Here is a 44,989-nt window from a genome sequence, read left to right as displayed (position 1 = left end):
GGGGGGTGATGTTTCTCAGCCAGCTCGGCATTGCGGTGCCCGCCTTCTGGCTGTCGATCCTGCTGGTGATGCTCTTTGCGGTGAAGCTGCGCTGGCTGCCGCCCGGGGGCTTTGCGGGCTGGGACGATCCGGTCGCTGCGCTGCGCTCGCTCATTCTGCCCACGGTGGCGCTGGCACTGGTACAGTCGGCGGTGCTGGCACGGGTCACGCGGTCTTCGGCGTTGGAGGTGATGCGGCTGGACTTCGTGCGCACCGCGCGGGCCAGTGGGTTGTCGCGGCGGCGGGTGCTTTGGCGGCATGTGCTGCCCAATGCGCTGGTGCCGATCGTGACCATCGTGGGCATGCAATTCGCCGCGTTGGTCACCGGCACCATCGTGATTGAGAACGTCTTTTACCTGCCGGGGCTGGGGCGGCTGATTTTTCAGTCCATCGCCAACCGTGACCTGCCCACGGTGCAGGCGCTGGTGATGCTTTTCGCCGCCATCGTGGTGACGGCGAATTTCGTGGTCGACCTGCTTTACGTGGTCATCGACCCCCGGCTGAAGGCCCGAGCATGAGGCCGCTTCCGGCGAATTTTCTGCTGGGCGCGGTGCTGGTCACCCTCGTGGTTGGGGTGGCGGCGCTGTCGCTGATCTGGACCCCGCATGACCCGCAGACGATGTCGATCTCGACCAAATTCGCGCCGCCTTCGGCAGAGCATTGGCTAGGCACCGATCAGTTGGGCCGCGACGTGGTGGCGCAACTGATGGCGGCGGCGCGTAATTCGATGACCGTGGCGCTGGTGGCGGTGCTGCTGGGCGGCAGCATCGGTGTGGCGCTTGGCCTGCTCGCCTCGGCACTCGGCGGCTGGGTCGAGGATGCGGTGATGCGGCTGGCCGATCTGGGCTTCGCCTTTCCCGCGCTGCTCTTTGCGATCATGCTGGCGGCGGTCTTTGGGCCGTCGCTGACCAATGCGGTACTGGCGATCTCATTCATCAACATCCCCATCTTCGCCCGCGTCACCCGTGCCTCTGCCAACCAAATCTGGACGCGCGATTATGTCGCCGCGGCACGCGCGGCGGGGCGGGGGCGCTTTGCGATCAGCCGCGATCACATCCTGCCCAATATCGCCGCCGCAATCATCGTGCAGGCCACCATCGAGTTTGCCGTAGCGATTTTGGCCGAAGCGGCGCTGAGCTATCTCGGCCTTGGCGCACAGCCGCCCGCCTCAAGCTGGGGGCGGATGTTGTCGGAGGCGCAGACCTTGATGTATCTCGCCCCGCAACTGGCGATCTATCCCGGCCTTTGCATCGTTGTGGCGGTGCTGGGGTTCGGCCTTCTGGGCGACGGGCTGCGCGATATCACCGACCCGAGACTGGCGCGCGCGCGATGATCGAACTCAGCAATCTCTCGGTCCATTTCGGCCATGCGGCGGCGCTGCGTGATGCCAATCTGGTGATCGAGCGCGGCGACCGCTTGGGTGTCGTGGGTGAAAGCGGTTCGGGCAAGACGCTTCTGGCCCTGTGCCTGATGGGCATGGCCCCCGACAGCGCGCGCCTGACCGGACAGCTTCGCATCGACGGGCAGGATATGGCCCGCGCGGCCGAGCGGGACTGGCAGAGGCTGCGCAGCCGCCGCGTCGCGATGGTGTTTCAGGAGCCGATGGCGGCGCTCAACCCGCTGCGGCGGGTGGGCGACACGGTGATGGAGCCGATGTTATTGCATGATGGCCTGACGCGCCGCGCGGCCCGCGCCCGCGCGCTGAGCCTGTTCGAAGAGGTGGGCATTCCCGACCCAAATCGACGCCTGCGGCAATTCCCGCATGAGATGTCGGGCGGGCAGCGCCAGCGGGTGCTGATCGCGCTGGCCTTGGCCTGCAATCCGATGCTGCTGATCGCGGATGAGCCGACCACGGCGCTGGATGCCAATGTCGCGCTGCGGATCACCGACCTGTTGCAACGGCTCGCGCGGGAGCGGCAAATGGCGCTGGTTTTCATCAGCCATGACCTTGCCGCCGTGGCGCGCGCCACCGAAGATATTGTGGTGATGTATGCTGGCGATATGGTTGAGCGGGGCCGCACGGCAGAGGTGCTTGGCGCGCCCGCGCATCCCTATACCAAGGGGCTCTTGGGTGCGCGGCCCGATGCCGGTGTGGCAGGGCGGGATGCCCAAGGAAAGCGCCGCAGGCTGCCGACCATTCCCGGCACTGTGCCGCCGCTGCATGCGCTGCCGTTGGGCTGCCGTTTCTCGGGGCGCTGCCCGGCTGAGCTGCCCCATTGCGCCACGCAGCGCCCGGCCTTTGCGCAGACTGAAACGGGGCGCGGCGCCGCCTGTCATTTGCTGACGGAGCCGCGGCATGACTGACGCGCCGCTCTTGCAGGTCCGCAACCTGACCCGCCGCTACAAGCTGCCGCGTCAAAGCCTGCTGCGCGCCCCGCCGGTGCTGACCGCGCTGGAGGGGGCGGCGTTTTCGCTGCACGCGGGCGAGACCTTGGGCGTGGTCGGCGAAAGCGGTTCGGGCAAATCGACATTGGCGCGGCTCATCATGGCGTTTGAGCGCCCGGACGCGGGGGAGGTGCTGTTTCAAGGGCGCGATCTGCATGAGCTTCGGGGCGAAGAGCTGCGCCGGCTGCGGCGCGGTTTTCAGATGGTGTTTCAAGACCCTTTCGGCTCGCTCAACCCGCGCCGCCGCATTGGCTGGTCCATCGCCGAGCCTCTGCGCGCCAATGGCGAGACGGAGAATATTACCCATCGCGTCGCCGAAGCCTTGGCGCAGGTCGGGCTGCATCCAGCCGACGCAGGCAAATATCCGCATGAATTCTCGGGCGGGCAGCGCCAGCGCATCGCCATCGCCCGCGCCATCATCACCCGCCCCGCGCTTTTGGTCGCGGATGAGGCGGTCTCGGCCCTTGATGTCTCGGTTCAGGCGCAAATCCTTAATCTTCTGATGGACCTGCAAGATGATCTGGGCCTCGGGATGGTGTTCATCAGCCATGACCTCGCGGTGGTGGGGGCGGTCTGTGACCGGGTGCTGGTGCTGCAGCACGGTAAAACGCTTGAGAGCGGTGCGGCCGCTGATGTGTTGCGCGCGCCCAAGCACCCTTATACGAAAACCCTGCTGACAGCCGCAGGAGTACGCCCATGACCCGTTTCGTCCACCTGACCGACCTGCATATCTCGCACCCCGATTTGGCCGACCCGCATCTGCAAAGCGACACGCCCGCCACCCTGCGCCGCGTGGTTGAGGTGATCAACGCGATGGACCCGCAGCCCGACTTTGTCGTGGCCAGCGGCGATCTGACCAATCAGGGCGACCGGGAAAGCTATGCGCTGGTGCACGAGATCACGGCCCCGCTGAAAGCGCCGCTGGTGATGGCCCTTGGCAACCACGACAAACGCGCCGGTTTTAACGCGGTCTTTGCGCCGGGGCTGGCTGATGCGCCCTATTTCCACGACGCGCCGCAGGGTGATCTGCATGTTATTGCGCTGGACAGCAGTGTACCGGGCAAGGTGGCCGGGGCGCTGGATGACGCGCAGTTCGAGTTTCTACAGGCAGCGCTGCAGCGTCACCCCGAACTGGCGAAACTCTTGGTCATTCACCACCCGCCGCGCATTGATCCCGAAGCGCTGGCGTGGGGCAGTTTGGATAAGGCCAGCAGCGCGCGTTTGGCTGCAATGTTAAAGGGACAGCATATGGCGGGGATCCTTTCGGGCCATGTGCATGTGAACCGGGTGAGCCATTGGCACGGCATCCCGGTGGTGATCTCCAACGGGCTGCATTCTACCATCGATCTGACCGAAACCCGCGATTTGCGCATCGTTGAGGGCACCGGATTCGGGATCTGCGAATGGCATCCCAGCGGGCTGAGTGTTTCTTTCGCGCCGCTTGACCCGACGGCGCGTGAATTGGCGCGGATTGATCGTGAGCAGCTAAAATCCTTTGAATAGAACAGCAACCGCCGCGCAAAGTCGTCGCTATAGGCCCCATGCTGCGCCGCAGTAAAAAAATTTTTGTTGACCCTCAACTTTTTTACTCGCACACAACGAGAGACGAAATGGCTGCGCCCGGCGCAAGATCGGGCCGCTGTTCACGGGGAGGGTGAATTTGCCGACTGCCAATGGCGACAGTGTATCCACGCTTGGCGCACGTATGCGCAAGCAACGTCATCGTTTGTCCCTGACCTTGCAGCAGTTGGGCGAAGCCTCTGGCGTGTCGGTCGGTTATCTGAGCCAAGTTGAGCGGGGCCGGGCCACGCCGTCGCTGGGCACCCTGTCGCAGATTGCCGTCGCGCTTCAGGTCGAAGTCAGCTTTTTCATCCATACCCCCAAGACCCAAGACAGCCTGACCCGCGCGGATGAGCGTCCCCGCTTTGCCGTGTCGGGGTCTTCCATCGAATATGAGAAGATCGGCGCGGATTTTCCCGGCCATGAGCTGTCCTCCTACATCATGAACGTGCCACCGGGCTACGCCTCGGAAGAGGTCGTGCATGAGGGCGAAGAGGTGATCTATATCCTTGAAGGTGAGATCGCGCAGGTCGTCGATGGGGGGGAGCATATCATGCGGCCCGGCGACAGCCTGCATTACCTCGGCAGCAGCCCGCATTCTTGGTCCAACAAAACCGACAAGCCCGCCCGCGTCCTTTGGGTGGGCCGGATGCAATACGAACAGGCCGCCGGCGCCAATAGAATACGTCCGAATGAAGGGGCATTAGCCACCGCATTCGCGTCGTCTCGCCCGTAAGGGCGTATCACCTGCGGCGGACAAACCGCTGCCAAAAAACATACCAATCAGGAGAGTGAATATTATGTCTTTTACAACGAAATTGGCCACCGGCGCCATGCTGGCGGCACTGGGTGCCACAGCCGCATCGGCCCAAGCGCTGGTCTATTGCTCCGAAGGCTCGCCCGAGGGTTTTGACCCCGCGCTTTACACCGCTGGCACCACCTTCGACGCCTCCAGCCACCCGATCTACAACCGTCTGGCCGAGTTCAAAGTCGGCACGACCGAAGTCATCCCCGCGCTGGCTGAAAGCTGGGAAGTCAGCGAAGACGGCATGAAGGTCACCTTCAAGCTGCGCGAAGGGGTGAAGTTCCACTCCAACGACCAGTTCACACCGACACGCGATTTCAACGCTGACGACGTGATCTTCAGCTTTGACCGTCAGGGCAACGAAGAAAACCCCTATCACACCGTTTCCGGCGGCACATGGGAATACTACGGCGGCATGTCCATGCCCGACCTGATCGAGAGCATCGAAAAGGTCGACGATTACACCGTGGCCTTCAACCTGACCCGCCCCGAAGCGCCTTTCATCGCCAACATGGCCATGGATTTCGCCTCAATCGTATCGAAAGAATATGCCGACGCGATGATGGAAGCTGGCACACCCGAAATGGTGAACCAAGCGCCCATCGGCACAGGCCCGTTCCAGTTCCAAGCCTACCAGAAAGACGCGGTCATCCGTTACCTGCGGAACGACGAATACTGGGGCGATCCGGCCAAAGTCGAAAGCCTGATCTTCGCGATCACGCCTGACGCTTCGGTCCGCTACCAAAAGGTGCAGGCGGGTGAGTGCCACGTGACGGCATATCCGAACCCTGCCGATGTTCAGGCGATGAAAGACGCCGAAGACATTGTCGTGATGGAGCAAGAAGGTCTGAACGTCGGCTATCTGGCTTACAACACGCAGGTCGCGCCCTTTGACAACGCCGATGTCCGCAAGGCGCTGAACATGGCGATCGACAAGCAGGCGATCATCGACGTGGTGTTCCAGGGCTCCGGCGAAATCGCCAAGAACCCGCTGCCGCCGACCATGTGGTCTTACAACGACGCCATCGAAGACGACAACTATGACCCCGAGGCCGCCAAGGCGATGCTCGAGGAAGCAGGCGTCACCGACCTGTCCATGAAGATCTGGGCGATGCCGGTTCAGCGTCCCTACAACCCCAACGCCCGCCGTATGGCCGAGCTGATGCAAGAAGACTTCTCCAAAGTTGGCGTCGATGTTGAAATCGTCTCCTACGAATGGGGTGAGTATCTTGAGCGCTCCAAGTCGAAAGACCGTGATGGCGCGGTGCTGCTGGGTTGGACCGGTGACAACGGCGACCCAGACAACTTCCTCGCGGTTCTGCTGGGCTGTGACGGTGTCGAGAAATCCAACCGCGCCCAGTGGTGCAACGAGGAATTCGACGCGCTGATCCAGAAAGCCAAGGTTCTGCCGACCCAAGAAGAGCGTGCGCCGCTGTACGAAGAAGCGCAGCAGATCTTCAAGGATCAAGCACCTTGGGCCACCATCGCGCATTCGGTTGTCTACATGACCATGCGCCCCGAAGTTGAAAACTATGTCGTGCACCCGCTGGGTGGCCACATCTTCAACCAAGTTGGCCTGAAGCAGTAACCCTGCCGCTTTGATCAAAGGGGGGCGGCATTCCATGCCGTCCCCATTTTATTAACCTCTACCGCCGGGAAGCCTTACCTTGTCCAATTCACTGAATGATCGCCTCTCGGCCTATGCCGATATCGCCGCTGACCTATCGGTGGACGCCGTGGCGCTGGTGCCCGGCCCGAATTTCACCCGCGCTGTCGACCATGCCTTCATGAGCCACGAACGCCCCTTTGTTCTGGTGATCCCGGCCCGCGGCCCCGCCGCCGCCTTGGTGCCAAACCTTGAACTGGGCAGCTGGGAATTGGTCGGCTTTGACGGTGCCGTTTTCGATTGGCGCGATCAAACAGGCTATGACGATGCCTTTGCCGCGCTGACCGAGCATCTGAACATCACCTCGCTGGCCGTTGAGGGCCAAGTGATGCGCGTCTTTGTGCATCACGCGCTAAAGAAAGCGCAGCCCGACCTGCGGATCATCGACGCCGAGCGTGAAATTTCCGCCCCGCGCATGATCAAGACTGAGGCCGAGGTTGCCGCCCTGCAAGAGGCGATCAGCATTTCCGAACGCGCCCTGCGCGCGACACTCGATTCCGTGAAGCTCGGCCAGACCGAGAAAGAGATCGAACAGAAACTGGTGCAGATGGTCTTTGCCGAAGGGGCCGATGATCTGTCCTTTGCGCCCATCGTCGCTGCCGGTGATGGCTCGGCCCGCCCCCATGCCAAAGCGCGCGAAAATTACCGCGTCAAAGCGGGCGATGCGCTGCTGATTGATTTCGGCGCGCGCAAGAACGGCTTTGCCGCCGACATCACCCGCACCGTTTTCCTCGGCCATGTCAGCGAGGAGGGGCGCGAAGTCTATGACACCGTGCTGCGCGCCAACCTCGCCGGGCTGGAGGCCACCCGCGCCGGTGTCACCGCGCATGAAATCGACGATGTGGTGATTTCGGTCCTCGAAGCCTCGCCCTATGCCGACCGCATCCGCACCAAGACCGGCCACGGCCTTGGCCGCGATGTGCATGAAGCGCCCTATATCATGCGCGGCAACCATATGACTTTACCCGCCGGAACGGTGTACACCAATGAACCCGGCCTCTATGAGATCGGCAACTTTGGCGTGCGCATCGAAGATGACGTGCTGATCACCGAAGATGGCTACAAATCCCTGACCAACTTTCCGAAGGAACTGATGGTGCTCCCGTGCTGAAATATGTCTTGTCGCGCCTTGCGACCTTCATCCCGACCTTTATCGGCGTCACGCTGATTTCATTTGCCTTTATCCGCATGCTGCCCGGCGACCCGATTGTCGTCATGGCGGGCGAGCGGGGCATTTCCGAAGAACGCTACTTGGAACTGCAGCAGCAGTTCGGCTTTGACAGGCCGATCTATGTGCAGTTCTGGGACTACTTCACCGGCGTTCTACAAGGCGATCTGGGCAACTCTTTCGTGACCAAACGGCCTGTCTGGGATGAGTTCTTCTCGCTCTTCCCGGCGACGTTGGAACTGTCGGTCTGCGCGATGATCTTTGCCGTGGCCTTGGGCCTGCCGGCGGGGGTGATTGCTGCGGTGAACCGGGGCAAGTTCTTTGACCGGGCGCTGATGTCGACCGCACTTGTGGGCTATTCGATGCCGATTTTCTGGTGGGCGCTGCTGCTGATCATCGTCTTCTCGGGCAACTTGGGCTGGACGCCAGTCTCGGGCCGGATTGATCTGCTATACTACTTCCCCAATGCCACGGGCTTCATGCTGATCGACAGCATCGCCTCGGGGCAGGACGGGGCGTTTACCTCGGCGCTGCGGCACCTGTTGCTGCCGACCATCGTGCTGGGCACCATCCCACTGGCGGTGATCGCACGGCAGACCCGCTCGGCCATGCTCGAAGTGCTGGGCGAAGACTACATCCGCACCGCGCGGGCCAAGGGCATGTCCCCGGGGCGGATCAATGGTATCCACGCCCTGCGCAACGCGCTTATTCCCGTCATCACCGTGATCGGCCTGTCGGTCGGCACGCTGCTGGCGGGCGCCATTCTGACCGAAACGATCTTTAGCTGGCCGGGCATCGGCAAGTGGATGGTCGACAGCATTTTCCGCCGCGACTACCCGGTGGTGCAGGGTGGCCTGCTGCTGATCGCCGTCATGGTCATGGTCGTGAACCTCACCGTTGACATGCTCTATGGCATCATCAACCCCAAGATCAGGAAACGCTAATGGACGACGCACTCTCTGCCGAAGCCGAAATGGTCCACGCGCGCCCCGGACGCCTGCGCGAATTCTGGTTCTATTTCCGCGAAAACCGTGGGGCCGTGATTGGCCTGTGGATCTTTTCCGTCTTCGCCTTTCTGGCGCTGTTCGGCCCGTGGATCGCCCCGCATGACGCGACCCAACAGTTCCGCGCTGCGACGCTGCAGCCGCCTGTCTGGCAGGACGGTGGCACGTGGAGCCATATCCTCGGCACCGACCCACTGGGCCGCGATATGCTGTCGCGCCTGATTGTTGGTGCGCGCTACTCCTTCTTCGTTGGCATCGTCGTGGTGTCTATCGCCGCTTCTGGCGGGATCATCATCGGGTTGATCTCGGGCTTCGCGCCCAAGTGGCTCGACACGATCATCATGCGGATCATGGACATCATTCTGGCCTTCCCGTCGCTGCTGCTGGCGCTGGTGCTCGTGGCCATCCTTGGGCCGTCGCTGACCAATGCGATGATCGCCATCGCGATTGTGTTGCAGCCGCATTACGTGCGTCTGACACGGGCGAGCGTGCTCTCGGAGCGGCAGAAAGACTACGTGACCTCGGCCCGTGTTGTCGGTGCTGGCACGCTGCGGCTGATGGTCGTGACCGTGCTGCCGAACTGCCTTGCGCCGATCATCGTGCAGGCCGCGCTGTCGTTTTCGACCGCGATCCTTGATGCCGCCGCGCTTGGCTTCCTCGGCATGGGGGCGCAGCCGCCCACGCCCGAATGGGGCACCATGCTGGCCGAAGCGCGCGAGTTCATTCTGCGGGCGTGGTGGGTCGTGACCTTCCCCGGCCTTGCGATCCTCGTCACCGTGTTGGCGATCAACCTCATGGGTGACGGGCTACGCGACGCCCTTGATCCGAAACTAAAGCGGAGCTGATTGATGTCTCTTCTGCGTATCCGCAACCTCTCGGTCGATTTCGCCACCGCCTCGGGCAAGTTCCGCGCCGTGGACTCGGTTGACCAAGATGTCGACACCGGTGAGATCCTCGCCATCGTCGGCGAAAGTGGCTCGGGCAAGTCGGTGTCGATGCTGGCGCTGATGGGCCTGCTGCCTTGGACCGCCACCGTCACCGCCGATGAGCTGACCTTCGACGGTCATGACCTGCTGAAAATGGACAAGCGCGCCCGGCGCAAGATTGTCGGCAATGACCTTGCGATGATCTTTCAAGAGCCGATGTCCTCGCTCAACCCCTGCTTCCCAGTGGGCTGGCAGATCAAAGAATCCCTGCGCTTTCACCTTGGGCTGAACCGGGCCGAGCGGCACAAGCGGGCGATTGAACTCTTTGAGCAGGTCGGCATCCCGGACCCGGAAAAGCGCCTTTCCGTCTTCCCGCACCAGATGTCGGGCGGGATGAACCAGCGCGTGATGATCGCCATGGCGATTGCTTGTAAACCCAAGCTTCTGATCGCGGATGAGCCGACAACCGCGCTCGACGTGACCATTCAGGCGCAGATCCTCGATCTGCTGACCTCCCTGCGCGAAGAGACCGGCATGGGGCTGGTGCTGATCACTCATGACATGGGCGTGGTGGCCGAAACCGCCGAGCGTGTCTCGGTGCAATATGCCGGTCAGAAGATCGAAGAGCAGCAGGTGCTGCCGCTCTTCCGCGAGCCGCATCACCCTTATACGGCGGCGCTCTTAGACGCATTGCCGGAACGCGCGACCGAAAAACGCCTGCCGACAATCCCCGGCGTGGTGCCGGGCCAGTTCGATCGCCCTGCCGGGTGCCTGTTCTCCCCGCGCTGCAAGTTCGCCAACGACAAATGCCGCGCCGAGAACCCGCCACCGCTGAGCGAGGAACTGGGCAAGGCCCGTTGTTTCTATCCGCTGAATACCGATGAAAGGGTCGCGTCATGACTGCCCCCGTAATGACCGCCGACGCGCTGGAGCGTCACTATCAGGTTGGTGGCGGCTTCCTGCGCAAGACCCAGACGCTCAAGGCCGTCGCGGGCCTCGATTTCCAACTGCACCCCGGCAAGACGCTGGCCGTGGTGGGCGAAAGCGGCTGTGGCAAGTCCACGCTGGCACGCATGGTCACAATGATCGAAGAGCCGACCGCAGGCTCGCTGACGCTCGACGGCAAAGCGGTCCGGCCCGAGGATTGGGCCGACCTGCGCCAGCATGTTCAGATCGTGTTCCAAGACCCTTACGGCTCGCTGAACCCGCGCCAGCAGATCGGCACGATCCTGCAAGAGCCGCTGGTTATCAACCGCAAGGACATGTCCAAGAAGGAACGTGAAGAGAAGGCCCGCGAGATGCTGCGCCTTGTCGGTCTGCGGCCTGAACACTACGACCGCTACCCGCATATGTTCTCGGGCGGTCAGCGCCAGCGGATCGCGGTGGCGCGGGCGTTGATGTTGGACCCGAAGGTGCTGGTGCTGGATGAGCCCGTCTCGGCGCTTGATCTGTCGATCCAGTCGGCGATCCTGAACCTGTTGGTGGACCTTCAGGAGAAGATGCAGCTGGCGTATCTGTTCATTAGCCATGACCTTTCTGTCGTGCGCCATGTGGCTGACGATGTGATCGTCATGTATCTGGGCCGCGCGGTTGAGAAGGGGCCGAAAGACGAAGTCTTTGAGAACCCGCGCCATCCCTATACGGCGGCGCTGCTCTCCGCGACCCCACGCGCTGACCCCGAAGGCGGCAAAGAGCGGATCAAGCTACAGGGCGAACTGCCCTCCCCACTGGCGATCCCCGAGGGCTGCCCCTTTGCCCCGCGCTGCTGGAAGGTGCAGGATGTCTGCCGGAAAGAGCGCCCCGTGCTTGAGGGCGCGCCGCATCCGGCAGCCTGCTACTTCCCCGTCGACGAATGAGGCGTTGCAGGTGGGTCAGACCACCTGCGCCACCACCCCGATGCAATCGCCCATCTTGACCAGTCCCGGCACATGCCGGGCGGTCAGGATGCCGCTAAGCTGCGCATGGGCGGTAATTGCGGGCTGACCGCTGCGGTCGCTGGGCCAGAGCCGCGCAATGGCTTGGCCCTCGGTCACTTCATCCCCCAAATCGACCAGCGGCTCCAGCAGCGCATTCGTCTCGCTAAAGGTGAAGCAGCGCCCATCGGGCATGTCGAGCATCACGGTCTCAGCCATCTCGGGCTCGCCAGTCAAAATCCCTGCATGGATCAACAAATTGCACGCGCCTTTGCGGGCGACGGCGACGCTTTTGGCCGTCGACGTGCCCGCGCCGCCAAGCTCGGTGGTGACGAAGACCTTGCCCTGTTCCTCTACTTCGGTGTCGAACATGCCGCGATTGTCGATCTCCAGCATCTTCATCGAATAGGGGGCGTTGAAGGCCTCCATCGCGGCCATGCAGGCGGCCTCCTGTTTCTTGTCGGGCAGGATATGCGCGGCGGCGAAGGGCAGGAAATCCAGCGTGCGCCCGCCAGAGTGGTAATCCAGCACGATGTCGGCCAGCGGCACCAGTTCGGTGGCGATGTAATGCGCAATCTTTTGGGTTACCGTGCCGCCGGGGCTGCCCGGAAAGCTGCGGTTCATATTGCCGCCGTCGATGGGTGAACAGCGGCGGCCAGCGGCGAAGGCGGGTTGGTTCATCATCGGCAGGATAATAACGCGACCTTTGATCTGCGCAGGATCCAGCGTGGCCGCCAGTTCTTGCAGGGCAATCGGGCCTTCGTATTCATCGCCGTGGTTGCCGCCTGTCAGCAGCGCCGTAGGGCCGTCGCCGCCATTAATGACGGTGATCGGCACCATGACAGAGCCCCAAGCGCTGTCATCGCGGCTGTAGGGCAGGCGCAGGAAACCGTGATGCGCGCCGGGTTTGTCGAGCGGGATGGTCGGGGTGATGGGATTGCTGGTCATGCGGAAACAAACAACTTTCGCGGTGTGGTGCAGAAACATTCATGGCCGGTCTCGGTGATGCGGATCGGCTCGGTGATTTCTAGCCCGCCATCATCCAGCCAGAGCGCGGGCATGAAATGGAAGGTCATGTTTGGCTCTAGGATCGTCGTATCGCCCCGGCGGAAAGAGATCGTGCGCTCGCCCCAGTCGGGGGGATAGCTGATGCCGATGGCATAGCCGCAGCGGCTGTCCTTCTCAAACCCGGCCTTGTTGAGCGTCTTGTTGAAGGCATTGGCGATGTCCTCGGCCTTATTGCCCGGCTTGGCCTGTTCCAGCCCTGCGTCGATGGCCTCTAGCACCGCCTGTTCGGCGTCGCGGTATTTTTGCGGGACATCCCCGAAAAACAGCGTGCGCGATTGCGGGCACTGATAGCGACGGTGGGCACCTGCGATTTCAAAGAAGGTCGCCTCGTTGGGCTGCATGGGCCGGTCGTCCCACGTCAGATGCGGGGCGGTGGCGTCCATGCCGGATGGAGCCATGGGCACGATGGCGGGGTAGTCGCCCCAAAAGCCCTGCGCACCGCGAATGCCGGTGGCATAGATCTCGGCGACCAGATCGTTCTTGCGCATCCCCGGCACAGCGACTTCGAGGATGCGGACGTGCATCTCTTCGACGATCCGCGCGGCGCGCTCCATATATTCGATCTCGCGCTCGGATTTCACGGCGCGTTCCCAATTCACCAGCGCCGTGGCATCCATAAAGGTCGCCTTGGGCAACTTGGTCTTCAGCGTGTCATGGGCGCGGGCGGAGTAGTAGTAGTTGTCCATCTCCACGCCGATACGCGCGTTCTCTAACCCCATTTCGCTCAGTAGGGCCGAGAGGTCTTCCATCGGGTGTTTTTCGGGGTTCTGGACGTAGCTGTCATCGTAGCCGCGGATGCAGTCATCCTCCATGAAGACGGTGCGTCTTGCGCCAAGCGCGTCCATGCCGCGGCCCCACCAAACGGGCTCTCCCTCATGGGTCACGATCACCGCTTGGTAGACATAGAATGACCAACCGTCATAGCCCGAGAGCCACGACATGTTCGACGGGTCGCTGACCACGATCGCATCCATGTTGCGCGCGGCCATGGTCTTGCGCGTTCGGTCGACCCGGCGCTGGTACTCGCTGTTTGTAAAATTCGCCTCATACGTGGTCATAGGCCAGCCCCTTTCATGTCTGGTTACCCGAATATTGTGATCCGGCCAGAGGGGCCGGGATCACGGAATGATGCCCTGTGCATGGGCGCTTGGCATGTCGCAGTCGAACAGACGGCCATAGCCATCGGGACGGCCCGACAGCCCGCCCATCCGTTGCAAAGCCCAGCACAGCGCTTGATTGGAGGTCACGACCGGCTTGCCCAAGGCGGCTTCGATCCGGTCAATCACGTCGACACCGCGCAGGGACGTGCAGGAGAGGAAAAATGCCTCTACCTCTGGTCCGTCCAGTGCTGCGGCGCCGTTGATGATGCTCTCGTCGTCGATCCGCGCCATGTCGCGGTCGTCTTCCAACCCGAAGGCGCCGTTGCGCATGACCTGTAGGCCCTGTTCCTCGAAATAGGCGGCCAGCGGCGCGGCGGTTTCGGGCAGATAGGGGGTGAGCATTGCCACCCGCGTCACGCCAAGCGCGGCAAAGCCCGCGATGGCGGCAGAGGCGGGGGTGATGACCGGCACGCCGGGGAGCCCTTCGCCGATGGCCTCGCGTACCGCAGGATTACCGATGGCAACAGAGGCCGAGGTGCAGCAAAAGGCGATTGCCGAAAGCTTGATCCCCGGCACCAGCAGCGCCGCAGTGCGTGCCATATCCGGTGTCATGGCACGCAGGCGTTCGGGGGTGGTGGGGTTCTCAAACGCGATCCGCGCCACATGCAGTGCGGCCTGCGCGGGGTCGATCAACCGCGCCGCGTCACGCTCAAAGGTCATGTCGGTCGACAGCAGCATCGCGCCAAGGCGCACGGGTTCATCTTCACGCAAACGGCACTCAAGCGTTTCGCTTTGCACAGGGGGTGTCACCTGAATATTCCTTTGATCTAGACGACAAGCACAGGGCATTTCGCAAGCCCCGTGACTTTGTGTGACACCGATCCCAGCAGATAGCTATCGCCTGTCGCCCCCAACCCGCGAGAGCCGATGACGATGAGGTCGGCATCATGTTTCTTGGCGAATTCGGTCACGGCCCGCGCGGGTCGGCCCGAGCGCACAAAAGCGCGCACATTTTCGACGCCTGCGTCTTTCATCAACTGTTTGCCGTGGCTGATGATCTCGGTCGCATGGGCTTGCATCGCATCGTCGATATTGCCCGGATCATTCACCCGCACCATCGACAGCGACGCCTCCAGCATCGAATGATGCCGGTAGATCGTCAGCAGCGTTACCTTCGCCCCGGTCAGATTGGCCATCTCTGCCGCCTTCATCAGCGCGCGGTCGGCATTGATCGAGCCGTCATAGGGGGCGAGGATATGGGTGAACATGACGCTCTCCTCTTATTTCGCAAAGGCCAGATCGCGCAGGAACAAGGCGATCTGTGGGAAGAAGATCAGGGCAACCGAGACGCTCAGCAACATGATGATGAAAGGCGGGGTGCCGCGGATGACCTCCATATAGGGCCGTTTGAAGACCGCGATGGCGGTGAAGATGTCACAACCAAAGGGCGGCGTGGCCGAGCCGATGGCGACTTGCAGCGTGATGACCGTGCCGACCAGCACTGGATCAAGGCCAACCGAGTCGACCACTGGCGCAAAGATCGGCACGAAGACGAGGATCACCACAATCGGGTCCACGAACATACAGCCGATGAAGAAGGCGATGGAGATTACAAAGAGCACCCCAATCGGCCCCATGCTGTCGATCCCGATGCCCGCCAAAACCGCCTGCGGGATTTGCGCAAAAGAGATCACCCAAGAGAAGGCCGCGCCCGCCGCAACAAGGATGAAGACCACGGCGGTGATAAGCCCGGTGGATTTCGCCGTTTCATAGATGCCGGCAAAGTTGATCTCACGAAAGACGATCATCTCAAGAAATATGGCGTAAAGCACACAGGCCGCCGCAGCTTCGGTCGGAGAGAAGACGCCACCGTAGATGCCGCCGATGATGATCGCCGGAAACCCCAGCGGCCAAAGCGCTTGTTGTACCGCGCGGGCACGCTCGCCCCATGTGGCTTTCTCTTCGGTGGGGACGTTGTGGCGGTAGGCGTAGATCACCGAATAGACCGAAAACAGCGCGAGGATCAGCAGGCCCGGCCCAATGCCCGCGATGAAGAGTTCTGCAATCGAGGTGTTGGAGACGACGCCGTAGATGATCATCCCGATGGAGGGCGGGATCAGAAACGCGATGTCGGAGGAATTCACGATCAGCGCCAGCACAAAGCTGTCTTTGTAGCCCGCCTTGAGCATCCGGGGCCGCAGGGGGGAGCCGACGGCGACGACCGTCGCCTGAGTGGAGCCCGAGACCGCGCCGAACATGGTACAGGCCGCAGCCGTGGCAACCGCAAGACCGCCCTTCATGTGACCCACGAAGGACATCACCATATCAATCAGCCGCCCGGCGGACTGGCCGCGCGTCATGATATCGGCGGCAAAGATAAACATCGGCACGGCGATCAGCGAGGCGGGCCGGACGCCAGCCATCATCTGCTGCACCATCGTCTCTAGCTGGCCGAAACCGCCGAAGAGGGAATAGAAGCCAACAAACGCGCCGACGATCAGCGGGATCATCATGGGAAAGCCCAGCAGCAGCAGGACGACCATGATGGAGAAAATGGTAGCAGCCATCGCTTAGACCTCCCGCTCGTTGTCGTCGTAGCCTTCCAGCACGCTGGTCGACAGGTAAATGTCAGGCTCGATAATGTTTTTGATGGCGGTTAGCAGGTATTGCAGCCCCGTCATGAAGAACCCGAAAGGCACCCAGACCAATGTCCACCAGACCGGCACTTGCAGCGCAGGCAACAGGCGGCCACGCCCGGCTTGGGTCATGATATATTGCAGCGCGTACCACGCGAGGCCGAACATGAAGATGGCGGTGACAAAGGCAATGAAGATCATCAGCACCTTGCGGGGGCGCGGGGGCAGGGCGTCGAAAATCGCCGACATGCGAATATGCCGCCCATGCCGCGCGGCATAGGAAATGCCCGCGAAAGTGATGAGAATGATCAGGATGCTGTTCAATTCTTCGGAAAAGAAGATCGAGCTTTGAAAGACGAAACGACCTACCACATTGGCAATTGTATTGGCGGCCATCAGCAACACACCAGCGGCGAGCATCACAGACTCAAGCCAGCTGATCGCGTTGTCGATTGTGCCCAGCGGGCCGGGTAGGGTGGATTTGTAGGTGCCAACGGGGGCGTCATCAGTGCCGGTGGTGTCTGTCTGCGATTGCAGTTGCGAACTGTGGTTGTCTTCCGTCACCGGCGTCATCCCGTGAATGGTTCAAAATGGATCGCGTCAAAATAAGGTCACCCCCCGGACAGTGCCGGAGGGTGAAAGGATGCGTTTACTTAACGGCTTCGAGGTCGGCCTTGAATTGCTCAAGGATCTCTTTGCCGCTGTCGCCTGTCATCTCGATGAAGGCTTCTTCGACCGATGCAGCCTTGTCTTTGAAGGGCTGGCGCTCTTCTTCGGACAGGATGTTGATCTGCATGTCGGGCTTCGCCGCTGCGATGTTTTCCAGCGACTTTTCCTGCAGGCCGGACTGGTATTCGAGGATATAGTCGAATGCGGCGTCGGATGCGTTTTCCACAACCTCTTTGTCCTCATCGGACAGACCGTCATAGAAATCCTTGTTGGCCATCACAGCGGTGGTGAAGTTGTTGTGGCCGATGCAGGTGATGACGTCTGTCACCTCATACATCTTGGTGGATTCCAGATAGAAGCCGGGGTTTTCCTGACCTTGGATGATGCCGGTCTGCATCGCGCCGTAAACCTCGCCCCATGGCAGCGGTGTCGGTGTCGCGCCGAAGGCCTTGTAGCTTTCCACCAAGAGCGGGTTGGTCATCACGCGGAACTTGACCTCGTTAAGGTCTTCGGGCGTTTTGACCGGCTCTTGCGTGGTCATGCAGACCTCGCCTTCGGGGAACATTCTGAGCAGTTCCAGACCTTGCTCTGCATAGAGCGCGGGGAACATCTCGTTGATGGCCTTGGAGGTGCGGAAAAACTCGTTGAGTTGCTCACCGTCCTGCGGCAGCAGGTAGGGCACGAAGAACACCTGCGCCTCGGGGATCAGCGCGCCGGTAAAGCCGGGCGACTGGTCGACGAACTGCAGGATGCCAGCCTGTGCCTGCTCCATCGTGTCTACGGATTCACCCAAGGTGCCGTATGGGAAGAGCTGAACTTCGTGGTCGGAGTTCGCTTCGACTTCTTCTTTGAACTTCTGGGCGTATTTGCCCTGCACTTCGTCGAGTGCTTCTTCGAAGGCATAGCGCCATGTGTCGGCAGAGGCCGCGCCTGCGACACTCGTCACGGCTGCGAGGATACCCCCGGTGATTACGGTCTTGAAAATAGCCATGTTACTCCCTTTCATTTATTGTCCGCGCAGCACAAAGGCCGCAGCGAAACTAATGTCCTGACTGTTAGATCATTTAAACCGATCCCAATCATGTCAATGTGAATATTGATCCATGACAATTTGAGGCGCTCTCACAGTCACTCTGTCCTACCCCTGTTGCGTAATCTTGCATCGATCATGCGAATCCCGCGGGCAAATTCAGGAAAGGATTGCCCCCCGACGGCGATACGCAGGCCGGGGTGGCGGTCTGGCGGGCCGATGGCAAAGCTGGCTCCATTGGCCACGGCGACGCCGCTCTCGCGGATGGATTTGACCAGTTCAGCCTCTTCGTAAATGTCACGACATGGCAGCCAAAGATGCAGCCCGTTTGGACTGGTGCGCATGTCGAGCCCGCGAAAGACATTGGCGGCGAAATCGGCGCGGTCGCGCAGGGCCAGTTGCTGACGGTTGAGCAGGGTTTGGGCGGTGCCTTCCTCGATCCAGCGCCCGGCGATCTCGGTCATCATATTGGTGGCCATCCAACTGGTCACCATATGCCGGTTGGCCGCCGAGGCCCCAAGGTGGTCCGGCACCACCAGATAACCGACCCGCAGCCCCGGCATCAGGCATTTGGTGAGGCTGGTGAAATAGAGCACACGTTCTGGCGCCATGGCTGCCATCGGCGGTGGCGGCGCGTCTTGCAGCGGCCCCCATGATTGGTTTTCGATGATTAGCAGGTCATGGCGTCTTGCCACCTCGATCACCGCGGCGCGGCGGCTTTCGGTCATGGTGAAGGCCAGCGGATTGGCTCCGTTGGGGATCAGGTAGACGGCTTTGACAGGCTCTTTCGCACAGACCCGCTCCAGCGCCTCGGGGCAGATGCCGCCTGCGTCAACCGTTACCCCTTGCAGGCGGATGCCCAAAAAGCGGGCGAGGGGGCGCAGGGTGTGGTGGCCGATGTCTTCGCTAACAATCAGATCGCCGGGTTGGGCCGCCGTCATCATCGCCACGGTCATCGCGCTGGTGCTGCCATTGGTCGGGATCACTGCCATCCCCTCCAGATCCAGCCCACAGAGCGAGAGCCAGCGCCGCACCGCGCTGCTGCTGTCTCCCGCGCGGAGGTCTTGGCGAAACCCGCCCATCATCGCGCGGGGCAGGGAGCGTGCCAATGCGCGGAGCGTCTTTTGCATCGCCTCTTCATGGGCGTGATCCAGCACGGGTTTCAGGATCGACATATCCAGCAACCGTCCAGCGGCCTTGCGGCTGACGAAGGGCATGGAGATATCATCGCTCGCCGCACGCACAAAGGTGCCGCGCCCCACCTCTCCGACGATCTTGCCCGCCTCAACCAGCTTGTCATAGGCGCGGCTGACCGTTTGCACGCTAAGCGACAGATCGAACGCCAGTTGGCGCTGCGTTGGCATCCGGTCTCCGGGTTTGAGCACACCGTTCTGAATCGCCGTTTCAATCGTCTGAACGAGTGAACGGTAGGCAGGTCGGGTCAGGGATCCGGGGTCTGGGTGCCATTTTGTCATGATCTGGATGATCACCACAATCATGACAATTGACAAGTCTGACCTGCGCTCGCATGAAACTGGCATGAGCTTTGTCAAACTGGATAAACGCGATATCGCGGTGCTGTCGATCCTCTCTCGCGAGGGGCGCATCGCCAAATCTGCGCTTGCCGACAAGGTTCATCTTAGTCCCACCGCTTGCGGCGAACGGCTGGCGCGGCTGGAGGCTGCGGGCATCATTACCGGCTATCAGGCCCATATCGCCCTGCGCCGCATCGCCCCGCATGTCACCGTCTTTGTGCAGGCCGAACTGGGCAATCATCGTGCCGAGGCGTTTCAACGCTTCGAAGCCGTAATCGCGCAGCATGATGAGATCGTCCAGTGCTGGGCCTTGGGCGGCGGCTTTGACTATCTGCTACAGGTCGTCACCCGCGACATCGACAGTTACCAACGTTTGATGGATGCGCTGCTGGATCAGCAGGCCGGGCTGACGCGCTATTTCACCTATGTGGTCACCAAATCGGTCAAATCGGCGCCGCTGCCGCTGTCGCTGCTCTTGCCCGAAGACGAAAGCTGAGCCGCCGTAGTTTTTGCGGCGGGCAGGGGGCCGCGCCGCAAAACCTCCTGCCGATGGTGTGATATTCGGTCAAACCCGCGCCACATCCTGCGTTACCTTCGGGGCAATTCATCCCAAGGAGGTGCCCGATGACCAAGATGAGCCCAACCCCCGCCGATGGTCTGCCCGCGCTGACCCGGGGCGAGCTGGCCCGCCATTTCGCCTATGTCGGCGGCGCATGGGTTGCTGGCGCGCAGAGCGACGACTTTAAGGTGACTGACCCGGCAAGCGGTGCGGTCTTGGGGTCGGTTGCCAAGCTTAACGCCGACGACAGCCGCGCCGCGGTGGATGCCGCCCATGCCGCCTTTCCCCATTGGGCCGGGCTGTTGCCGCAAGAGCGTGGCGCCATCCTGCGCCGCTGGCGCGATCTGATGCTGGAGAATCGCGAGGATCTGGCGCGGATCATGACCGCTGAACAGGGCAAACCCATCTCGGAATCGCGCGGAGAGATCGACTATGCCGCGTCTTTCTTTGAGTTCTATTCCGAAGAGGCGCGCCGCCCCAACATCGAAGGCGTCACCTCGCATCTGCCGGATGCAGAGGTGGAAATCTGGCGCGAGCCGGTGGGCGTGGCCGCACTGATCACCCCGTGGAACTTCCCCTCTGCCATGCTGACCCGCAAGGCAGGTGCGGCGCTGGCGGCAGGCTGCACCGTGGTGGCGCACCCGTCGGCAGAGACGCCATTCTCGGCGCTGGCACTGGCCGAATTGGGCGAACAGGCGGGGCTGCCGAAAGGCGTGTTCAACGTCGTCACCGGGGAGGCCCCCGAGATCGTGAAACCTTGGATGGAAGACACCCGCGTGCGGGCCATCTCCTTCACCGGCTCCACCGAGATCGGCAAACTGCTGTATCGTCAAGCATCCGACAGCGTGAAACGCTTGGTCCTCGAACTGGGTGGCCATGCGCCTTTCATCATGTTCGATGATGCCGATATGGACCGCGCGGTCGAAGAGGCGATCAAGGCCAAGTTCGCCACCTCCGGACAAGACTGCCTCGGTGCCAACCGCTTCTTTATTGCCCGCGACAGCTATGCGACCTTCTGCGCGCGATTCACCGCAGCGACGCAGGCGCTGACCGTGGGCGTCGGCGCGGATGATCCCGACATCGGGCCGTTGATGAACGAGAAAGCCGTCGCCAAACAAGAAGAGCACGTCAAAGATGCGCTTGACCGTGGGGCGCGGCTGCTTTGTGGTGGCAAGCGGCACGCAGCAGGGCCGCTGTTCTTTGAACCGACGGTGCTGGCGGATGTGCCTGCGGACGCGTTGATCATGCGCGAAGAGACCTTTGGCCCCGTGGCCGCCATCGCGGCCTTCGACAGTGAGGATGAGGCGATCACACGGGCCAATGACACGGAATACGGGCTGGTGGCCTATGTCCACAGCCAAGACCCACGCCGCATCTACCGCGCCAGCCGGGCGCTGTGTTTCGGCATGGTGGCGGTGAACCGCACCAAGGTGACCGGCGCGCCGATCCCCTTTGGCGGGACAAAACAATCGGGCATCGGACGCGAAGGGTCGCGGCTGGGACTCGAAGCCTTTACGGAAGTGAAATACGTCTGCCGTGACTGGGCCTGAGATTTGAAGATACGGCGCAAAGGCGCGTCGGAAGAAAGGAAAGACCAATGCTGAAGAACGATATGCTCGAACAATGGGACCGTGAAAATTTCTTTCACCCCTCCACCCATCTGGCGCAGCACGCGCGCGGCGAAAGCCCGACCCGTGTGATCAAGACCGCCAAAGGCAGCCATATCACCGACCGCGACGGCAACCAGATGCTCGACGCTTTTGCCGGTCTCTACTGCGTGAACGTTGGCTATGGCCGGACCGAGATCGCCGAGGCGATTGCCGAGCAGGCGCATGAACTGGCCTATTACCACTCCTACGTCGGCCACGGCACCGAGGCGAGCATCACGCTCAGCAAGATGATCCTCGACCGCGCGCCCGAAGGTATGAGCAAGGTCTATTTCGGCCTTGGCGGGTCGGACGCGAATGAGACGAACGTCAAGCTGATCTGGTATTACAACAACATCCTTGGCCGTCCTGAGAAGAAAAAGATCATCTCGCGCTGGCGTGGCTATCACGGGTCGGGTCTGGTGACTGGCTCGCTGACCGGATTGGAGCTGTTTCACAAGAAGTTCGACCTGCCGCTGGCACAGGTGGTGCACACCGACGCGCCCTATTACTACCGCCGCCCCGACGCCAACATGAGCGAAGCAGAGTTCACCGCGCATCTGGTGGGCGAATTGGAAGCGCTGATCGAACGCGAGGGCGCTGACACCATCGCGGCCTTCATCGGTGAGCCGGTTCTGGGCACCGGGGGCATCGTGCCGCCGCCCGAAGGCTATTGGGCTGCCGTGCAGGAAGTGCTGAACAAACACGACATCCTGCTGATCGCGGATGAGGTTGTCACCGGCTTTGGCCGTCTGGGCAGCATGTTCGGCTCGGATCACTACGGCATGAAGCCGGACCTGATCACCATCGCCAAGGGCCTGACCTCGGCCTACGCGCCACTTTCGGGTTCGATCGTGGGTGACAAAATGTGGAAGGTGCTGGAGCAGGGCACCGATGAAAACGGCCCCATCGGCCACGGCTGGACCTATTCGGCCCACCCCATCGGCGCGGCTGCGGGGATCGCGAACCTCAAGCTGATCGACGATCTGAAACTGATCGAGAATGCCTCGGACGTGGGCGGTTATCTCAATGCGCAGATGAAGGCGGCGTTGGGGGATCACCCCAAAGTGGGCGATATTCGCGGCGAAGGGATGCTCTGCGCCGTGGAATTGGTCGAAGACCGCGATGGCCGCACGCAGTTTGATCCGGCGCGCAAAGTGGTGCCGACCATCGTCGGCGATATGCTCAAGGCCGGGGTCATTGCCCGCGCCATGCCCCAAGGCGACATCATCGGCTTTGCGCCGCCCTTCTGCCTGACCCGCGAAGAAGCGGATAAGGTCGTGGGCGCCACCGCCGAGGCGATCAAGGCAAGCTTGGGCTAAGACCCAAGGGGATGAGGATAGAGCGGCCCGGCGGAAACGTCGGGCCGTTTGCGTTGAGGGGAATCACCCTTGGACGCGAAGTGGCGAGTCGTCCGATCACAAATGAAAATGCGGTAAAGATGGCCGTTTTTCGGGTCAAATTCCCTCGATATGGAAACAGTGCCCCGGTTTGTCGCCTATTTACTAAGAATTCGTCAAAATTAGGCCACAGTTCCCAGAGAAATTAGGGCAAAGCAGCGGTCCGTCCAGTTTGGGCCCCAAAGATTTTGATCTGTGGAGAGATGTAATGAAAATTCTGGCGGTGGATGACGACCCGATTATCCTCGAATTGCTCGGGCAATTTGTAGAGATTATCGGTGCGCATGAACTAACGACCGCCCCATCGGCTCTGCATGCGATTGATATGTTAGGCGATCCGAACCTAGGGCCGATTGATTGCTTCATGCTTGATATTCAAATGCCGAGCATGGACGGGATCGAACTGGCGCAGCACATTCGCAACTCGGCGCGCCATGCCGATACGCCAATTTTGATGCTCACCGCGATGTCCGACAAACGCTATATCGACGCGGCCTTTGCCGCCGGGGCCACCGACTATGTGACCAAGCCTTTTGAGATTGCCGAGCTGAAATCCCGCATCGGGCTGGTCGAAGGCATGGTGAAAGAGCGTCAGCAGCGGACCAAAAAGATTTTCGCCGCCAAGACCATCGCCGATCAGGCCACCCATATGGAATTGTTCGAGCCGGTCCCGATCTACGACGTGGAAAATGTGATCGACTACACCGCGATGGAAAACTACGTCGCGCAGTTGTCGCGCAGCGCGCTTTTCGGTTCCACCGCCTTTGCCTTTACCATCCGCGAGGTTGACGCCTTCCACGCGACGATGACCTCTTTCGAGTTCTATAGCCTTGTATCCGATGTGGCCGAGATCCTGTCTGATACGCTTGTCGACCATCAGGTGCTCATGTCCTACGCGGGCAATGGCACTTTCGTGTGCGTTACGGAAAGCGGATGGCGTCCGAATATGGGCGGTTTGATGGATGCGGTTAACTTGGAGTTGTCTCAAACCGAATTGTTCGACAATAATGGCGAACGTGTTTACCCGCGTGTCAGCGCGGGGGAGGCCGTGCGGCTGATCTGGAAGAGCGGCAATTCCGTCATGGATGCGCTGGCGCAGGCTCATGCAAGCGCAGAAGCCGCCAGTGAGGCACATACGAAATCGCTCAATGACTTTTGGCAGAATGATCAACAAGCATGACTAAAATGTTAGCGGAACTTCCCGGCATAGAGCGCATTCGCAAGCGCTTTGTCGAAATGCTGGACGAGCGCCAGACGCTGATCGCAACCCATGGCTTGGCCGCTTGGGACGGGACGACCGTGGATGAGATCAAAGGCAATCTGGCCAGCGTGCAGGCCATTCTGCACCAGATCGCAGGCAGCGCCGGGTCGCTCGGCTTTGAAGAGCTTGGCCGGCTGGCGCGTCAGTGCGAAACCCAAATCGTCGAGCATCTCGCCGGACCTCGCGCTGAACGCGCGGATTGCCCGATCGAGATCATCTCGGAGCTGGATGGTTTCGTCGCGCATTGCAGGCAGCAAATCGACGCCCAAGCCTAAGGGCACGGTGGCCGTGCTTTGCGCCGGCCCCATTCCTACAGACAATTTATCTAATAGCTGCCCAATAGGGCAGGCCAAGTGGTCGCTGGCCTAGTTGGCCTGCATCGCCGCCTTGACCTGATCTGCGAGAGCGATGGGGTCGAAGGGTTTGCTGATCACGTCAGCGGCCCCCAGATCGCGCAGCTCTTCGATTTCGTTATGCTGGGCGCGGGCGGTCATGAAGATCGCCGGAACGTCACGCAGGCTATCCATTTCGCGCATCTTCTCAAGGGTCTGGCGACCGGTCATGCCAGGCATCATCATATCGAGCAGGATCACATCGGGCGTATAGGACTGAACCTGGTTCAGCGCCGCTTCCCCGGTCTCGCATTGGACGACGTCGAAATCGCCGCTTAGCTCAAGCGCCATCAGCGCGATTTCACGAATATCGGCGTCATCCTCGACGTGCAGCAGTTTGATCATTCCATACTCTCTCTAGGAGGCTTCGCGCAGCAACGCAGCCGGTTCCTCTGCCGCTACCTGAGAATTTTTCTTCGGCAGGGTAAAGTAAAATGTCGTACCAAATCCCTCGCGGCTGTCAAAACCTATTTTACCGCCAAGATTCTCGACGATGGCTTTGCAGACGCTGAGGCCCAGCCCGGTGCCGCCATTGTCGGCCCGGTTGGAGTTGGACAGATCGGCAAACCGCTGGAACACCTTGTGCTGCTCAGAGGCCGGGATACCCGGGCCGCGGTCCGCTACAGAGATGCGCAATTCGTTCTCATTCTCTTCGGCGCGAATGGTAACGCGCTCTCCGGGTTTGGAGAATTTGGACGCATTGGATAAGAAGTTCGTCAGCACCTGAATGACCCGGTTCGGATCTGTGGTCACTTTGTTCAGGTCATCCGTGCCTTCCACTTGAATGCGCACGCCGTGGCGCTGTTCAAGCGAGGCGTTCGCGGCGCTGGTCTCATGCAGAAGTTCTGCGATATCAACCTCTTCAAGGTTGAACTCCAGCCGCCCGTTCGCGATCTTTTCCAGATCGAGGATGTCATTGATGATCAGCACAAGCCGGTCGGCATTGCGGTGGGAGATTTCTAGCAACGCCCGCGCTTTGCTCGGCAATTCACCCGCCGCCCGCGACAAAAGCAGCCCCATAGAGCCCTTGATCGAGGTCAGGGGCGAGCGCAGTTCATGGCTGACCATAGAGATGAATTCCGACTTCATCCGCTCTTCGCTGATGATATCCGAAACGTCGTGCAACATGACCAGGAATCGCCCTGCCGCGCCGCCGGTGGGCAGAAGTTTGATGGTGACTTGGAAATGATTGCCAAACAGTTGCGTGTCGAACTGCGTCATCGCCTTGCCCGACTTTTTCAGATCCCGGCAGGCCTCAAGAAGGGCTGGATTGTCGCTTTTCTCTGCCAAGGTTTCGAGCGTTTGCTCGGTATAGGTGTCGGTACACCAGCCGCTTCGGCTCATGGCGACGCGGTTCATATAGCTGAAACGCTCGGTTTCGGCATCGACGATCCAAATGTCATCGCGCAGTTCATACAGCGTTTCCGCTGTGTCGCGTTCGGCCAGAAGCTCTTTGGCGTGGGTCACATCGGTACGGGCTGAGATCGACCCGGACCATGCCCCTTTGTTGTCGAAAAGGGGCATCACGGTGCATTGCGTCTGTATCACCCGACCATCGGCGCAGCGCAGCGGGGTCTCTCCCTGCCATGTCTTGCCGGCCATCAAGGTGACCCGGATTTCTGCCAGAAGTTCGCGAAACTCATCTTGGTAAAGCATCGACACAGGCTGGCCGATCAATTGATCGCGGGTATAGCCCGTCAGTTCGATGAAACGGTCATTAACCTGTTCCAGCATTCCGCCGGTATCGACGATATTCACAATGGCGTGGCTATCAAATGCCCTAAGCCTTTGTTCCATATCGAAACTATCAGTACCCCTCTCAGGGCTCGACTGGAGCGCGTTCGCGGCGAAGGGCGTTAGCCCCGCCAGAATGATCGCGCCGACGACGGGGATAACCTCCCCCATTTGACCCGCGAAAAGCGCGGAGGTTGCGGTGTACCAACTGCCGGAAATGGCAGTGCCCAGAAAAAATGTGGCGGCGGTACGCTTGGTAAATGGCTTTGAAGACACTCGTAATTCCTCGCCCCGAAGCGGACATGCTCGAACTATAGCATGACATGTGCGTTGTAATTTAAACAAAATGCCAGAGCATATTGGCAATAATATGGCGTGTCGCACTTTAGCGTCACTTCGCCGTGGTGCGACAGGTTAAGATGCGCGTGCGGTTGTTCCCGTAATTGAGTTGACCACCGAGCTGATCCCGCTCCGTGATTTGACAAGGTTGATCCCGACGCGGGGATCGGGCTCTCGGTTGTTGTCGGCGGATAGGCTGATGATCTTGGCCTCTGGGTGCAGACGGATGATGTCCTCCAACAAAGAGCGGGCATCGCCGTCAGGCAGGGACCAATCAAGGATCACCACATCAAGCTCTTCTTGGCCGATCAACTTCTGCGCTTGAGCGAGGTTGGTGACATTGGTCACCTCTGCCACGCTGTCCAAACCGGTGCGGATCACCTCTGCAAAGTCGATATCGTCTTCGATATGCAGCACGCGCAGCTTCGTGTCCCGCTCCCCGACTTCCGCGTCGGGGGCGGCGGGCGATTGCACGGTTTCGGCCTCGGCGATGGGGCAGGTGAACCAAAAGACGGTGACGCCTTTCGGGATGCTTTCGAATCCGATGGTACCGCCCTGACGTTTGATGATCTGCCGGGTGATGTTCAGCCCCAGCCCGGTGCCGCCCTTGGCGCGTGTGTCGGACCCATCGGCCTGAGAGAACGCCTGAAAGATGCGCGGGCGGAAGTTTTCCGGCACGCCGGGGCCGGTGTTCTGGATAAAGACAATCGCCCGGTCCCCCAGCCGCTCGGCGCGAATTTGCACCTCACTCTCGGCATCGGAATATTTACAGGCGTTAGAGATAAGATTGGCCAAGACCTGCCGCGTGCGGCTTTCATCCACCCGAACCGTCAGCGGTTTGTCGGGCAGTTGCACGCCCAAGGTGTTGTTGTGGGTGATCGCGAAGGGCGACATTTCGTTGACCGAGTCGCTGATCACCTTGTTCAGATCAACATCGTGGAAATCGAACTGCACCTCGCCCGACGAAATCTTTTCGAGGTCCAGAATATCGTTCACGATATGCGACAGCCGGTCGGCATTGCTGCGCGCGATGTCGATCAGCCGGATATGCGCCGGGAGGAAGCGGCTGTTGTCCGTGGTGTCGATCAGACCCAAGGCCCCTTTGATCGAGGTCAGCGGCGTGCGCAGCTCATGGCTGACCGTCGAGACGAATTCGCTCTTGATCTGCTCAAGCTTCTTTTGGTCGGTGATGTCGTTGATCTGAACGATAAAGACATAGCCGCGCGTGTTCTTGTCAAAAGTCCACGAGACGTTGAACAGGCCCCAGCGTTCATAGCCCAGCTTGTGGGTGATGCGGTATTCGGCCTGATAGTTCTGTGAACTGCGCGAGTCGACGAGCCCGCGAACTTCACTGTAGAGCTTTTGCAAATCGCCTTCGGGCATCAGATCGCCCAGTTTGGTATTCGACAGCAGCTCTTCTTCGCTATAGCCGCAGAGCGTGCAAAGCGCGCTGTTGACGCTGTTGAACACGCCCCCTTCGCCCAGGATCGCCATGCCCACGGGGGCCGCTGCCAGCACCTGCCGAAACCGCCGCTCGCTGGTTTCAAGCGCGTTGCGGGCATGGACGATGTCGGTCACATCGGTCTGGGTGCCGACCATCCGCAAGGCAGTGCCGTTTTCATCGCGTTCGGTCACCACCGCGTCCGAGCGCATCCAGCGCCATTCCCCGGTGCCAATCTTGAGCCGGTATTCGGTGACGGAACGTTGTTGCTGCCCCGAGATGCAGGCCTGATCGGTCTGGTTCAGCAGCGGCAGGTCTTCGGTATGGACACGTTTGAGGAATTCGGCCTGCGGATCGGTCAACCGCTCGAAATCGGCCATCCCCAGAATGCGCCGCCATGTGTCGGACACCTCGGATTTCCCGGTACGCAGGTCGATGTCGAAAACGCCGATCTGCGCGCCTTCGAGGGCGAGGTCATAGAGCGCTTTGTTCTTCGCCAGTTCATCCTGCACCGCAAGTTCCGAGGTCAGATCGCGCACGATTGCCGTCACGCGCCGCTCGCCGGTGTAGGTGGTCCAACTGTTGCGTTGTAGATCAAGCTTCAGGTCTTGGCCAAAGCAGGTCTTGCCTGCCGCGTTGACCTGCTCGTGGTCATGGTCTTCGATCAAGTCGGTGACGAGATTGCGGAAATCCATCCCCTTGAGCGCCTCATGCCCATAGCCAAAGCAGACCAGTGCCGCTTGGTTGGCGAAAAGCACGCGGTCCTCGCCGTCGAGCAAGAAAATAGGCGTCACAGCGTTCTCGATGACGGCGCGGTTTTCCTCGTCATGGGCGTCGATCTGACGTTCGCGCAGCACGGCAAGCTCGCTCAGGGCCGCGCTGCGCTGGCGCAGGCTGCGGAAGGCGACGAAGAAAAGGATCGCCAGCAATATGCCGGAAATCAACAGGATCTCCGGCACGGCACTGTGCGTGGCGCTGTCGAAACTGATCGTGCTGACATGGACCACAGTCCAAGGGCGGCCAAAGCGTTCGATCGTTTGGGTAATGCTGTGATGCCCGCTTTCGACACCTTCGGGCGTGCTGTCGAAAATCCGGTTCTCCGGGGCGGTGGTCAGCCCATCGAATACTTTGATTTCATAGGCCTCCCCCTGAGCCGGGGTCAGCGCGTTCAGCAGGTTTGCACCGACAAAGGGCGCATAGACCCAACCGATAAAGCCTGCCGTATCCTGCGCCGGACGGTTGCCGGCGGCATAGACTGGACGTAGCAACAGAAAACCGGGCTGACGGGATTTGTCCTGCACCAGCAGAATGCGCGGTGTCAGTTGCGGCTCTCTGGTCTCGCGGGCCCGCAGGGCGGCGCGGCGGCGGTCCTCGTTAAAGCTGATATCAAGGCCCACGGCCTCTGCATTCGGCCCTTGGGGGTAGATATATTGGATCACCATCTTCTCGGCGTTGCCGGTGTTGGGGTGGATCCGGAAATCTTCTATCCCGAGGGCGGTTACCTCTTCGATGAAAGCCTCTTCGGTCCCTCGGGCGACCGGGGCGACAAAGCCGATGCCGTTGATGCCGGGCAGGAAGGTGTCGATCTCCAGCGTATCGACGTAATGCGCGAAATCGCTGGCGGTCACTTCGTCAGAGGCGTTCATGAAGGCGGCGATGCCGTTGAGGCTCTGCAAATAGGTGTGCATCCTCGCGTCGAGGCTTTGCAGGCTTTCCTCGGCGATCCGGTCAAAGGCCCGTTCGGTGGCGAGATCATTGCTGCGATTGCTGTAGAGAAACACCCCAAAGGTGATGGCGAGACATCCGAGAAACAGTATAAATTCGGGTCGCCGCACCAATTATAGCCCTTGTCTCTGGCCACCAGAAGGCGGCGAAATTTTAACCCCAAGGCAAAACCTAACGCATAGGGGCAATATATCCAGTTCGGCCATATTCACCTAAGGGTCGAAAAAATCAACAAACGGATGCGCTGCACGGGCAAAGCGCGGGGAATGTGGCTTTGCGGCAAATGCTGCGGCGGGCGGGCGACTTACGGCAGGGATTGTGACCTGTCGCCGGGCGCTCTACCAATGATGCGCCGGGGAGGCGGGCCAGAATATCGGGAGAGATCACCATGAATGACGAGACGCAGCTAGAGGGTCGCTATGACTATATCATCGTCGGCGCGGGCACCGCGGGCTGTGTTTTGGCCAACCGTCTTAGCGCTGATCCAGCCAATAACGTCCTGCTGCTTGAGGCCGGGGGCGATGACAACTACCACTGGGTCAAGGTGCCGGTGGGGTATCTCTATTGCATCGGCAATCCGCGCACCGATTGGATGATGAAAACCGCGCCCGAGCCGGGGTTGAACGGGCGCTCTCTGACCTATCCGCGCGGCAAGGTGCTGGGCGGCTGTAGCTCCATCAACGGCATGATCTACATGCGCGGGCAGGCGGCGGACTATGACCATTGGCGGCAGCTTGGCAACGCCGGGTGGAGCTGGGACGACGTGCTGCCCTATTTCCTCAAGTCCGAGGATCACCACGCGGGCGGCAATGACATGCACAGCGCCGGAGGCGAGTGGAAGGTCAGCAAACAGCGCCTGCGGTGGGACATTTTGGAGGCCGTGCAGGACGGCGCGCGGGAGTTCGGGATCGAACCGCGTGCCGATTTCAACGATGGCGATAACGAAGGCTCGGGCTTTTTCGAGGTGAACCAACATGGCGGTGTGCGCTGGAACACGGCGCGCGGTTTCCTGCGCCCCGCGATGCAGCGGCCCAACCTGCGGGTGATGACACATGCCCATACCAATGGGCTGATCCTAGAGGGCAAGCGCGTGACCGGCGTACGTTTCACCCATAAGGGCCGCGCCCTTCGGGCCGTGGCCGAGGGGGAGGTGCTCTTGGCCGCCGGGGCGATCAACTCGCCGAAAATCTTGGAGCTGTCAGGTATTGGACAGAGCGAGCTTTTGAGCGGCATGGGCATCACCACGCTGCATGAACTGCCCGGCGTGGGGGAGAACCTTCAGGACCATTTGCAGATCCGCACCGTTTATAAGGTGCAAAACGCCAAGACGCTCAACACGATGACCCATTCGCTGTGGGGCAAGGGGCGGATGGGTCTGGAATATCTCATGCGGCGCAGCGGCCCCTTGGCGATGGCGCCCAGCCAGTTCGGCATGTTCACCAAGTCCGATCCGGCGTTGGAGACACCCGATCTGGAATATCACGTGCAGCCCCTGTCGACCGACAAGCTGGGCGATCCGTTGCACCCGTTCCCGGCGATTACCGTTTCGGTCTGCAACCTGCGGCCCGAGAGTATCGGCTCTTGCCATCTGACCAGCCGCGACAGCGCGGTGCAGCCCGACATCCGTCTGAACTATCTTTCCGCCGAGAGCGACAAGCGCGTCGCGGTTGCGGCGATGAAGCAGGCGCGACACATCATGACGGCCAAGGCGCTGCACCCTTATCAGCCCGAGGAAATCTTGCCCGGCCCCGTCGTGCAGAGCGACGAAGACCTGCTCGACAAGGCGCGCGATATTGCCACGACGATCTTTCACCCCGTTGGCACCTGCAAGATGGGCAGCGACCCGATGGCCGTGGTCGATACCGATCTGCGGGTTCATGGGCTGCGCGGGCTGCGGGTGATTGATGCGTCGATCATGCCCAAGATCGTATCGGGCAACACGGCATCGCCGACGGTGATGATCGCCGAAAAGGCCGCTGACGCCATTCTGGCGGGGCGGTAGGGGATGCTGACCACGCGTTTGACCAAACGGCTGGGGATCAGCCATCCGATCATCCAAGCGTCCATGGCTTTTGCGGCTGGCGGGCGGCTGGCGTCTGCGGTCTCAAGCGCGGGGGGCTTGGGCATGATCGGTGGCGCTTACGATTCCGGCGAATGGATTGCTGAGCAGCAGGATCTGGCGGGCAATCAGTCGGTCGGCTGCGGCTTCATCACTTGGAAGCTGCGCGAGCATCCGCAGGCGCTGGAGCAGGTCCTCGCCCGCGATCCGGCAGCGGTCTTTCTGTCTTTTGGCGATCCGGCAGAGTTCGTCCCCGCGATCCAAGCGGCCAAAGTGCCGCTGATCTGTCAGGTGCAAACCCTGCGCGATGCCGCCCATGCGATTGATCTGGGGGCTGAGATCATCGTCGCCCAAGGGGCCGAGGCTGGCGGCCACGGCGAAAAACGCGCGACTTTCACGCTGGTCCCCGAGATTGCCGATCACATCGCCCGCCATGCGCCTGACGTGCTGCTTTGTGCGGCAGGCGGTGTGGGTGACGGGCGCGGGCTGGCGGCGGCGCTGATGTTGGGGGCCGACGGCGTGGTCGTCGGCTCGCGGTTCTGGGCGTCAGAAGAGGCGCTGGTGCATCCCGCGATGCTAAAGGCCGCGATTGAGGCCAGTGGCGATGATACACTGCGCAGCACCGTGACCGACATCATGCGCGGCTATGACTGGCCCAAGCGCTACACGGGCCGCGTGCTGCGCAATGAGTTCACCGACCGCTGGCATGATGACCCTGACGGGCTGCGCGCCGCGCTGGCGCAAGAGTTGCCGCGCTGGCAGGCGGCGGTGGCAGAGGGCGATGCCCGTACCGCCAACGCCTTTGTCGGAGAGGTCGCAGGGTTGATCGGCGCGGTCAAACCCGCGGCCGATATCCTGCGCGATATTGTCCAAGGGGCCGAAGTGGCCTTGGCGCAGACCTTTACCCGGTGACGGGGCTGGGCAAAGCTCGGTCAACCGTGATCTTCGACCTCTTCCCGGCCCGGCACATGTTCGCGGGCGGGGGCGGTCTCCCAATTCTCGATCACTTCCATCGCCTCGTCCGCGCTTTCGACAAAGCGGAACAGGTCGAGGTCTTCGGCAGAGATCGTTCCGGCATCGGCCAGCGCGTCCCAATTGATGATTTTTTCCCAGAACTCGCGCCCAAACAGCAAGAAGGGCACGCGGTTCATGCGGCCGGTCTGGATCAGGGTCAGGGCCTCAAAGAGCTCGTCCATGGTGCCGAAACCACCGGGGAAGACGCAGATCGCGCGGGCACGCATCAGGAAATGCATCTTGCGGATCGCGAAATAGTGGAAGTTAAAGCACAGCTCCGGCGTGACATATTCGTTGGGCGCCTGCTCAAACGGCAGAACGATATTCAGGCCGATGGAATGGCCGCCTGCGTCCAACGCGCCACGGTTGCCCGCCTCCATCACACCCGGCCCACCGCCGGTCACGATGACGTTCTCCACGCCGCCGGTCTCCATCGATTTTTCGGTCATCAGCCGGGCAAAGGTGCGCGTCTCGTCATAAAAACGCGACAGATCGGCCAGCGTCTTGGTGCGGGCGGTGTGTTTCTCGGCTGGTGCAGGAATGCGCGCGCCGCCAAAGAGCACGATGGTTGATTGGATGCCGTGGGCATCGAGCAGCAGTTCGGGCTTGAGCAATTCCAGTTGCAGGCGCACCGGGCGCAGCTCATCGCGGCACATGAAGTCATCGTCGGTAAAGGCCAGACGGTAGGCGGGCGCGCGGGTTTGCGGCGTGTCGGGGGCGTCTTGGGCCTTGGCGCGGTCAACATTGGCGCGGCGCAGGGGGTGGCGGTGTTCCTCGGTCATCCTCGGGTCTTTCCTTGGTCTAGGGCTTGGCTCAGGTGGCGCGATGGCCGCTCAGGTCAACATGCATTGTTGATCGCAGAATGACCACGCCCCTCATCGCCCGGCAATTGCACCCTAGGCGGTGCAAGGCTATAGCCCTCAAAAGGCCTTTTCACATTCGGAGACTTGCCCCATGTCCAACGCCCAACTTGAAACCGCCATCGAAGCCGCTTGGGATACCCGCGACCAGATCACATCCGCCACCACCGGCGAGGTGCGCGACGCCATCGAAGAGACGCTGAATGCGCTCGACAGCGGCCAGCTGCGCGTGGCGGAAAAGCAGGACGACGGTCAGTGGCATGTCAATCAGTGGGCCAAAAAGGCCGTGCTGCTGGGCTTCCGCATCAAGGATATGGAGCATCAAGAAGGCGGCCCGCAGGGCGCAGGCTGGTGGGACAAGGTCGACAGCAAGTTCAAGGGCTGGGGCGATGCCGAGTGGAAAGAGGCCGGCTTCCGCGCCGTACCGAACTGCGTTGTGCGCCGCTCGGCCTATATCGCGCCCGGCGTGGTGCTGATGCCGTCTTTCGTGAACATCGGCGCCTATGTGGACAGCGGCACCATGGTTGATACATGGGCCACCGTCGGCTCCTGCGCGCAGATCGGCAAAAACGTGCACCTTTCGGGCGGCGTCGGCATTGGCGGCGTGTTGGAACCGATGCAGGCAGGCCCGACCATCATCGAAGACAACTGCTTTATCGGTGCGCGGTCGGAAGTCGTCGAAGGCTGCATCGTGCGCGAAGGTTCGGTGCTGGGCATGGGTGTCTTCATCGGCCAGTCGACCAAGATCGTCGACCGCGAAACCGGTGAGATCATGTATGGCGAAGTGCCCGCAGGGTCGGTTGTTGTTGCAGGCACTATGCCCTCGAAAAACAACGTGAACCTTTACTGCGCCGTGATCGTGAAACGGGTGGACGCCAAGACCCGCTCCAAGACCTCGATCAACGAGTTGCTGCGCGACTGAGGGAACCAAATGCACCGTCATAGCGTTGAGACCTGAATTCAAAGGAGATTGACGACATGACGGGTATCGGTTGGTTTGCCGCAATCATCGTGGGTGGCCTTGCAGGCTGGATCGCAGAAAAAATCATGAAATCGGACATGGGTCTGATCATGAACATCATCCTCGGCATCGTTGGTGCCTTGGTCGCGAACTGGCTCTTGATGCTGATCGTTGGCAGCACGCTGGGCGGTTGGTTCGGTCAGTTGGTGGTCGGTATTATCGGTGCCTGCCTGCTGATCTGGGTCACACGGTTGGTCCGCGGCAAGACTTGATTGCCAAGACCTAAGGGCAGGGGCGCGGCCCCTTTCCAAATCTGAGCGAAAAGGTTAGGGCTGCCGAAAGCAATCGGCGGCCCTTATCATGTCTGAACCCAAGAAAACCAAGAAACCTTCGCGTCAGCAGGTCTTTACCCTTTTGGTTCAGATCGGTCGCAAGGATGGCGATGGCCTGCCCGACAAGGCCACCGGGGCCGCGCTGATGTGTTTCGCCTCTGGTATCGACGAGGCCGAAGCCGTGCGAGAGACCGTGGCGATCCTCAAACAGGCCGACACCAACCCGCTGGACGTGACCGGCTATGGCACTCTGGAAGAGCGCGAGGCCGAGGGCCAAGAGATCGACGGCGAAGAGCGTGAGTTGATGCAGCGCGCACTAGAGGAAAACTCGGTCATCGTCGCCCAAATGACCCCGTTTTTCGACTGACCACGGTCCCACACGGGGAATTGCAGTGCGCCCCCTTGGCATCGGCGCGATTTGCCCACACAAGTTACCGGACAAGCGATAACCCCTGAAAAGGAGCCGAAATGTCCGGTCTCGACCCTGTTGATCTCACCGCAAAACTGGTGCGCTGCGCCTCTGTCACCCCCGTCAACGATGGTGCGTTGGAAGTGCTGGAAGAGGTGCTGGGCGCGGCTGGGTTCGACTGTACGCGCGTGGACCGGGGCGGCATTTGCAACCTTTTTGCCCGCTGGGGCAACAAGGGCAACACCAAGTCTTTCGGCTTTAACGGCCATACCGATGTGGTCCCCATCGGGGATGAGGCCGACTGGTCGATGCCCCCTTTCGGAGCCGAGATCAAAGACGGCATCATGTATGGCCGCGGCACCACCGACATGAAATCCGGCGTGGCGGCCTTTGTCGCGGCGGCGGTTGATTTCGTGAAGGACACACCGCCTGATGGCTCCATCGTGCTGGCGATCACCGGGGATGAAGAGGGCGACGCCCTCGACGGGACCACGGCGCTGTTGGATTTTATGGCCGAAAACGGCGAGCGGATGGATGTCTGCCTTGTGGGGGAGCCGACTTGCCCCGAGACCATGGGCGACATGATCAAGATCGGGCGGCGCGGGTCGATGAACGCGCATTTCAAGGTGACGGGCAAACAGGGCCACGCGGCCTATCCGCACCGGGCCAACAACCCGCTGCCCGCGATGATGCGGCTGATGGACCGTTTGGCCAGCTATGAGTTGGATCAGGGCAGCGATCATTTCGATCCGTCGACACTGGCGGTTGTCACGGTCGACACTGGCAACAAAGCCACCAACGTGATCCCGGCGCAGTGTCGTGGCGCGGTGAATATCCGGTTCAATGACCACCATTCAGGCGCAAGCCTCAGCGATTGGCTGCGCGGCGAAGCGGATAAAATCGCAGGGGAATTTGGCCTGCAGGTTGATGTGGAGATCAAGATTTCCGGCGAGAGCTTTATCACCCCGCCGGGCGCTCTGTCCGATCTGGTTGCGGGCGCGGTGGAGGCGGAGACGGGCGTGCAGCCAGAGCTTTCTACCACCGGCGGCACCTCGGACGCGCGTTTTGTCAAAGCGCATTGCCCGGTGGTCGAGTTCGGTCTGGTCGGTCAGTCCATGCACCAAGTCGATGAACATGTGCGGGTCGAACATATCGGACAGCTTAAATCCATCTACACCCGCGTGCTGCGGAATTATTTCACGTGAAACCAACGCTCATCGTTATGGTAAAAGAACCGCATTCCGGTCGGGTGAAAACCCGGCTGGGCCGTGACCTCGGCATGGTGGGCGCGGCATGGTGGTTTCGCCACCAGACGCGCCGCCTGCTGCGCCGCATCGAAGATCCGCGTTGGCAGGTGGTGCTGGCTGTCGCGCCGGATGTCGAAGGGTTGCAAAGCCGGGTTTGGCCCGCGCATTTGCCCCGCTGGCCGCAGGGCAGGGGCAATCTGGGCGGCCGCATGGCACGGATGCTACGCGCCGCACCCGGCCCGGCCTGTGTGATCGGGGCGGATATTCCGGGCATCAACCGCAAGGAACTTGCGCGGGCCTTCGACGCGCTCGGACGACATGACGCGGTCTTTGGCCCCGCGCCCGATGGGGGCTATTGGCTGGTGGGGTTGAAACACCCCCGCCGCGCACCGCCCAGCCTTTTCGACGCTGTGCGCTGGTCCGGCCCTTACGCGCTGGCCGACAGCCGTGCGACCCTGCCGGGCTACCGCATCGCCGAAGTCTCAACCCTGCGCGACGTGGACGAAATTCACGATTTGCCATGACGACAGGGGGGCTGCGTGCTACCTGCTGAGGTATGAGCAAGATACCCAGCAAATCCGAGATCCTCGACTGGATCGAACAGAACCCCACGCTGACCGCCAAGCGCGACATCGCCAAAGCCTTTGGCATCAAAGGTGCGGCGCGGATCGATCTGAAGCGCGTGCTGAAAGAGCTGGAGGCCGAAGGCCATCTGGAGAAGCGCAAGCGCAGCTATCAAGACCCGGATCGCTTGCCGCCGGTCTCGGTGCTGTTGGTCACGGGGCCGGACAAGGATGGCGACCTCTTTGCCAAGCCGATGGAGTGGCACGGTGAAGGGAAAGAGCCCGTCGTGCTGCTGATCCCGCGCGACAGCGACCCCGCCCTTGGCGAAGGCGACCGCATTCTGGCGCGGCTGACGCTGGTGAAAGGCGAAGACCACCACTATGAGGCGCGGCTGATCCGGCGCATTGGCAGCAATCCGAAAAAAGTGTTGGGCATCTTCCGCAAGGCTGCCGAAGGCGGGCGGATCGTGCCGATCGACAAGGGCGCAGACCGTGAATGGCGCGTCGGGGCAGACCATACCCACGGGGCCAAGGACGGCGAATTGGTCGAGGCCGAGCAGGCCGGACCAAAGGGGCGCATGGGCTCCCCCCGTGCGCGAATTGTCGAGCGGTTGGGCGACCCCTCAGAGCCGCGCGCGGTGTCACTTATCGCGATCCATCAGCACGGCATTCCCGATGATTTCCCCGATAAGGTGATCGAACAGGCCGATGCCGCCAAACCGCAGGGCCTCAAGGGCCGCGAAGACCTGCGTGATCTGCCGCTGGTCACCATCGACCCGTCGGATGCGCGTGACCATGATGACGCCTGCTATGCCCATGCGGATGAGGACCCCAAGAACGAGGGCGGTCATGTCGTCTGGGTCGCCATTGCCGATGTGGCCGCCTATGTCACACCCCGTTCGGCGTTGGATATCGAAGCGCGCAAACGGGGCAACTCCACCTATTTCCCCGACCGCGTTGTGCCGATGCTGCCGGATCGCCTGTCGGGCGATCTGTGCTCATTGCACGAAGGTGTCCCGCGCGCCTGTATCGCCGTGCGTATGGTGCTGGATGCCAAGGGCAACAAGATCGGTCATACGTTCCATCGCGGGCTGATGCGCTCGCCCGCATCCTTGCATTACGAAGAGGTGCAGGACGCCATTGACGGCAACCCCAACGACCGCACCGGCCCGCTGTTGGAGCCTGTGCTGAAACCGCTTTATGCCGCCTACGGCGCACTGAAAACTGCGCGGGCCGAGCGGCAACCGCTTGAGTTGGACCTACCGGAGCGCCGGATTGAGTTGGGCGACGACGGCAAGGTGAAATCGGTCAACTTCCGCGAAAGGCTCGACGCGCATAAGCTGATCGAAGAGTTCATGGTGCTGGCTAATGTCGCCGCCGCCGAGACGCTGATCAAGAAGAAGACACCGCTTCTGTTCCGCATTCACGAGGAACCCTCTCCGGAGAAACTGGAATCCCTGCGCGAAACGGCGCATGCGGCTGGCTTTACCCTGGCTAAGGGGCAGGTTTTGCAGACCGCGCATCTTAACCGGCTGTTGGATCAGGCGGCGGGGACGAATGATGCGGAACTGATCAACCTCAGCACCCTGCGGTCGATGACGCAGGCCTATTACGGGCCCGCGCATATCGGGCACTTTGGCCTCGCCCTGCGGTCTTATGCACATTTTACCTCTCCGATCCGGCGCTATGCCGACCTGATTGTGCACCGCGCCCTGATCACGGCGCATGGCTGGGGCAAGGACGGTTTGACCCCGGAAGAGATCGAAGGGCTGGAACAGACCGGCGCGCATATCTCGGACACCGAGCGGCGCTCGATGGTGGCAGAGCGGGACACGACCGACCGCTACCTTGCGGCGTTTCTGTCCGAGCGGGTCGGCAATGAGTTCACTGGCCGCATCAGCGGCATCGCGCGTTTCGGTGCTTTTGTGAAACTGGACGAAACCGGTGCCGATGGGCTGGTACCAATGCGGTCTTTGGGGCGCGAGTATTTCCACCATGATCCAGAGGCGCAGACGCTGATGGGGTCCGATACCGGCATGATCATCGGCATCGGCCAGCGCGTGACCGTGCGCTTGGCCGAGGCGGTCCCGGTGACCGGGGGCATCGCGCTGGAACTGCTTGAGATCGAAGATCAGAAGGTAAAACAAGGCGGGGGCGCTGGTCGGCGCAGCCCGGCGGGGCGCAACCCGCGCGGCAAGGCCGTGAAAGCCAAGCGCAAGAAGGACAAGATCAAGCGCAAAGTGACCCGCACCCGCCGCTGAGACGGCAAACAAGCGGAGCTTCGCGGATGGCCGCGCCCCTCCCTTTCCACCGGGGCGGGGCGAGCATAGGATTTGTCGCAACTCTATGAGGTGAGGCGATTATGATCCGGCACTACGCGATGATTTCAGGCATTCTTGCGACCGCAGGCATGGGGGCTTCGGCCTTTGGGTCGGGCCCTTCTGAATCCACGCGGCCCGCGCCGCGCACGTCGCAGGCCGTGGTTGTTTCCGCCACCCCGGCAGAGCAAACCACCCCTGCAGAGGTTACTGGCGATGACGCCGGGCTGCGCGCTTGGGTGACGGAATTCCGGCCCCGCGCCCTGCAGCAGGGCATCGACCCGGATGTTTTTGACCGCGCGCTGGATACGGTGCTCTATGATACCGAGGTGATCCGCCGCGACCGCAACCAGTCCGAGTTTACCAAAACGATCTGGGATTACCTCGACACCGCGACCTCGGCTCTGCGGGTGCAGAATGGGCAAAAGGCGTTGGCCCAGTGGGAGCGCACGCTGGAAGATATCGAAATCAAATACGGCGTAGAGAAAGAGATCGTCACCGCGATCTGGGGGCTAGAGAGCGCCTATGGCAGTTTCCGAGGCGGCGACAGCGTGCTGAATTCACTGGCCACCCTTGCCTATGACGCGCGCCGGGCGGAGTTTTTCGAGGGCGAATTGCTGGACGCTCTGCGTATTTTGCAGGCGGGCGATACCGATGCCGAGCAGTTGCGTGGCTCTTGGGCGGGCGCGATGGGGCATACGCAGTTCATGCCGTCGTCCTTCCACGCCCATGCCGTCGATTGGGATGGTGACGGGCGGCGAGACATTTGGGGCGACAACCCCAGCGATGCGCTGGCCTCTACCGCGGCATATCTCAAGCATTTCGGCTGGACGACGGGCCAGCCTTGGGGTGTTGAAGTGGCCCTGCCCGAGGGGTTTGACTATCTGCTGGCCGACCGGGAGGTGACCAAGACCCCGGCGGAATGGGCCGACCTTGGCGTGACAGCGTTGAATGGCGACGCGGTGGCGGATCACGGGCCCGCGTCGATCCTGCTGCCCGCAGGTGCGCAGGGCGCGGCCTTTATGATCTTCCCGAATTTCGCGGTGATCGAGCGCTATAACACGGCGGATGCCTATGTCATCGGCGTCGGTCATCTGGCCGACCGGATCGGTGGCGCGGGGGAGATAAAGCAAGAGTGGCCCCGCGAAGACCGCGCGCTGAGTTTTGATGAGCGGATCGAATTGCAAACCCTGCTGACAAAGGCGGGTTTCGACACGCAAAAGATCGACGCCAAGATCGGCCCGCTGACCGTCAATGCCGTGCGCAGCTATCAGCAGTCCGAGGGGATCGCGCCGGATGGCTATGCTTCGCCCCGGCTGCTGGCCCGACTGCGAAACGAATAAAGGGCCACCCCCAAACGGGGGCAGCCCGGGTCATTTAGGACGCAGCTTTCAGCACGTCCTTGTCTTTTAGGTCGGCATAGGTCGCATCCAGTGCCTTGGTCGCCCGTTCGGCGAAGATCTTGATCTCTTCGGGCGTGATGACCAGAGGCGGAGAGATGATCATCCGGTCGCCGACATGGCGCATTACCAGATTATTGGCGAAGCAATGCTCCCGGCAGGTGTAGCCAGCGACGCCCCCGTCCGCGAATTGCGCACGGCTTTCCTTATCCGGCGTCAGCGGCAGAGACGCCATCAGGCCAGAGACGTTAACCCCGCCAACCAGCGGATGCTCTCCCAGCTTATCCAGCGCCTCTTTCAGCGCGGGGGCGGCGACGTCTCGCACATGGTCGACGATGTTCTCTTCTTGCATGATGCGCAGGTTTTCCAGCGCCACGGCGGCGCAGACCGGGTGACCGGAATAGGTGTAGCCGTGGTTAAATTCGCAGGCGTTGATGACCTCGGCCACTTCGTCACAGACAATCGACCCGCCAATCGGCGCGTAGCCCGAGCTGAGGCCCTTGGCGATGGTCATGATATGCGGCTTGATCCCCATGGTTTGCGAGCCGAACCAGTTCCCTGTCCGGCCAAAGCCACAGATCACCTCGTCGGCGATCAACAGAATGTCGTGTTTGTCGCAAATGCGCTGAATCTCGGGCCAGTAAGTGCTGGGCGGAATGACAACCCCGCCGGCGCCCTGCACGGGTTCGGCAATGAAGGCGGCAACCTTGTCGGCACCCAGTTCGACGATCTTCGCGTCAAGCTCCTGCGCCCGTTTCAGGCCGAAGTCCTCGGGCGATATATCACCGCCCTCGGCATACCAATCGGGCTGACCGATGTGATGGATTCCGGGGATCGGCAGGCCGCCTTGCTCATGCATATAGGTCATGCCGCCCAGACTGGCCGACCCGACCGAAGAGCCGTGATAAGCATTCTTGCGGCTGATGATATGGCTCTTCTCTGGCTTGCCCTTTTGCGCCCAATAGGTGCGGACCATGCGCAGGTTGGTATCGTTCGCCTCTGATCCGGACCCGGCGAAAAAGACGTGGTTCAAATCACCGGGGGCGAGGTCGGCCAGTTCCTTGGCCAGCGCGATGGCGGGCACATGGGTCGTTTGGAAGAAGGTGTTGTAATAGGGCAGTTCGTTCATCTGCCGCGCGGCGACCTTGCCCATCTCTTCGCGGCCATAGCCAAGGTTCACACACCACAGCCCCGCCATCGCATCGAGGATTTCATTCCCCTCGCTGTCGGTCAGATAGATGCCCTTGGCCCGTGTGATGATGCGCGCGCCCTTGTCGCCCAAATCATCATTGGTGGTGAAAGGATGCATATGATGCGCCGCATCAAGCGCCTGAAGGTCCGCGGTGGGGAGGTGATTCGTAATGGGTGGCATGTCTGTGCACCTTCTATCTGCGTGAAAAATAAGCTTCGCTGAAGAATATGATCAAATTATAGCATGTCAATCGAATCAACGCGGAATGGGCAGCCCATCAAGGGCGGCGCGGATTTGGGTCATTCCTTGTGCAACATCGCCTGCCATGACCTCACCCGCCAATGCGGCATCCCCGGCGGCAAAGGCCGCAAGAAGTTCTGCGTGTTTATCGGGCAGATTGCTGGTGCCATAGCGCCCGCAAACCACGCGAAGCGAGGGGCCGAAACGCAGCCACAACCGGTCCACCGTGGCGGCCATGATGGGCGCTTCTGCAAGGTCGTAGATCATCCTGTGAAAGCTGTAGTTCTGCATCAGATAGCCACCGACATCGCCCCGATCAATGGCAAGGTTCAGCGCGTTGTCGCAATCATGCAGAGCGTTCAAGCGCCCGTCTGTCATGCGGTTTGCAGCGCGTTTGGTCAGTTCCGGCTCTAGCGTTTCACGCATGAATCCCAGCTCTTCCAGCCCGGCGTGGGTCAGCTCTGGCACGGTGACACGGCGGTTGCCCAAATGGGTTAGCGCCCCTTCGGAGATCAGGCGTCGGATGGCCTCGCGCACGGGCGTCATGCCTGCATCAAGCGCGGCGGTCAGACCTTGGATCGTAACCCCCTGTCCGGGGGCCAAATCGCCAAAGAGAATCATCTTGCGCAGACGCTCGTAAACATGCTGATGGATTGGTGTCTTGACCGCCGCATCGGCGGCGGGAAGCAATCTCGGATCGGTCTTTTCTGAACCCATGGGAGCGGTCTTTCCGTCTTGTTTCGCCGTGTGTTGCAGCATTTCATTCTGCATGAAAGCATAAACCATCTTGCCCGAGGAGGCAAAACTTGATCAAATTGACGAAAGGTGGGGATCAACCCGACCTGTCTAACGGGAGTATGAAATGAAACATGTGCTACTAAGCAGCGTCGCCGTCGCCACCTTGATGGCAGGTGCCGCCACTGCCGAAACGGTCCGCGTCTACAACTGGTCGGACTATATCGACGAATCCCTGCTGGATAAATTCGAAGAAGAGACCGGCATCGAACTGGTCTATGACGTGTTCGACAGCAACGAAGTGCTAGAGACCAAAATGCTGGCCGGTGGGTCGGGCTATGACGTGGTTGTCCCCTCGGGCACCTTCCTGCAGCGCCAGATCACTGCCGGTGCATTCCAGCCGCTGGACGCCTCCAAGCTGCCCAACCTTGAAAATATGTGGGATGTGGTTTCCTCGCGGACCGAACAATATGATCCCGACAACGCGCATTCGATCAACTACATGTGGGGCACCACAGGCATCGGCGTGAACCTCGGCAAGGTCAAAGAGGCTCTGGGCGAAGACGCCCCGGTCGATTCTTGGGATCTGGTTTTCGACCCTGCCAATATGGAGAAACTGGCCGATTGCGGCGTCCATTTCCTCGATGCCCCGGCCGAGATGATCCCGGCGGCGCTGAACTACATCGGCGAAGACCCCAACAGCCATGACCCCGATGTAATCGCAAAGGCGGAGGAGGTCTTCATGCCGGTCCGCCCCTACATCCAAAAATTCCACTCCTCGGAATATATCAATGCTTTGGCCAACGGTGATGTCTGCGTCGCAGTCGGCTGGTCCGGCGATATTCTGCAGGCCCGCGACCGCGCGGCCGAAGCCGACAACGGCGTTGAGATCGCCTACAACGCCCCCTCCGAAGGGGCGCAGATGTGGTTCGACCAGATGGCCATCCCGGTCGACGCGCCAAACCCCGAGGGCGCGCATAAGTTTCTGAACTTCATCATGGACGCCGAGAATATGGCGGCAGCGTCGAACTACGTGTACTACGCGAACGGCAACAAGGCCTCGCAAGAGCATTTGGTCGAGGATGTGATCGGCGACCCGGCGATCTACCCTTCCGAAGCGGCGCTGAACAACCTGTTCACCACCACACCCTACCCGCCGAAAGTGCAGCGCGTGGTGACCCGGCTCTGGACCAAGATCAAGTCTGGTACCTGATTTGAGACAGGGGGTGCGGCCAGTCTGGTCGCGCCCCTTTTTCTTGCCCCGCGACCCGATCAAAGCCCGAGCAATGCCCGATCAAAGGATGTCTCAACCGTGAGCCCAACCGTCTTCGCCCCCTGGAACGACCCCGACGAAAAACCGCTCATTCGCTTTAAGAATGTGACCAAGAAATTCGGTGAATTCGTCGCCATCGACAACCTGTCTTTGGACATTTACGCACAGGAATTCTTTGCTCTGCTGGGCCCGTCGGGCTGCGGTAAGACGACGATGATGCGGATGCTGGCGGGGTTTGAAAACCCAACCTCCGGGCAGATCGAACTGGCCGGGCAAGACATCGGCCCGGTGCCGCCGAACAAACGGGCGGTGAACATGATGTTCCAGTCCTATGCGCTGTTCCCGCACCTCAGCATCTGGGACAACATCGCCTTTGGTCTGCGCC

The 44,989-nt window shown here is 61.1% G+C and carries 42 protein-coding genes; 28 read left to right on the top strand and 14 right to left on the bottom strand.

All coding sequences use genetic code 11. The annotated features are described in order from the left end of the window. The 12 genes from A3722_RS09750 to A3722_RS09695 all read left to right on the top strand — a co-directional run. On the top strand, window positions 1–557 hold a 557-nt coding region (locus A3722_RS09750), incomplete at its 5' end, for an ABC transporter permease (RefSeq protein WP_150120465.1). Next, window positions 554–1,372 (top strand): ABC transporter permease, encoded by an 819-nt coding sequence (locus A3722_RS09745; protein ID WP_067626350.1) that lies wholly within the window; start codon window positions 554–556, stop codon window positions 1,370–1,372. The genes A3722_RS09750 and A3722_RS09745, both read left to right, overlap by 4 nt. After that, the gene (locus A3722_RS09740) at window positions 1,369–2,343 is read left to right on the top strand and encodes an ABC transporter ATP-binding protein (protein ID WP_067626352.1); all 975 of its coding nucleotides are present in this window, start codon (window positions 1,369–1,371) and stop codon (window positions 2,341–2,343) included. Before A3722_RS09745 ends, A3722_RS09740 begins: the two co-directional genes overlap by 4 nt. Next, on the top strand, window positions 2,336–3,124 hold the full coding sequence (locus A3722_RS09735; RefSeq protein WP_067626354.1) for an ATP-binding cassette domain-containing protein: 789 nt from the start codon (window positions 2,336–2,338) through the stop codon (window positions 3,122–3,124). Before A3722_RS09740 ends, A3722_RS09735 begins: the two co-directional genes overlap by 8 nt. Next, entirely contained in the window at window positions 3,121–3,927 is an 807-nt protein-coding gene (locus A3722_RS09730; RefSeq protein ID WP_067626356.1) for a metallophosphoesterase family protein, read from the top strand. Before A3722_RS09735 ends, A3722_RS09730 begins: the two co-directional genes overlap by 4 nt. Window positions 3,928–4,129: 202 nt before the next feature. Continuing rightward, window positions 4,130–4,720, top strand: coding sequence for a helix-turn-helix domain-containing protein (locus A3722_RS09725; protein WP_067626358.1), 591 nt, complete (start codon window positions 4,130–4,132; stop codon window positions 4,718–4,720). A 64-nt stretch (window positions 4,721–4,784) separates the two neighbouring features. Then, window positions 4,785–6,377 carry an ABC transporter substrate-binding protein gene (locus A3722_RS09720; protein ID WP_067626359.1) on the top strand — a complete coding sequence of 531 codons (1,593 nt, stop codon included), beginning with the start codon at window positions 4,785–4,787 and terminating at the stop codon, window positions 6,375–6,377. A gap of 79 nt (window positions 6,378–6,456) precedes the next feature. Next, on the top strand, window positions 6,457–7,566 hold the full coding sequence (locus A3722_RS09715; protein ID WP_067626361.1) for a M24 family metallopeptidase: 1,110 nt from the start codon (window positions 6,457–6,459) through the stop codon (window positions 7,564–7,566). After that, complete coding sequence (locus tag A3722_RS09710; protein ID WP_067626363.1) at window positions 7,560–8,567, top strand: ABC transporter permease subunit; 1,008 nt, start codon at window positions 7,560–7,562, stop codon at window positions 8,565–8,567. Before A3722_RS09715 ends, A3722_RS09710 begins: the two co-directional genes overlap by 7 nt. After that, on the top strand, window positions 8,567–9,472 hold the full coding sequence (locus tag A3722_RS09705) for an ABC transporter permease subunit (RefSeq protein ID WP_067626365.1): 906 nt from the start codon (window positions 8,567–8,569) through the stop codon (window positions 9,470–9,472). The genes A3722_RS09710 and A3722_RS09705 overlap by 1 nt, the downstream gene beginning before the upstream one ends. A 3-nt stretch (window positions 9,473–9,475) precedes the next feature. Continuing rightward, window positions 9,476–10,453 (top strand): ABC transporter ATP-binding protein, encoded by a 978-nt coding sequence (locus tag A3722_RS09700; RefSeq protein WP_067626367.1) that lies wholly within the window; start codon window positions 9,476–9,478, stop codon window positions 10,451–10,453. Then, entirely contained in the window at window positions 10,450–11,409 is a 960-nt protein-coding gene (locus A3722_RS09695) for an ABC transporter ATP-binding protein (RefSeq protein ID WP_067626369.1), read from the top strand. Before A3722_RS09700 ends, A3722_RS09695 begins: the two co-directional genes overlap by 4 nt. A 15-nt stretch (window positions 11,410–11,424) precedes the next feature. Here the strand turns inward: A3722_RS09695 and doeB are convergent, their stop codons facing one another. The 8 genes from doeB to ehuR all read right to left on the bottom strand — a co-directional run bounded on the left by doeB (window position 11,425) and on the right by ehuR (window position 19,444). Next, the gene (doeB, locus tag A3722_RS09690; RefSeq protein ID WP_067626371.1) at window positions 11,425–12,414 is read right to left on the bottom strand and encodes a N(2)-acetyl-L-2,4-diaminobutanoate deacetylase DoeB; all 990 of its coding nucleotides are present in this window, start codon (window positions 12,412–12,414) and stop codon (window positions 11,425–11,427) included. Beyond that, entirely contained in the window at window positions 12,411–13,592 is a 1,182-nt protein-coding gene (doeA, locus tag A3722_RS09685) for an ectoine hydrolase DoeA (RefSeq protein ID WP_067626372.1), read from the bottom strand. The genes doeB and doeA overlap by 4 nt, the downstream gene beginning before the upstream one ends. Window positions 13,593–13,652: 60 nt before the next feature. After that, the gene (locus tag A3722_RS09680) at window positions 13,653–14,444 is read right to left on the bottom strand and encodes an aspartate/glutamate racemase family protein (RefSeq protein WP_161487438.1); all 792 of its coding nucleotides are present in this window, start codon (window positions 14,442–14,444) and stop codon (window positions 13,653–13,655) included. Window positions 14,445–14,461: 17 nt separating this feature from the next. Then, window positions 14,462–14,902 (bottom strand): universal stress protein, encoded by a 441-nt coding sequence (locus A3722_RS09675; protein WP_067626374.1) that lies wholly within the window; start codon window positions 14,900–14,902, stop codon window positions 14,462–14,464. Between the two features lie 12 nt (window positions 14,903–14,914). Continuing rightward, on the bottom strand, window positions 14,915–16,201 hold the full coding sequence (locus A3722_RS09670; protein ID WP_067626375.1) for a TRAP transporter large permease: 1,287 nt from the start codon (window positions 16,199–16,201) through the stop codon (window positions 14,915–14,917). Window positions 16,202–16,204: 3 nt separating this feature from the next. After that, window positions 16,205–16,843, bottom strand: a complete 639-nt coding sequence (locus tag A3722_RS09665) for a TRAP transporter small permease (protein ID WP_201722001.1) — start codon at window positions 16,841–16,843, stop codon at window positions 16,205–16,207. Window positions 16,844–16,919: 76 nt separating this feature from the next. After that, window positions 16,920–17,930 (bottom strand): TRAP transporter substrate-binding protein, encoded by a 1,011-nt coding sequence (locus A3722_RS09660; protein WP_067626378.1) that lies wholly within the window; start codon window positions 17,928–17,930, stop codon window positions 16,920–16,922. 137 nt (window positions 17,931–18,067) lie between these two features. Then, window positions 18,068–19,444: a MocR-like ectoine utilization transcription factor EhuR gene (ehuR, locus tag A3722_RS09655; RefSeq protein ID WP_067626387.1), complete on the bottom strand. Its 1,377-nt coding sequence runs from the start codon at window positions 19,442–19,444 to the stop codon at window positions 18,068–18,070. Between the two features lie 22 nt (window positions 19,445–19,466). On the opposite strand from ehuR, the gene A3722_RS09650 reads away from it, so the two are divergent. From A3722_RS09650 to A3722_RS09630, 5 genes are all read left to right on the top strand, one after another. After that, window positions 19,467–20,000 (top strand): Lrp/AsnC family transcriptional regulator, encoded by a 534-nt coding sequence (locus tag A3722_RS09650; RefSeq protein ID WP_236627383.1) that lies wholly within the window; start codon window positions 19,467–19,469, stop codon window positions 19,998–20,000. 128 nt (window positions 20,001–20,128) lie between these two features. Continuing rightward, window positions 20,129–21,613, top strand: a complete 1,485-nt coding sequence (locus A3722_RS09645; RefSeq protein WP_201722000.1) for an NAD-dependent succinate-semialdehyde dehydrogenase — start codon at window positions 20,129–20,131, stop codon at window positions 21,611–21,613. Between the two features lie 47 nt (window positions 21,614–21,660). Beyond that, window positions 21,661–23,031, top strand: coding sequence for an aspartate aminotransferase family protein (locus A3722_RS09640; protein WP_067626748.1), 1,371 nt, complete (start codon window positions 21,661–21,663; stop codon window positions 23,029–23,031). Between the two features lie 286 nt (window positions 23,032–23,317). Continuing rightward, window positions 23,318–24,289 carry a response regulator gene (locus tag A3722_RS09635; protein WP_067622354.1) on the top strand — a complete coding sequence of 324 codons (972 nt, stop codon included), beginning with the start codon at window positions 23,318–23,320 and terminating at the stop codon, window positions 24,287–24,289. Then, window positions 24,286–24,645 (top strand): Hpt domain-containing protein, encoded by a 360-nt coding sequence (locus A3722_RS09630; protein WP_067622351.1) that lies wholly within the window; start codon window positions 24,286–24,288, stop codon window positions 24,643–24,645. Before A3722_RS09635 ends, A3722_RS09630 begins: the two co-directional genes overlap by 4 nt. A gap of 90 nt (window positions 24,646–24,735) precedes the next feature. On the opposite strand, the gene A3722_RS09625 is transcribed toward A3722_RS09630, so the two are convergent. From A3722_RS09625 to A3722_RS09615, 3 genes are all read right to left on the bottom strand, one after another. Beyond that, window positions 24,736–25,107, bottom strand: a complete 372-nt coding sequence (locus A3722_RS09625) for a response regulator (protein WP_067622348.1) — start codon at window positions 25,105–25,107, stop codon at window positions 24,736–24,738. A gap of 12 nt (window positions 25,108–25,119) precedes the next feature. Further along, the gene (locus tag A3722_RS09620; RefSeq protein ID WP_067622346.1) at window positions 25,120–26,772 is read right to left on the bottom strand and encodes a PAS domain-containing sensor histidine kinase; all 1,653 of its coding nucleotides are present in this window, start codon (window positions 26,770–26,772) and stop codon (window positions 25,120–25,122) included. Between the two features lie 138 nt (window positions 26,773–26,910). Further along, complete coding sequence (locus tag A3722_RS09615; RefSeq protein ID WP_236627382.1) at window positions 26,911–30,111, bottom strand: CHASE domain-containing protein; 3,201 nt, start codon at window positions 30,109–30,111, stop codon at window positions 26,911–26,913. Window positions 30,112–30,389: 278 nt separating this feature from the next. On the opposite strand from A3722_RS09615, the gene A3722_RS09610 reads away from it, so the two are divergent. Together A3722_RS09610 and A3722_RS09605 are read left to right on the top strand one after the other, a co-directional pair. Then, window positions 30,390–32,003, top strand: a complete 1,614-nt coding sequence (locus tag A3722_RS09610) for a GMC family oxidoreductase (RefSeq protein WP_067622340.1) — start codon at window positions 30,390–30,392, stop codon at window positions 32,001–32,003. Between the two features lie 3 nt (window positions 32,004–32,006). Further along, entirely contained in the window at window positions 32,007–32,972 is a 966-nt protein-coding gene (locus A3722_RS09605) for an NAD(P)H-dependent flavin oxidoreductase (protein ID WP_067622337.1), read from the top strand. A gap of 20 nt (window positions 32,973–32,992) precedes the next feature. Here the strand turns inward: A3722_RS09605 and A3722_RS09600 are convergent, their stop codons facing one another. Continuing rightward, complete coding sequence (locus A3722_RS09600; protein ID WP_067622333.1) at window positions 32,993–33,856, bottom strand: LOG family protein; 864 nt, start codon at window positions 33,854–33,856, stop codon at window positions 32,993–32,995. Window positions 33,857–34,028: 172 nt separating this feature from the next. Here A3722_RS09600 and dapD point away from each other — a divergent pair, with 172 nt between their 5' ends. From dapD to A3722_RS09565, 7 genes are all read left to right on the top strand, one after another. Beyond that, window positions 34,029–34,856: a 2,3,4,5-tetrahydropyridine-2,6-dicarboxylate N-succinyltransferase gene (dapD, locus tag A3722_RS09595; protein WP_067622330.1), complete on the top strand. Its 828-nt coding sequence runs from the start codon at window positions 34,029–34,031 to the stop codon at window positions 34,854–34,856. A gap of 56 nt (window positions 34,857–34,912) precedes the next feature. Then, on the top strand, window positions 34,913–35,167 hold the full coding sequence (locus A3722_RS09590) for a GlsB/YeaQ/YmgE family stress response membrane protein (protein ID WP_067622328.1): 255 nt from the start codon (window positions 34,913–34,915) through the stop codon (window positions 35,165–35,167). Window positions 35,168–35,255: 88 nt separating this feature from the next. Continuing rightward, on the top strand, window positions 35,256–35,594 hold the full coding sequence (locus tag A3722_RS09585) for a hypothetical protein (protein WP_067622327.1): 339 nt from the start codon (window positions 35,256–35,258) through the stop codon (window positions 35,592–35,594). A 101-nt stretch (window positions 35,595–35,695) separates the two neighbouring features. Then, entirely contained in the window at window positions 35,696–36,841 is a 1,146-nt protein-coding gene (dapE, locus tag A3722_RS09580; RefSeq protein ID WP_067622326.1) for a succinyl-diaminopimelate desuccinylase, read from the top strand. Then, the gene (locus A3722_RS09575; RefSeq protein ID WP_150119958.1) at window positions 36,838–37,407 is read left to right on the top strand and encodes a TIGR04282 family arsenosugar biosynthesis glycosyltransferase; all 570 of its coding nucleotides are present in this window, start codon (window positions 36,838–36,840) and stop codon (window positions 37,405–37,407) included. The genes dapE and A3722_RS09575 overlap by 4 nt, the downstream gene beginning before the upstream one ends. Window positions 37,408–37,439: 32 nt before the next feature. Beyond that, a complete protein-coding gene (rnr, locus tag A3722_RS09570; protein WP_067622319.1) occupies window positions 37,440–39,707 on the top strand; it encodes a ribonuclease R in 2,268 nt (755 codons plus the stop codon). Between the two features lie 101 nt (window positions 39,708–39,808). Then, window positions 39,809–41,107, top strand: a complete 1,299-nt coding sequence (locus A3722_RS09565; RefSeq protein ID WP_067622315.1) for a lytic murein transglycosylase — start codon at window positions 39,809–39,811, stop codon at window positions 41,105–41,107. A gap of 34 nt (window positions 41,108–41,141) precedes the next feature. Here A3722_RS09565 and A3722_RS09560 read toward each other — a convergent pair whose 3' ends face one another. After that, window positions 41,142–42,536 (bottom strand): aspartate aminotransferase family protein, encoded by a 1,395-nt coding sequence (locus A3722_RS09560; RefSeq protein ID WP_067622312.1) that lies wholly within the window; start codon window positions 42,534–42,536, stop codon window positions 41,142–41,144. Between the two features lie 75 nt (window positions 42,537–42,611). Beyond that, a complete protein-coding gene (locus A3722_RS09555) occupies window positions 42,612–43,313 on the bottom strand; it encodes a GntR family transcriptional regulator (protein WP_082849432.1) in 702 nt (233 codons plus the stop codon). A 145-nt stretch (window positions 43,314–43,458) separates the two neighbouring features. On the opposite strand from A3722_RS09555, the gene A3722_RS09550 reads away from it, so the two are divergent. Together A3722_RS09550 and A3722_RS09545 are read left to right on the top strand one after the other, a co-directional pair. Further along, a complete protein-coding gene (locus A3722_RS09550) occupies window positions 43,459–44,544 on the top strand; it encodes a polyamine ABC transporter substrate-binding protein (RefSeq protein WP_067622306.1) in 1,086 nt (361 codons plus the stop codon). A 99-nt stretch (window positions 44,545–44,643) separates the two neighbouring features. Then, a partial coding sequence (locus A3722_RS09545; RefSeq protein ID WP_150120464.1) for an ABC transporter ATP-binding protein occupies window positions 44,644–44,989 on the top strand: 346 nt, incomplete at its 3' end.

The sequence above is a fragment of the Sulfitobacter sp. HI0027 genome (assembly GCF_001634775.1).
Lineage (GTDB): Bacteria > Pseudomonadota > Alphaproteobacteria > Rhodobacterales > Rhodobacteraceae > Sulfitobacter.
This window is presented reverse-complemented; position numbering and strand designations above follow the sequence as displayed.

Excerpts from the sequence above, each read along its gene's own strand:
- A3722_RS09745 (WP_067626350.1), top strand. The coding sequence starts at position 554 with ATGAGGCCGCTTCCGGCGAATTTTCTGCTGGGCGCGGTGCTGGTCACC.
- A3722_RS09740 (WP_067626352.1), top strand. The coding sequence starts at position 1,369 with ATGATCGAACTCAGCAATCTCTCGGTCCATTTCGGCCATGCGGCGGCG.
- A3722_RS09735 (WP_067626354.1), top strand. The coding sequence starts at position 2,336 with ATGACTGACGCGCCGCTCTTGCAGGTCCGCAACCTGACCCGCCGCTAC.
- A3722_RS09730 (WP_067626356.1), top strand. The coding sequence starts at position 3,121 with ATGACCCGTTTCGTCCACCTGACCGACCTGCATATCTCGCACCCCGAT.
- A3722_RS09725 (WP_067626358.1), top strand. The coding sequence starts at position 4,130 with ATGCGCAAGCAACGTCATCGTTTGTCCCTGACCTTGCAGCAGTTGGGC.
- A3722_RS09720 (WP_067626359.1), top strand. The coding sequence starts at position 4,785 with ATGTCTTTTACAACGAAATTGGCCACCGGCGCCATGCTGGCGGCACTG.
- A3722_RS09705 (WP_067626365.1), top strand. The coding sequence starts at position 8,567 with ATGGACGACGCACTCTCTGCCGAAGCCGAAATGGTCCACGCGCGCCCC.
- A3722_RS09700 (WP_067626367.1), top strand. The coding sequence starts at position 9,476 with ATGTCTCTTCTGCGTATCCGCAACCTCTCGGTCGATTTCGCCACCGCC.
- A3722_RS09695 (WP_067626369.1), top strand. The coding sequence starts at position 10,450 with ATGACTGCCCCCGTAATGACCGCCGACGCGCTGGAGCGTCACTATCAG.
- doeB (WP_067626371.1), bottom strand. The coding sequence starts at position 12,414 with ATGACCAGCAATCCCATCACCCCGACCATCCCGCTCGACAAACCCGGC.
- doeA (WP_067626372.1), bottom strand. The coding sequence starts at position 13,592 with ATGACCACGTATGAGGCGAATTTTACAAACAGCGAGTACCAGCGCCGG.
- A3722_RS09675 (WP_067626374.1), bottom strand. The coding sequence starts at position 14,902 with ATGTTCACCCATATCCTCGCCCCCTATGACGGCTCGATCAATGCCGAC.
- A3722_RS09670 (WP_067626375.1), bottom strand. The coding sequence starts at position 16,201 with ATGGCTGCTACCATTTTCTCCATCATGGTCGTCCTGCTGCTGCTGGGC.
- A3722_RS09665 (WP_201722001.1), bottom strand. The coding sequence starts at position 16,843 with ATGACGCCGGTGACGGAAGACAACCACAGTTCGCAACTGCAATCGCAG.
- A3722_RS09660 (WP_067626378.1), bottom strand. The coding sequence starts at position 17,930 with ATGGCTATTTTCAAGACCGTAATCACCGGGGGTATCCTCGCAGCCGTG.
- ehuR (WP_067626387.1), bottom strand. The coding sequence starts at position 19,444 with ATGACAAAATGGCACCCAGACCCCGGATCCCTGACCCGACCTGCCTAC.
- A3722_RS09650 (WP_236627383.1), top strand. The coding sequence starts at position 19,467 with ATGACAATTGACAAGTCTGACCTGCGCTCGCATGAAACTGGCATGAGC.
- A3722_RS09645 (WP_201722000.1), top strand. The coding sequence starts at position 20,129 with ATGACCAAGATGAGCCCAACCCCCGCCGATGGTCTGCCCGCGCTGACC.
- A3722_RS09640 (WP_067626748.1), top strand. The coding sequence starts at position 21,661 with ATGCTGAAGAACGATATGCTCGAACAATGGGACCGTGAAAATTTCTTT.
- A3722_RS09635 (WP_067622354.1), top strand. The coding sequence starts at position 23,318 with ATGAAAATTCTGGCGGTGGATGACGACCCGATTATCCTCGAATTGCTC.
- A3722_RS09630 (WP_067622351.1), top strand. The coding sequence starts at position 24,286 with ATGACTAAAATGTTAGCGGAACTTCCCGGCATAGAGCGCATTCGCAAG.
- A3722_RS09625 (WP_067622348.1), bottom strand. The coding sequence starts at position 25,107 with ATGATCAAACTGCTGCACGTCGAGGATGACGCCGATATTCGTGAAATC.
- A3722_RS09610 (WP_067622340.1), top strand. The coding sequence starts at position 30,390 with ATGAATGACGAGACGCAGCTAGAGGGTCGCTATGACTATATCATCGTC.
- A3722_RS09605 (WP_067622337.1), top strand. The coding sequence starts at position 32,007 with ATGCTGACCACGCGTTTGACCAAACGGCTGGGGATCAGCCATCCGATC.
- A3722_RS09600 (WP_067622333.1), bottom strand. The coding sequence starts at position 33,856 with ATGACCGAGGAACACCGCCACCCCCTGCGCCGCGCCAATGTTGACCGC.
- dapD (WP_067622330.1), top strand. The coding sequence starts at position 34,029 with ATGTCCAACGCCCAACTTGAAACCGCCATCGAAGCCGCTTGGGATACC.
- A3722_RS09590 (WP_067622328.1), top strand. The coding sequence starts at position 34,913 with ATGACGGGTATCGGTTGGTTTGCCGCAATCATCGTGGGTGGCCTTGCA.
- A3722_RS09585 (WP_067622327.1), top strand. The coding sequence starts at position 35,256 with ATGTCTGAACCCAAGAAAACCAAGAAACCTTCGCGTCAGCAGGTCTTT.
- dapE (WP_067622326.1), top strand. The coding sequence starts at position 35,696 with ATGTCCGGTCTCGACCCTGTTGATCTCACCGCAAAACTGGTGCGCTGC.
- rnr (WP_067622319.1), top strand. The coding sequence starts at position 37,440 with ATGAGCAAGATACCCAGCAAATCCGAGATCCTCGACTGGATCGAACAG.
- A3722_RS09565 (WP_067622315.1), top strand. The coding sequence starts at position 39,809 with ATGATCCGGCACTACGCGATGATTTCAGGCATTCTTGCGACCGCAGGC.
- A3722_RS09560 (WP_067622312.1), bottom strand. The coding sequence starts at position 42,536 with ATGCCACCCATTACGAATCACCTCCCCACCGCGGACCTTCAGGCGCTT.
- A3722_RS09555 (WP_082849432.1), bottom strand. The coding sequence starts at position 43,313 with ATGGGTTCAGAAAAGACCGATCCGAGATTGCTTCCCGCCGCCGATGCG.
- A3722_RS09550 (WP_067622306.1), top strand. The coding sequence starts at position 43,459 with ATGAAACATGTGCTACTAAGCAGCGTCGCCGTCGCCACCTTGATGGCA.